The organism is Kitasatospora sp. NPDC005856 (assembly GCF_040629945.1).
In the GTDB taxonomy this organism is placed as follows: domain Bacteria; phylum Actinomycetota; class Actinomycetes; order Streptomycetales; family Streptomycetaceae; genus Kitasatospora.
Window position 1 is genome coordinate 514,464 of sequence record NZ_JBEXWT010000001.1, and the last position, 56,710, is coordinate 571,173.

The 56,710-nt window shown below is 72.5% G+C and carries 51 protein-coding genes and 1 riboswitch (2 of these 52 only partly in view); of the genes, 29 read left to right on the forward strand and 22 right to left on the reverse strand.

Annotated features, from left to right (window positions below; genetic code table 11):
* The 4 genes from ABZ449_RS02190 to ABZ449_RS02205 all read left to right on the forward strand — a co-directional run.
* Positions 1 to 74, forward strand: partial view of a 1-hydroxy-2-methyl-2-butenyl 4-diphosphate reductase gene (locus ABZ449_RS02190; RefSeq protein WP_360338581.1) — the final stretch only. Its footprint begins 607 nt before the window's first position; 74 of the gene's 681 nt are visible here — the last part of the coding sequence; the start codon falls outside the window, past its left edge; its stop codon occupies positions 72 to 74.
* Positions 75 to 76: 2 nt separating this feature from the next.
* Positions 77 to 1,105: an adenosyl-hopene transferase HpnH gene (gene hpnH, locus ABZ449_RS02195; RefSeq protein ID WP_360338584.1), complete on the forward strand. Its 1,029-nt coding sequence runs from the start codon at positions 77 to 79 to the stop codon at positions 1,103 to 1,105.
* A 158-nt stretch (positions 1,106 to 1,263) separates the two neighbouring features.
* Positions 1,264 to 3,174 (forward strand): 1-deoxy-D-xylulose-5-phosphate synthase, encoded by a 1,911-nt coding sequence (dxs, locus tag ABZ449_RS02200; RefSeq protein ID WP_360338587.1) that lies wholly within the window; start codon positions 1,264 to 1,266, stop codon positions 3,172 to 3,174.
* Positions 3,164 to 4,567, forward strand: coding sequence for an aspartate aminotransferase family protein (locus tag ABZ449_RS02205; protein ID WP_360338590.1), 1,404 nt, complete (start codon positions 3,164 to 3,166; stop codon positions 4,565 to 4,567). Before dxs ends, ABZ449_RS02205 begins: the two co-directional genes overlap by 11 nt.
* 71 nt (positions 4,568 to 4,638) lie before the next feature.
* Here the strand turns inward: ABZ449_RS02205 and ABZ449_RS02210 are convergent, their stop codons facing one another.
* A complete protein-coding gene (locus ABZ449_RS02210) occupies positions 4,639 to 4,911 on the reverse strand; it encodes a DUF6343 family protein (RefSeq protein ID WP_360338593.1) in 273 nt (90 codons plus the stop codon).
* Positions 4,912 to 4,986: 75 nt separating this feature from the next.
* On the opposite strand from ABZ449_RS02210, the gene ABZ449_RS02215 reads away from it, so the two are divergent.
* The gene (locus tag ABZ449_RS02215; protein WP_360338596.1) at positions 4,987 to 5,322 is read left to right on the forward strand and encodes an I78 family peptidase inhibitor; all 336 of its coding nucleotides are present in this window, start codon (positions 4,987 to 4,989) and stop codon (positions 5,320 to 5,322) included.
* A 34-nt stretch (positions 5,323 to 5,356) separates the two neighbouring features.
* Here the strand turns inward: ABZ449_RS02215 and ABZ449_RS02220 are convergent, their stop codons facing one another.
* A complete protein-coding gene (locus tag ABZ449_RS02220; protein WP_360338599.1) occupies positions 5,357 to 6,166 on the reverse strand; it encodes a phosphatase PAP2 family protein in 810 nt (269 codons plus the stop codon).
* A gap of 230 nt (positions 6,167 to 6,396) precedes the next feature.
* Positions 6,397 to 7,164 carry a 3-oxoacyl-ACP reductase FabG gene (gene fabG, locus ABZ449_RS02225; protein WP_360338602.1) on the reverse strand — a complete coding sequence of 256 codons (768 nt, stop codon included), beginning with the start codon at positions 7,162 to 7,164 and terminating at the stop codon, positions 6,397 to 6,399.
* Positions 7,165 to 7,609: 445 nt separating this feature from the next.
* Between fabG and ABZ449_RS02230 the strand changes: the two genes are divergently transcribed.
* Complete coding sequence (locus tag ABZ449_RS02230; protein ID WP_360338605.1) at positions 7,610 to 8,434, forward strand: MarR family transcriptional regulator; 825 nt, start codon at positions 7,610 to 7,612, stop codon at positions 8,432 to 8,434.
* Positions 8,435 to 8,615: 181 nt separating this feature from the next.
* On the opposite strand, the gene ABZ449_RS02235 is transcribed toward ABZ449_RS02230, so the two are convergent.
* Positions 8,616 to 9,482, reverse strand: a complete 867-nt coding sequence (locus ABZ449_RS02235; RefSeq protein WP_360338608.1) for an aldo/keto reductase — start codon at positions 9,480 to 9,482, stop codon at positions 8,616 to 8,618.
* Between the two features lie 608 nt (positions 9,483 to 10,090).
* Here ABZ449_RS02235 and ABZ449_RS02240 point away from each other — a divergent pair.
* The 12 genes from ABZ449_RS02240 to ABZ449_RS02295 all read left to right on the forward strand — a co-directional run bounded on the left by ABZ449_RS02240 (position 10,091) and on the right by ABZ449_RS02295 (position 22,323).
* Entirely contained in the window at positions 10,091 to 11,869 is a 1,779-nt protein-coding gene (locus tag ABZ449_RS02240) for an ABC transporter ATP-binding protein (protein ID WP_360338611.1), read from the forward strand.
* A gap of 43 nt (positions 11,870 to 11,912) precedes the next feature.
* On the forward strand, positions 11,913 to 13,685 hold the full coding sequence (locus ABZ449_RS02245) for an ABC transporter ATP-binding protein (RefSeq protein WP_360338614.1): 1,773 nt from the start codon (positions 11,913 to 11,915) through the stop codon (positions 13,683 to 13,685).
* 146 nt (positions 13,686 to 13,831) lie between these two features.
* Positions 13,832 to 14,077, forward strand: a complete 246-nt coding sequence (locus tag ABZ449_RS02250; RefSeq protein WP_360338617.1) for a LapA family protein — start codon at positions 13,832 to 13,834, stop codon at positions 14,075 to 14,077.
* A gap of 47 nt (positions 14,078 to 14,124) precedes the next feature.
* Entirely contained in the window at positions 14,125 to 14,853 is a 729-nt protein-coding gene (locus ABZ449_RS02255; protein ID WP_360338828.1) for an amino acid ABC transporter ATP-binding protein, read from the forward strand.
* 141 nt (positions 14,854 to 14,994) lie between these two features.
* Positions 14,995 to 15,876, forward strand: a complete 882-nt coding sequence (locus tag ABZ449_RS02260; protein ID WP_360338831.1) for a glutamate ABC transporter substrate-binding protein — start codon at positions 14,995 to 14,997, stop codon at positions 15,874 to 15,876.
* A 12-nt stretch (positions 15,877 to 15,888) separates the two neighbouring features.
* Entirely contained in the window at positions 15,889 to 16,533 is a 645-nt protein-coding gene (locus tag ABZ449_RS02265; RefSeq protein ID WP_360338620.1) for an amino acid ABC transporter permease, read from the forward strand.
* Positions 16,530 to 17,399, forward strand: a complete 870-nt coding sequence (locus tag ABZ449_RS02270; protein ID WP_360338623.1) for an amino acid ABC transporter permease — start codon at positions 16,530 to 16,532, stop codon at positions 17,397 to 17,399. The genes ABZ449_RS02265 and ABZ449_RS02270 overlap by 4 nt, the downstream gene beginning before the upstream one ends.
* Positions 17,400 to 17,561: 162 nt before the next feature.
* Positions 17,562 to 18,467 carry a LysR family transcriptional regulator gene (locus ABZ449_RS02275; RefSeq protein WP_360338626.1) on the forward strand — a complete coding sequence of 302 codons (906 nt, stop codon included), beginning with the start codon at positions 17,562 to 17,564 and terminating at the stop codon, positions 18,465 to 18,467.
* Positions 18,468 to 18,550: 83 nt separating this feature from the next.
* Positions 18,551 to 19,132, forward strand: coding sequence for a cysteine dioxygenase family protein (locus tag ABZ449_RS02280; RefSeq protein ID WP_360338629.1), 582 nt, complete (start codon positions 18,551 to 18,553; stop codon positions 19,130 to 19,132).
* A gap of 58 nt (positions 19,133 to 19,190) precedes the next feature.
* Positions 19,191 to 20,306, forward strand: coding sequence for a putative sulfate exporter family transporter (locus ABZ449_RS02285; protein ID WP_360338834.1), 1,116 nt, complete (start codon positions 19,191 to 19,193; stop codon positions 20,304 to 20,306).
* 142 nt (positions 20,307 to 20,448) lie between these two features.
* Positions 20,449 to 21,159, forward strand: a complete 711-nt coding sequence (locus ABZ449_RS02290; RefSeq protein WP_360338632.1) for a spermidine synthase — start codon at positions 20,449 to 20,451, stop codon at positions 21,157 to 21,159.
* A gap of 153 nt (positions 21,160 to 21,312) precedes the next feature.
* On the forward strand, positions 21,313 to 22,323 hold the full coding sequence (locus ABZ449_RS02295; protein ID WP_360338635.1) for a TetR/AcrR family transcriptional regulator C-terminal domain-containing protein: 1,011 nt from the start codon (positions 21,313 to 21,315) through the stop codon (positions 22,321 to 22,323).
* Between the two features lie 138 nt (positions 22,324 to 22,461).
* Here ABZ449_RS02295 and ABZ449_RS02300 read toward each other — a convergent pair whose 3' ends face one another.
* The 3 genes from ABZ449_RS02300 to ABZ449_RS02310 all read right to left on the reverse strand — a co-directional run bounded on the left by ABZ449_RS02300 (position 22,462) and on the right by ABZ449_RS02310 (position 25,967).
* Positions 22,462 to 24,378: a hypothetical protein gene (locus ABZ449_RS02300; protein ID WP_360338638.1), complete on the reverse strand. Its 1,917-nt coding sequence runs from the start codon at positions 24,376 to 24,378 to the stop codon at positions 22,462 to 22,464.
* Between the two features lie 139 nt (positions 24,379 to 24,517).
* Complete coding sequence (locus ABZ449_RS02305) at positions 24,518 to 25,360, reverse strand: TetR/AcrR family transcriptional regulator (RefSeq protein WP_360338641.1); 843 nt, start codon at positions 25,358 to 25,360, stop codon at positions 24,518 to 24,520.
* Between the two features lie 97 nt (positions 25,361 to 25,457).
* Complete coding sequence (locus tag ABZ449_RS02310; RefSeq protein WP_360338644.1) at positions 25,458 to 25,967, reverse strand: NUDIX domain-containing protein; 510 nt, start codon at positions 25,965 to 25,967, stop codon at positions 25,458 to 25,460.
* A 111-nt stretch (positions 25,968 to 26,078) separates the two neighbouring features.
* Here ABZ449_RS02310 and ABZ449_RS02315 point away from each other — a divergent pair, with 111 nt between their 5' ends.
* Positions 26,079 to 27,302, forward strand: coding sequence for a serine hydrolase domain-containing protein (locus tag ABZ449_RS02315; protein WP_360338647.1), 1,224 nt, complete (start codon positions 26,079 to 26,081; stop codon positions 27,300 to 27,302).
* A gap of 45 nt (positions 27,303 to 27,347) precedes the next feature.
* Here ABZ449_RS02315 and ABZ449_RS02320 read toward each other — a convergent pair whose 3' ends face one another.
* The 3 genes from ABZ449_RS02320 to ABZ449_RS02330 all read right to left on the reverse strand — a co-directional run bounded on the left by ABZ449_RS02320 (position 27,348) and on the right by ABZ449_RS02330 (position 30,979).
* Positions 27,348 to 27,671: a nuclear transport factor 2 family protein gene (locus tag ABZ449_RS02320; protein WP_360338650.1), complete on the reverse strand. Its 324-nt coding sequence runs from the start codon at positions 27,669 to 27,671 to the stop codon at positions 27,348 to 27,350.
* A gap of 323 nt (positions 27,672 to 27,994) precedes the next feature.
* Positions 27,995 to 29,518 (reverse strand): aldehyde dehydrogenase family protein, encoded by a 1,524-nt coding sequence (locus tag ABZ449_RS02325; RefSeq protein WP_360338653.1) that lies wholly within the window; start codon positions 29,516 to 29,518, stop codon positions 27,995 to 27,997.
* A 513-nt stretch (positions 29,519 to 30,031) separates the two neighbouring features.
* Positions 30,032 to 30,979 (reverse strand): terpene cyclase, encoded by a 948-nt coding sequence (locus ABZ449_RS02330; RefSeq protein WP_360338656.1) that lies wholly within the window; start codon positions 30,977 to 30,979, stop codon positions 30,032 to 30,034.
* A 310-nt stretch (positions 30,980 to 31,289) separates the two neighbouring features.
* Between ABZ449_RS02330 and ABZ449_RS02335 the strand changes: the two genes are divergently transcribed.
* Entirely contained in the window at positions 31,290 to 34,307 is a 3,018-nt protein-coding gene (locus tag ABZ449_RS02335) for an AAA family ATPase (protein ID WP_360338659.1), read from the forward strand.
* Positions 34,308 to 34,579: 272 nt separating this feature from the next.
* Entirely contained in the window at positions 34,580 to 35,644 is a 1,065-nt protein-coding gene (locus ABZ449_RS02340) for an aldose epimerase family protein (protein ID WP_360338663.1), read from the forward strand.
* A 32-nt stretch (positions 35,645 to 35,676) separates the two neighbouring features.
* Here the strand turns inward: ABZ449_RS02340 and ABZ449_RS02345 are convergent, their stop codons facing one another.
* Positions 35,677 to 36,183, reverse strand: coding sequence for a GNAT family N-acetyltransferase (locus ABZ449_RS02345; RefSeq protein WP_360338666.1), 507 nt, complete (start codon positions 36,181 to 36,183; stop codon positions 35,677 to 35,679).
* A gap of 310 nt (positions 36,184 to 36,493) precedes the next feature.
* Between ABZ449_RS02345 and ABZ449_RS02350 the strand changes: the two genes are divergently transcribed.
* The 5 genes from ABZ449_RS02350 to ABZ449_RS02370 all read left to right on the forward strand — a co-directional run bounded on the left by ABZ449_RS02350 (position 36,494) and on the right by ABZ449_RS02370 (position 42,744).
* Entirely contained in the window at positions 36,494 to 37,771 is a 1,278-nt protein-coding gene (locus ABZ449_RS02350) for an extracellular solute-binding protein (RefSeq protein ID WP_360338669.1), read from the forward strand.
* Between the two features lie 156 nt (positions 37,772 to 37,927).
* Positions 37,928 to 38,929 (forward strand): sugar ABC transporter permease, encoded by a 1,002-nt coding sequence (locus ABZ449_RS02355; protein ID WP_360338672.1) that lies wholly within the window; start codon positions 37,928 to 37,930, stop codon positions 38,927 to 38,929.
* Positions 38,930 to 38,969: 40 nt separating this feature from the next.
* On the forward strand, positions 38,970 to 39,875 hold the full coding sequence (locus tag ABZ449_RS02360; RefSeq protein WP_360338675.1) for a carbohydrate ABC transporter permease: 906 nt from the start codon (positions 38,970 to 38,972) through the stop codon (positions 39,873 to 39,875).
* Between the two features lie 126 nt (positions 39,876 to 40,001).
* Positions 40,002 to 41,699 (forward strand): alpha-amylase family glycosyl hydrolase, encoded by a 1,698-nt coding sequence (locus ABZ449_RS02365; RefSeq protein WP_360338678.1) that lies wholly within the window; start codon positions 40,002 to 40,004, stop codon positions 41,697 to 41,699.
* Positions 41,700 to 41,724: 25 nt separating this feature from the next.
* Positions 41,725 to 42,744, forward strand: a complete 1,020-nt coding sequence (locus ABZ449_RS02370) for a LacI family DNA-binding transcriptional regulator (protein ID WP_360338681.1) — start codon at positions 41,725 to 41,727, stop codon at positions 42,742 to 42,744.
* A 107-nt stretch (positions 42,745 to 42,851) separates the two neighbouring features.
* Here ABZ449_RS02370 and ABZ449_RS02375 read toward each other — a convergent pair whose 3' ends face one another.
* From ABZ449_RS02375 to ABZ449_RS02385, 3 genes are all read right to left on the reverse strand, one after another.
* Positions 42,852 to 43,052, reverse strand: coding sequence for a hypothetical protein (locus ABZ449_RS02375; RefSeq protein ID WP_360338684.1), 201 nt, complete (start codon positions 43,050 to 43,052; stop codon positions 42,852 to 42,854).
* A gap of 243 nt (positions 43,053 to 43,295) precedes the next feature.
* The gene (locus ABZ449_RS02380) at positions 43,296 to 44,663 is read right to left on the reverse strand and encodes a transglycosylase family protein (protein ID WP_360338687.1); all 1,368 of its coding nucleotides are present in this window, start codon (positions 44,661 to 44,663) and stop codon (positions 43,296 to 43,298) included.
* A riboswitch (cyclic di-AMP (ydaO/yuaA leader) is annotated at positions 44,650 to 44,820 on the reverse strand. Its footprint overlaps the gene before it by 14 nt.
* A 452-nt stretch (positions 44,821 to 45,272) precedes the next feature.
* Positions 45,273 to 46,226, reverse strand: a complete 954-nt coding sequence (locus tag ABZ449_RS02385; protein WP_360338690.1) for a hypothetical protein — start codon at positions 46,224 to 46,226, stop codon at positions 45,273 to 45,275.
* 592 nt (positions 46,227 to 46,818) lie between these two features.
* Between ABZ449_RS02385 and ABZ449_RS02390 the strand changes: the two genes are divergently transcribed.
* Positions 46,819 to 47,082 (forward strand): DUF397 domain-containing protein, encoded by a 264-nt coding sequence (locus ABZ449_RS02390; RefSeq protein WP_097235176.1) that lies wholly within the window; start codon positions 46,819 to 46,821, stop codon positions 47,080 to 47,082.
* A 378-nt stretch (positions 47,083 to 47,460) separates the two neighbouring features.
* Here the strand turns inward: ABZ449_RS02390 and ABZ449_RS02395 are convergent, their stop codons facing one another.
* Positions 47,461 to 48,036: an ATP-binding protein gene (locus ABZ449_RS02395; RefSeq protein ID WP_360338693.1), complete on the reverse strand. Its 576-nt coding sequence runs from the start codon at positions 48,034 to 48,036 to the stop codon at positions 47,461 to 47,463.
* A gap of 418 nt (positions 48,037 to 48,454) precedes the next feature.
* Between ABZ449_RS02395 and ABZ449_RS02400 the strand changes: the two genes are divergently transcribed.
* A complete protein-coding gene (locus ABZ449_RS02400) occupies positions 48,455 to 49,321 on the forward strand; it encodes a helix-turn-helix transcriptional regulator (protein ID WP_188297256.1) in 867 nt (288 codons plus the stop codon).
* A 79-nt stretch (positions 49,322 to 49,400) separates the two neighbouring features.
* On the opposite strand, the gene ABZ449_RS02405 is transcribed toward ABZ449_RS02400, so the two are convergent.
* Both ABZ449_RS02405 and ABZ449_RS02410 read right to left on the reverse strand, forming a co-directional pair.
* Positions 49,401 to 50,006, reverse strand: a complete 606-nt coding sequence (locus tag ABZ449_RS02405) for a TetR family transcriptional regulator (protein ID WP_360338696.1) — start codon at positions 50,004 to 50,006, stop codon at positions 49,401 to 49,403.
* Positions 50,007 to 50,234: 228 nt separating this feature from the next.
* Positions 50,235 to 51,749: an MFS transporter gene (locus ABZ449_RS02410; protein WP_360338699.1), complete on the reverse strand. Its 1,515-nt coding sequence runs from the start codon at positions 51,747 to 51,749 to the stop codon at positions 50,235 to 50,237.
* An 87-nt stretch (positions 51,750 to 51,836) separates the two neighbouring features.
* Here ABZ449_RS02410 and ABZ449_RS02415 point away from each other — a divergent pair, with 87 nt between their 5' ends.
* Positions 51,837 to 52,271, forward strand: coding sequence for a MarR family transcriptional regulator (locus tag ABZ449_RS02415; protein WP_360338702.1), 435 nt, complete (start codon positions 51,837 to 51,839; stop codon positions 52,269 to 52,271).
* 75 nt (positions 52,272 to 52,346) lie between these two features.
* Here ABZ449_RS02415 and ABZ449_RS02420 read toward each other — a convergent pair whose 3' ends face one another.
* The 5 genes from ABZ449_RS02420 to ABZ449_RS02440 all read right to left on the reverse strand — a co-directional run.
* Positions 52,347 to 53,294, reverse strand: coding sequence for a M56 family metallopeptidase (locus ABZ449_RS02420; RefSeq protein WP_360338705.1), 948 nt, complete (start codon positions 53,292 to 53,294; stop codon positions 52,347 to 52,349).
* Between the two features lie 152 nt (positions 53,295 to 53,446).
* Complete coding sequence (locus ABZ449_RS02425; RefSeq protein WP_360338708.1) at positions 53,447 to 54,007, reverse strand: DUF5134 domain-containing protein; 561 nt, start codon at positions 54,005 to 54,007, stop codon at positions 53,447 to 53,449.
* Positions 54,008 to 54,354: 347 nt separating this feature from the next.
* Positions 54,355 to 55,113, reverse strand: a complete 759-nt coding sequence (locus tag ABZ449_RS02430; protein WP_360338711.1) for an amino acid ABC transporter ATP-binding protein — start codon at positions 55,111 to 55,113, stop codon at positions 54,355 to 54,357.
* On the reverse strand, positions 55,110 to 55,988 hold the full coding sequence (locus ABZ449_RS02435) for an amino acid ABC transporter permease (protein WP_360338714.1): 879 nt from the start codon (positions 55,986 to 55,988) through the stop codon (positions 55,110 to 55,112). The genes ABZ449_RS02430 and ABZ449_RS02435 overlap by 4 nt, the downstream gene beginning before the upstream one ends.
* A 194-nt stretch (positions 55,989 to 56,182) precedes the next feature.
* Positions 56,183 to 56,710 carry the 3' portion of an ABC transporter substrate-binding protein gene (locus ABZ449_RS02440; protein WP_360338717.1) on the reverse strand. The gene runs 351 nt beyond the window's last position, so 528 of the gene's 879 nt are visible here — the last part of the coding sequence; its start codon lies off the right edge, out of view — the gene reads right to left on this strand; the stop codon is at positions 56,183 to 56,185.

A 56,710-nucleotide genomic window follows, 5' to 3' on the forward strand; every position in this document is an offset into this window, starting at 1 on the left:
GGCAGGAGCGCGCGCCCGGCTCCGCAGACCTGAACCACCCCACATCCTCGACGCTCCCCCAGGAGGCGAGCTAGCCATGGCCATGCCGTTGCGCCAGACCGTGCGGGTCGGCACCTACCTCATGCAACAGAAGCTGCTCAAGCGCCGCGACAAGTTCCCGCTGATCGTGGAGCTGGAGCCGCTCTTCGCCTGCAACCTGGCCTGCGAGGGCTGCGGCAAGATCCAGCACCCGGCGGGCGTCCTGAAGCAGCGGATGCCGGTGGCCCAGGCGGTCGGCGCGGTCCTGGAGTCGGGTGCCCCGATGGTCTCGATCGCCGGCGGCGAGCCGCTGATGCACCCGCAGATCGACGAGATCGTCCGGCAGCTGGTCGAGCGCCGCAAGTACGTGTTCCTCTGCACCAACGCGCTGCTCCTGCGCAAGAAGATGGACAAGTTCAGGCCCTCGCCGTACTTCACCTTCGCGGTGCACATCGACGGCATGCGCGAGCGGCACGACGAGTCGGTGGCCAAGGAGGGCACCTTCGACGAGGCGGTGGCCGCGATCAAGGAGGCCAAGCGGCGCGGCTTCCGGGTCACCACCAACAGCACCTTCTTCAACACCGACACCCCGCAGACCGTCATCGAGGTGCTGGACTACCTCAACGACGAGCTCAAGGTGGACGAGATGATGATCTCGCCCGCCTACGCCTACGAGAAGGCCCCCGACCAGGAGCACTTCCTCGGCGTCGAGCAGACCAGGGAGCTCTTCCGCAAGGCCTTCGCCGGCGGCAACCGCAGGCGCTGGCGGCTCAACCACAGCCCGCTCTTCCTGGACTTCCTGGAGGGCAAGGCCGACTTCGAGTGCACCCCCTGGGGCATCCCCAACTACTCGCTGTTCGGCTGGCAGCGGCCCTGCTACCTGATGGCCGACGGCTACGTGCCGACCTACCGCGAACTGGTCGAGAAGACGGACTGGAGCAAGTACGGCCGCGGCAGGGACCCACGCTGCGAGAACTGCATGGCCCACTGCGGCTACGAGCCGACCGCCGTCCTCGCGACGATGGGCTCGCTCCAGCAGTCGCTGCGCGCCATCACCGAGACCGTCAGCGGCAACAAGGGCCGCTGAGACGGGAGTCGTACTCCAGGTCGGCACCCCGGCCCGGGCCCCGCGCCCGGGCCGGCTCCGCCCCCAACCAGGCCGGGCCCCGTGCCCGACCGGCGCGGGCCCCGGGCCCGGGCCGGGCCGAGGCGCCACCGCACCGCCCCGAGTCGTGAGGTGTACCCATGTCACTGCTCTCCCGCGTCACGTCCCCGGCCGAGCTGCGCAAGCTCCCGGCGGCCGAACTCCCGTTGCTCGCCGACGAGATCCGCGACTTCCTGATCGACGCCGTCACCCGCACCGGCGGCCACCTCGGGCCCAACCTCGGCGTGGTGGAGCTGACCATCGCGCTGCACCGGGTCTTCGACTCGCCCTACGACCGGATCGTCTTCGACACCGGGCACCAGAGCTACGTCCACAAACTGCTCACCGGCCGCCAGGACTTCAGCCGGCTGCGGATGCGCGGTGGGCTCTCCGGGTACCCCTCGCGCGGCGAGTCCGAGCACGACCTGGTCGAGAACTCGCACGCCTCCACCGCGCTCTCCTACGCCGACGGCCTGGCCAAGGCCGCCCGACTGCTCGGCCAGCACGACCGGCACACCGTCGCGGTGATCGGCGACGGCGCGCTCACCGGCGGGCTCGCCTGGGAGGCGCTCAACAACATCGCCGAGGCGCGCGACCGGCCGCTGGTCATCGTCGTCAACGACAACGAGCGCTCCTACGCCAGGACCATCGGCGGGCTCGCCAACCACCTGGCCACCCTGCGCACCACCCAGGGCTACGAGCGCTTCCTCGCCCTCGGCAAGGAGGCCCTGCAGCGCACCCCGCTGGTCGGCCAGCCGATCTTCGACGCGCTGCACGGCGCCAAGAAGGGGTTCAAGGACGCCTTCGCCCCGCAGGGCATGTTCGAGGACCTCGGCCTCAAGTACCTCGGGCCGATCGACGGCCACGACCTGGGCGCGGTCGAACAGGCGCTGCGCCAGGCCCGCAACTTCGGCGGGCCGGTCATCGTGCACTGCCTGACCGTCAAGGGGCGCGGCTACCGGCCGGCCGAGCAGGACGAGGCCGACCGCTTCCACGCCGTCAACCCGATCGACCCGTACACCTGCCTGCCGATCTCGCCGAGCGGCGGGGTCTCCTGGACCTCGGTGTTCGGGGACGAGCTGGTCGCCCTCGGCGCCGAGCGGCCGGACCTGGTGGCGATCACCGCCGCCATGCTCCAGCCGGTGGGCCTGGCCCCGTTCGCCAAGGCCCACCCGGAGCGGACCTTCGACGTCGGGATCGCCGAGCAGCACGCCGTCACCAGCGCGGCGGGGCTGGCCACCGGCGGACTGCACCCGGTGGTCGCGGTGTACGCGACCTTCCTCAACCGGGCCTTCGACCAGGTCCTGATGGACGTCGCCCTGCACCGGCTGGGCGTCACCTTCGTGCTCGACCGCTCCGGGGTGACCGGGCCGGACGGCGCCTCGCACAACGGCATGTGGGACATGTCGATCCTCCAGGTCGTCCCCGGCCTGCGGCTCGCCGCGCCCCGCGACGCCGAACAGCTGCGCGCCCAGCTGCGCGAGGCCGTCGAGGTCGGGGACGCCCCGACCGTCGTGCGCTTCCCCAAGGGGAACGTCGGGCCCGCGGTGCCGGCCGTCGAGCGGATCGGCGGGGTGGACGTGCTGCTGCGCACCGGGCGGGCACCGGAGATCCTGCTCGTCGCGGTCGGCACCACCGCCTCCGCCTGCCTGGACGCGGCCCGGCTGCTGCTCGCCGAGGGCTTCACCGCGACCGTGGTCGACCCGCGCTGGGTCAAGCCGGTCGACCCGGCACTGCCCGAACTGGCCGCCGCCCACCGGCTGGTGGTCACCGTCGAGGACAACGGCCGTACCGGAGGCGTCGGTTCGGCCGTCGCCCAGGCGCTGCGGGACGCCGACGTGGACGTCCCGGTGCGGGTGCTCGGGCTGCCCCAGGAGTTCCTCGGCCACGCCTCGCGCGGGGAGATCCTGGAGGAGGCCGGGCTGACCGGGACCGGCGTCGCCGCCCAGACCGCCGTCTTCGCCAAGAACCTGCTACCGACCCGAGGAGCGAACCCGCGCCATGCCGGCTGACCCTGACCCAGACCGCCGCTTTGACATCGCCGCCCTGATCGCCGAACGCGGCGGCGAGCGCTACGAGTTGCAGAGTCGCTACCTCAATCCGCAGCTGTCGCGGATGCTGCACACCATCGGCTTCGACAAGTACTACGAGCGCGCCGAGGGCCAGTACTTCTACGACGCCGAGGGCAACGAGTACCTCGACATGCTGGCCGGCTTCGGCATCTTCGCACTCGGCCGCCACCACCCGGTGGTGCGCTCGGCGATCCAGCAGGTGATGGACCTCGACCTGCCGGACCTGGTCCGCTTCGACTGCTCGCCGCTGCCCGGGCTGCTGGCCGAGCGGCTGCTGTCGTACGCGCCCGGGCTGGACCGGGTCTTCTTCGGCAACAGCGGCACCGAGGCGGTGGAGACCGCGCTCAAGTTCGCCCGGTACGCCACCGGCCGCCGGCGGATCCTCTACGCCGACCACGCCTTCCACGGGCTGACCATCGGCTCGCTCTCGGTCAACGGGGAGAGCGGGTTCCGCAAGGGCTTCGACCCGCTGCTTCCGGACACCGCCATCCCGCTCGGCGATCTCGGCGCGCTCGCCAAGGAGTTGAAGCGCGGCGACGTCGCGGCACTGATCGTCGAGCCGATCCAGGGCAAGGGCGTCCAGGCTCCGCCGCCCGGCTGGCTGCGGGCCGCCCAGGCCCTGTTGCACGAGCACAAGGCGCTGCTGATCTGCGACGAGGTGCAGACCGGCATCGGCCGCACCGGCGAGTTCTTCGCCTACCAGCACGAGGACGGCGTGCTGCCCGACCTCGTCTGCGCGGCCAAGGCGCTGTCCGGCGGGTACGTGCCGGTCGGGGCGACGCTCGGCAAGAGCTGGATCTTCGAGAAGGTGTACTCCTCGATGGACCGGGTGCTGGTGCACTCGGCCAGCTTCGGGTCCAACGCCCAGGCCATGGCGGCCGGGCTGGCGACCCTGGAGGTGATGCGCGACGAACAGGTGGTGGAGAACGCCCGCAAGGTGGGCGACCACTTCCGCGAACGGCTGGCCGCACTGGTCGACACGTACGAGCTGCTCGCCGAGGTGCGCGGGCGCGGCCTGATGATCGGGATCGAGTTCGGCCGGCCCAAGTCGCTCAAGCTGCGCACCGGTTGGACCGCGCTCCAGGCGGCACGCAAGGGGCTGTTCGCGCAGATGGTGGTGGTGCCGCTGCTGCAGCGGCACCACATCCTGACCCAGGTGTCCGGGGACCACCTGGAAGTGATCAAGCTGATCCCGCCGCTGATCATCACCGAGCGCGATGTGGACCGGTTCGTGGACGCCTTCACCGACATCATGGACGAGGCCCACCGGGGGAGCGGACTGATGTGGGACTTCGGGCGGACGCTGGTCAAGCAGGCGGTCGGCGGCCGCTGAGGCCGGGGCCGGGGGTCGCGCGGAGTGGGAAGTCGGCCCGGCCGACTTCCCACTCCGTGGGAGACACCGCATCAGAGCTCGGTCCGGCGACGCCGGATGACCACCACGAGATCGACGGCGGCGAACAGGGTGAGCAGGCCGCAGGCCACGGCGAAGCCGGTGAGAGTGCCCTGGCTGGGCGCACCGTCGGCGGGGGATGCGGCCGCCCAGATGGCGAAGCCCACCGTCGCCAGCGCGAACAGCGGGGTGAAGGTGAGCGACAGCAGGTAGCGGAGCTTGAGGTCGCTGCGGGCGGTGGCCGGCTCGGTGCCGCTGCGCCACCGTCGCGGGGTGGTGGTGCGCATGCCGTTCACCTCCGGACCGCGTGGGTCGGGCTACGATTCCAGCGTACGTCCGAGGAGGCGAGCGGGGGAGGCGTGATGTCGGGTTCGGGCGCGGTGGGGGCGGGGTCCGGTAGGGCGGGTGCGGGTGCGGGTGCGGGTGCGGGTGCGGGTGCGGGTGCGGGCTCCGGCTCGGGCGCCGGTTCCGGTTCGGACGAGGGTGCCGGCTCCGGTGCGGGCGCGGGTGCGGCGGGCCAGGACGGCGAGGGGTACGCGGGGCTGCGGATCGAGCGGGCCCGGGAGCTGGCCCGGCGGCACGGCTGGGCGTCGGTCCGGGTGCTGGAACCGGGGGACCTGATGACCATGGAGTACCGGCAGGGGCGGCTCAACCTCGCGGTGCGGGGCGGTGTGGTCGAGCGCAGCTGGGAGGGCTAGCTCCGGTGCTGGTCGGGCTCGGTGCGGCTCGGGCTCAGCAGGGCAGGTGCCGACGGGCGAAGCGCCGGTGGAGCCGCTGTTCGGCGGCGGCGACCAGGGGTTCCAGCAGCGGCAGCGAGAGCAGGACGAGCAGTCCGGCGGCCCAGCCGGCCAGGACGTCGGTGACCCAGTGGGTGCCCAGGTAGACCGTGGTCAGGCCGATCGAGCAGGCGGTGGCGGCGGCGATCAGCGCGCCGGTGCGCCGCCAGCGGACGGCGAGGTAGGCGAGCACCCCCCAGGTGACCACCGCGTTGGCGGTGTGGCCGGAGGGGAAGATGGTGCCGCCGGAGAAGAGCTCGGGCGAGCCGACGTACTGGGCGTAGTGCGGGCCGAGCCGACCGGTGACGATCTTGACCGCGCCCACGGTGACGTTGAGCAACAGCAGCGCGATGCCCATGACCAGCAGCGGGCGCAGTCGGCCGAGGCGGCGGGCCCGCCAGCCGAGCCAGACGAAGGCGGCGATCGCCGAGGGTCCGCGCTGCCCGGCGACCACCCAGGTGTCCAGCAGCGGCTCCAGCCGGGGCCACCGCTCGTAGGGGCGCAGCAGCCGGACCGACCAGTCGAGGTCGACCAACACGGTGTTGAGCAGGACCCCGGCCAGCACCAGCAGGTAGCCGGCGAGGGTGACGGCGAGCAGGGCGGCCTGCCGTCGGCTCATCGGGGGCCAGCCGGGTTCGCGGGGATCGGGGCCGACCGGGGCGAGGGGGAGCCCGGGGGTGGTGGGGCGTTCCCGGCGGCCGGTTTCGGCGGTGCGACGCTCCGGCCCCTGGCGCGGAATGGGAGCGGGGGTACTTCTGGATTGCACGGGGTGACCTTACCCAGCCGGACAGGGCTATTCCGGTGGTAATTGTCATTTTCCCGGGAAATCGACAATCGGGTCGACCGGGGGTGGCTCGAGGGGTGATTTCGACTTTCCGGGATCGAAAGTCAGTGTGGTCATCGAATGATTCTGCAAAAGCCCCGGTAAAGAAGGCGGAGCGGGAGGCCGGTGCGGCCGGCTTCCCACTCCGTGGTAACCCTGTGTAGGTTCCGTGCTCAGTCGAGGGGGCCGCCCGCGACGTAGATCACCTGGCCGGAGACGAAGCCGGCGCCCTCGCTCGCGAGGAAGGAGATGGTGTGGGCGACGTCCTCAGGCAGGCCGACCCGCTGGACCGGGATCTGAGAGGCTGCGGCCCGCTTGAAGTCTTCGAAGTCCATGCCGACCCGGGCGGCGGTGGCGGCTGTCATGTCCGTGGCGATGAAGCCGGGGGCGACCGCGTTGGCCGTGATGCCGAACTTGCCGAGCTCGATGGCCAAAGTCTTGGTGAAGCCCTGGAGGCCGGCCTTGGCGGCCGAGTAGTTGGCCTGGCCGCGGTTGCCCTGGGCCGAGGAGGAGGACAGGTTGACGATGCGGCCGAAACCGGCGTCGACCATGTGCTTCTGCACGGCGCGGGTCATCAGGAAGGCGCCGCGAAGGTGAACGTTCATGACCGTGTCCCAGTCGGACTCGGACATCTTGAAGAGCAGGTTGTCGCGGAGTACGCCCGCGTTGTTCACCAGGACGACCGGGGCGCCGAGCTCGGCGGTCACCCGGTCGACGGCGGCCTGGACCTGCTCGGCGTCCGAGACGTCGGCGCCGACGGCCAGCGCCCTGCCGCCGGCGGCGGTGATCCGGTCGACGGTCTCCTTGCCGGCCGCCTCGTCCAGGTCCAGGACGGCGACCGCGTAGCCGTCGGCGGCCAGCCGGACGGCGGTGGCGGCGCCCAGGCCGCGGGCGGCGCCGGTGACGACCGCGACCCGGGGGGCGGTGCTCTGCTCGGTCATGCTCGCTCTCGTCTCTCTCGGGGTTGCCTCCCGGGGAGAGCCCCCGGCGAGGGTGGCCACACCCTACCGGCGGGTAGGGAGGGCGACCAGGGTGGAGAGACGCAGGTGACGGTCGGTAAGGACCGACCGGTCGGCTTTCTGCTGAGAACGGGTTACTGCAAGGCCTTCGCAGTCCGTAAATATGCCAATGTTGCCGAACCTGCGTCTACTATCCGCCCCTGCCTGCCAGCAAGGGCCCGCCGTTTGTATAGTGTCCGCCAGCAGCCACCGGCTGCACGGCTGGAGCGCCCTCCCTCATAGCTGGACGCCCACTCGCCGTTACTGCCCCACCCGGGTGTCCCACACACACCGGGTGTGACATCGGGACGGATACATGGTGCTGGGGGAGATCCCGACAACCCGCGTGTCTGCGCGACTTCAGCAGTCGCCCGGACACCTCATTCGCGTGGCACAGCAGGTCCACACCCGCTTGTGGTCCGAACACGTCGGAGCCGATCTCACGGCTCCGCAGTTCGCCGTGCTGCTGGTCCTGGCCCTGGAGCCGGGTGCGGACCAGCGGACGGTCGGCGAGCGGGCCTCGCTGGACAAGGCCACGATGGCGGAAATGGTCGCGCGGCTCGTCCGCCGCGGCCTGGTGCTGCGCAGGCGCGACCCGGCCGACGGCCGGCGCAAGCTGCTGGCGCTCTCGCAGAGCGGTGCCCAGGCGGTGCGCGAGGCCACCGGTGGTGTGGTCCGCGTGCAGCGCGTCCTGTTCGAGCCGCTCACGGCGGAGGAACAGGTCGAGATCGTCCGGGTGATGGCCAAGATAGCCAGGCTGGAGCCCGCGGCGGTCGCCGTCATCGCCGACGCGCGGCCGATACTGGACGCCCAGCGGGCGATCGGCTACCTGATCAGGGTGAGCCAGCAGGTGCACACCAAGCTCTGGTCGGAGCACGTGGGCGCCGAGCTGACGGCTCCGCAGTACGCGGTGCTGGACGCCCTGGAGCTGGAACCGGGCGCCGACCAGCGCACGGTCGGCGAGCTGGCCTCGCTGGACAAGGCCACGATGGCCGAGATGGTCAGCAGGCTGGTGCGCCGCGGTCTGGTGCAGCGCCGGCGCGACCCCTCGGACGGACGGCGCAACCTGCTCTCGCTCTCACCGGCGGGACAGGACCTGCTGCACCGCTCGGCCGCCGGGGTGGCCGAGGTCCAGCGGCTGCTGCTCGCTCCGCTGGAGGAGGGCGAGCACGAGACCGGGCTCGCGCTCATCGCGAAGGCGGCCAGGCTCTAGGTCAAATCTTCGCCGCAGTAGCCAAAACGATTCGCCAAATTGCTGAGGGTCCATGGCCATGGACTTCGGCGGATCGGGGCATCCCGAAGGCCGCCCGCTCCCTTAGGGGTGCGGGCGGTCTTCGGCATGACGGGCCGTCAGGCGCCTCGGGGGCCTGGAATGCGGGCCCCCGGGCCGGACGTCAGTTCCAGTCGAACTCCTGCGGGTCCGGGCCGATCCGCTTGCCGGTGGCCACGGCGGCGATCGCCGCGAGGTCCTCGGCGTCCAGCTCGAAGCCGGCGACGTCCAGGTTCTCGCGGATGCGGGACGGCGTGACCGACTTCGGGATGGCGATCACACCGCTCTGGAGGTGCCAGCGCAGCACCACCTGGGCGACCGTGCGGCCGTGCTTCTCGGCGATCTTCACCAGCGCGGGCTCGGCGAGCAGGTCCTTGCCCTGGCCCAGCGGGCTCCAGGCCTCGGTGGCGATGCCGTGCTCGGCGTGGAACGCGCGCAGCTCCGCCTGGGGGAAGTACGGGTGCAGCTCGACCTGGTTCAGGACCGGGGCGACCGAGGACTCGCTCAGCAGGCGGCTCAGCTGCTCGGTGCCGAAGTTGGAGACGCCGATCGACTTGACCCGGCCGTCCGCCTTCAGCTGCTCGAAGGCCTTCCAGATGTTCAGGTAGCTGTCGCCGTGCATCGGGCGCGGCCAGTGGATCAGGTACAGGTCGAGGTAGTCGAGGCCGAGCTTGGCCAGCGAGGCGTCGAACTCGCGCAGCACCGCGTCGCGGCCCTGCTCGCCGGACCAGTCACGGGTGCCCGAGTTCCACAGCTTGGTGGTGACGTAGAGGTCCTCGCGGGCCACGCCGCCGGCCAGTGCCTCGGCGATCGCCGCACCGGTGCCGGCCTCGTTCTCGTAGATCGCCGCGGTGTCGATGGAGTGGTAGCCCGCCTCGATCGCGGTGCGGACGGCCGGGGTGGCCTCGGCGTCCGGGACCTGCCACACGCCGAAGCCGAGCTGCGGGATCTGCGCGCCGTCGTTGAGGGTGACGGTGGGGATGGTGCTCACGGGAAGGGGTGCCCTCCTGATTGTCCTGTGGTTCCAGTACGGGCAACTGGCGCCCCGGTGTGATTGTTCCCGCCGAACGGGCGAATCTCCGGTGAAGCTTCGCGGGGTTCGGCCGGGGCGGCGGCCGGGCGGTGACGGGCGGGGAGCGCCGGTGCGGGGCGTCCGCCGGGCACCTGCCGGGCGCCGACGGGGGCGTGCGGGGGGCGTGCGGCTCCGGTGCGTGGTGGCCCGGGGAGCGGGGCACGCGGGCCGCTGTGAAAAACCTGTTGCGCGGATCACGCGGAGGTTGGCAGTCTCGCGACCATGACCTCCTGACTTCCGGGCCCTTCGTGCCCATCCCACTCCGTCCGGCTCTCCTCCGGACGCATCGTCGACGTCGCGCCGCAGCCGGGCTGCCGTGCCGCGCGTCCTCCGCCCGTCGGCTCGGGCCGCTCCTCGTCGGGCCGCCAGCCGGTCGGCTGCCGTCCGTGCTGCGCGCACGTCACCGCGGTGTTCCGTGCGCCCTGTTCCACGCGCTCCCGTAGCTCCTCCGTACCCCGTATCCCCGCACCCCCGCACCCCCGTGCGCCCGTGCCCCCGCGCCCGCGCACCGCTCGTATCGGAGTGTCATGTTGCTCATCCCCCTGCCGCTGGCCGATCCCGGCGGCCCGGACCTCTCCTCGCCCCGGGCCTTCCTGCGCTGGCTGCGCCGCAGCCAGCGTCGCGGGCAGCTGCTCGCCACCGTCTGGACGCTGATCGAGATGGGGTGCCAGGCCGCCCTGCCGGTACCGCTCGGGTTCGGCGTGCAGGCCGTCGTGGACGGTGACGCCGGCGGGATCCGGCGCTCCGGCGGACTCCTCCTGCTGCTGGGAGCGGGCGCCGCGCTCGGAACCGTACTGGCGCACCGTCAGGTCGTCTGGAACTGGATCCACACGGCAACCCACGTACGGCAGTTGGTGGCACGGCAGGCCTCGCACCTCGGGGCCGGGCTGTCCCGCCGGATCGCCACCGGCGAGGTCGTCGCGGTCGGCAGCGGGGACGTCGAGCGGATCGGCTGGTACGTCGAACTGGTCGCCCGGGTCCGGTCCGCGGTGATCGTCTGGCTGGCCGTCGGCACGGCGGTGCTGCTGCTGGTCGATCCGGTGCTCGGGATCGGGGTGCTGCTCGGCGTGCCGGTGCTCGCGGCCTCGGTCTGGCCGCTGATCGGGCCCTTCGAGCGGCGCTACGAGCAGCAGCGGGCCCTCGGCGGCAAGGCCACCGAGCTGGCGGCCGACACCGTCGCGGGGCTGCGGGTGCTGCGCGGCATCGGAGGCGAGGAGCTGTTCCTGGAGCGGTACCGGGCCGCCTCCCAGAAGGTCCGGGCGGCGGCCGTCCGCTCGGCCCGGATCCAGTCGCTGATGCAGGCGCAACAGGTGCTGCTGCCCGGCCTGTTCGTGGTCGGCGTCACCTGGTACGGCGCCCGACAGGTGGCCTCCGGCGAGCTCGCCGTCGGCACCCTGATCGCCGTGTACGGCGCCACGGCCTTCCTGGCCGCTCCGCTGCGCATCCTGGGCGAGGCGGCGCACGCGTGGAGCGTGGCCCGGGTCTCCGCCGGGCGGGCCGTTCGGGTGCTCTCGCTCGGTCGGACGGCCGGCCCGGCGACGGCGTCGCTGGTCAGGCCGGACAAGGCCGACCTGCACGATCCGGCGAGCGGGCTGACGGCGCGGGCCGGCGAGCTGACCGCGGTGGTCTGCGGGGACCCGGACTTCGCCGGGGCCCTGGCCGAGCGGCTCGGCGGCCACGTCCCGCGGGCCGAGGACGAGCGGGCGCAGGTCGCGGTGCGACTCGGCGGCACGGAGCTGGACACGGTGCCCCTGGCCGAGGCCAGGGCGGCGGTGCTGGTCCACGACAAGGAGCCGGTGCTGCTCTCCGGCACGCTGGCCGAGTTGTTCGACATCCCGTCCACGGGCCGGGTCACGGCCGCCGCGGCCCTGGCGGCGGCCCGGTCGGACGACGTGCTGGAGGCCCTGGTGGAGGGCTCGCCGGAGTGCGGGGGAGACCCGATGCGCGCCCGGATCACCGAGCGCGGACGCTCGCTCTCCGGCGGGCAGCGCCAGCGGCTCGCCCTGGCCCGCGCCCTGCTGGCGGACCCGCCGGTGCTGGTCCTGGACGAGCCCACCAGCGCGGTGGACGCGCACACCGAATCGAGGATCGCCTCCGGGCTGCGGGACACCCGGGCTGGCCGCACCACCGTGGTGTTCGCGACCAGCCCGCTGCTGCTCGACCAGGCGGACCGGGTGGTGCTGCTGCGGGAGGGCCGGGTCGCCGCGGCCGGGCGCCACCGCGAGCTGATGCGCACCGAGCCGGCCTACCGGGACGTGGTCACCCGCGGCGAGGAGGCGGCCCGTCCGGTGGGTGAGGCCGTATGAGCAACATCGTCAACTTCCCTGCCACGCACGCGAGGAGTACGTCATGAAGCCTCCGGTCCAGGAGGAACAGGGGCCGGCCGCCACCCTGCCGGTCGGCTCCCCGGCCGCCGTGCGCGGGTACCTGTTGCTGCTCGCGCGGCGGCACCGCGCCGGGTTCTCCGCGGTGGTGGCGCTGCACTCCACGGCCACCGTGGCCGGGCTGGTCGGGCCCTGGGTGCTCGGGAGCCTGGTCGAATCGCTGGCCACCGGGACCGCCGGGTCCACCATCGCGGTGGCCGTCGCCTGGTACCTGCTGGCGCTGGTGGCGCAGGCCGCGTTCACCGGCTGGTCGCGGATGCGCGGAGCGGTGCTCGGCGAGCGAGTGCTGGCCGACCTGCGCGAGGACTTCCTGGTCCGCTCGGTGGCCCTGCCGACCGGCGTGCTGGAACGGGCCGGCACCGGGGACCTGGTCTCCCGGGGCACCACCGACGTCGACCGGCTGGACAAGTCGGTGCGTGAGGCGGTGCCCGAACTCGCCGTCGCCGTGGTGTCGTTGCTGCTGGTGATCGGCGCGCTGCTGGTCACCTCACCGCTGCTCGCGCTGACCTCGCTGATCGGGCTGCCGCTGCTGCTGGTCAGCTCGCGCTGGTACTTCCGGCGCGCGCCGCAGTCCTACCGCAGCGAGTCGGCCGGGTACGCGGCGGTCAGCAACGTGCTGGCCGAGACGGTGGACGCCGGCCGGACGGTCGAGGCGCTGCGGCTGGGGGACCAGCGGGTCCGGCTGACCGACCGCAAGCTACGCGAGTGGCTGGCCTGGGAGCGGTACACCCTGTGGCTGCGCTCGGTCTGGTTCCCGACCATCGACGCGGTCTACACCGTGGCGGTGCTCGCCACCCTGGTGCTCGGCGGGCTGTTCACCCTCCGGGGCTGGATCACCGTGGGCCAGCTGACCACCGGCGTGCTCTACGCGCAGATGCTGACCGGCCCGGTGGACCTGATCCTGCGCTGGTACGACGAGCTCCAGATCGGTCAGGCCTCGCTGGCCCGGCTGGTCGGCGTGCGCGAGGTGGCCGAGCACGAGGGGGACGAGTCCGCCCGGCCGGAGGGCCGTCGGGTCGAGGCCAAGGACGTCCGGTTCGGGTACCGCGAGGGCGCCGACGTCCTGCACGGGATCAGCCTGGACGTCGCCCCGGGCAGCCGGGTCGCGCTGGTCGGGCCGTCCGGTGCGGGCAAGTCCACCCTCGGCCGGCTGCTGGCCGGGATCTACGCCCCCGGCCACGGCAGCGTCACCCTCGGCGGGGCGGCGCTGGCCCGGATGCCGGCCGAGCGGGTGCGCGCGGAGGTCGCCCTGGTGAACCAGGAGCACCACGTCTTCGTCGGCACCCTGCGGGACAACCTGCGGCTGGCCGCGCCCGAGGCGGACGACACCGAACTGCGGGCCGCGCTGGACGCCGTGGACGCCGGGGCCTGGGTCGACGCACTGCCGGAAGGCCTGGACACCGAGGTGGGCTCCGGCGGCACCTCGCTGACCCCGCCGCAGGCCCAGCAGCTGGCGCTGGCCCGGCTGGTGCTGGCCGATCCGCACACCCTGGTGCTGGACGAGGCCACCTCCCTGCTGGACCCGCGGGCCGCCCGCCATCTGGAGCGCTCGCTCTCCCGGGTGCTGGAGGGCCGGACGGTCATCGCCATCGCCCACCGGCTGCACACCGCGCACGACGCGGACGTGATCGCGGTGGTCGAGGGCGGCCGGATCAGCGAGTACGGCAGCCACCCGGAGCTGGTCGCGGCCGGCGGTCCGTACGCGGCGCTCTGGCGGTCCTGGCGGGACGAGCGGTAGCGGGCCCCACCGCAGCCGTCCGGCTGGTATCGGTCCGAAGCGGTTTCAAACCCGTACGGGGCGGGATTGCCCCGTACGGGTTACTCCCTCGCCCGGAAGGGGCGCGTAACCGGGCAAATCGGCCCCCCGGCCCGCAGACTGCTCCGGTGACCAAGATTTCAGACGGCTCGTCCCGTTCCCCGCGCGGTGAGATCGGTGGGATTCCCACGCGCTACATCGGGATCGGCGTCATCGTCGTCCTCGCCGTGTGGTTCCTGTTCGCCAACCTCGACAGGGTCCAGATCCAGTTCTGGGTCTTCACCGTCACCGCGCCCCTCTGGATCGCGCTGCTGGCCACGCTGATCGCCGGCGTCGCGCTGGGCTGGCTGCTGAAGGGACGGCGCAACAGGTGACCGAGGCCCCCGGGCCGGCGCCGACCGGCGTCTCGGCCTTCACCCCGCTGATCGAGATGCGCGGGGTCAACAAGCACTTCGGTGACCTGCACGTCCTGCAGGACATCGAGCTCACGGTGGGACGCGGCGAGGTCGTCGTGGTCATCGGCCCGTCCGGCTCCGGCAAGTCCACCCTCTGCCGGGCGATCAACCGGCTGGAGCCGATCGAGGACGGCACCATCCTGATCGACGGCCGACCGCTGCCCGAGGAGGGCAAGGGCCTGGCCGGGCTGCGCGCCGAGGTCGGCATGGTGTTCCAGTCCTTCAACCTGTTCGCGCACAAGACCGTGCTGCAGAACGTCTCGCTCGCGCAGATCAAGGTCCGTGGCCGGCCCAAGGCGGAGGCGGACGCCAAGTCCCGCGCGCTGCTGGAGCGGGTGGGCCTCGCCGAGCAGGCCGCCAAGTACCCGGCGCAGCTCTCCGGAGGGCAGCAGCAGCGGGTCGCGATCGCCCGCGCGCTGGCCATGGACCCCAAGGCGCTGCTGTTCGACGAGCCCACCTCGGCGCTCGACCCCGAGATGATCAACGAGGTGCTGGACGTCATGCGCCAGCTCGCGAGCGAGGGCATGACGATGGTCGTGGTCACCCACGAGATGGGCTTCGCCAGGGCTTCCGCGAACCGGGTGGTGTTCATGGCCGACGGCCGGATCGTCGAGGACCGCGCTCCGGAGGACTTCTTCAGCGCTCCGGAGAGCGATCGCGCCCGGGACTTCCTGTCCAAGATCCTGAAGCACTGAGGCGGCGCCGTGAACCGTGAGACGACGCCCGTGGCGCGGCCCGCGGGGACGCCTGTCGGGCGGCCCGCGGCGCGGGTGGGCAGGCGCGTACCCACCGCGCGACTCGGCGAGCGGGTGCCCGCCGCGCGGGCGGGCAAGCGCTTGCTCGCCGTCGCCCTGCTGCTCGCCGCGCTGGCGGTCGGCTGCGGCAAGCCGGGGACCCCGCCGCCCAAGGGCCCGCAGCCCAGCGCCCTGCCCACCTATCAGGTGCAGGACGCCTCCGCGATCACCGGCTCGCCGACCCTGGACGCCGCCCGCAGCCGGGGCCACCTGGTGGTCGGCGCCAAGGAGGACCAGCCGTACCTGGGCCAGAAGAACCCGGCCACCGGCGAGTACTCCGGCTTCGACATCGAGATCGCCAAGATGGTCGGCGCCTCGCTGGGCTTCCCGCCGGACCGGATCCAGTTCAAGACCATCGCCTCGGCCAACCGCGAGACAGCCCTGCAGAACGGCCAGGTGGACTACTACGTCGGCACCTACACCATCAACGACAACCGGAAGAAGCTGGTCGGCTTCGCCGGCCCGTACTTCGTCGCCGGGCAGTCGCTGCTGGTGCGCAAGAACAACGACACCATCCACGGCCCGGAGGACCTGGACGGCAAGAAGGTCTGCTCGGCGGCCGGCTCGACGCCGTACCAGCGCATCCAGTCGCAGTACCCGAAGGCCAAGCTGATCGGCTACGACACCTACTCGGCCTGCGTGGACAACCTGATCACCAACCAGGTCGACGCGGTGACCACGGACAACGCGATCCTGCTCGGCTACGCGGCCAAGGTGCCGGACGAGCTCAAGGTGGTCGGCCCGCTCTTCTCGACCGAGCCCTACGGGGTCGGGGTGCCGAAGAACGACACCGTGCTGCGCGGCGCGATCAACGACGCGTTGGAGCACCACATGCAGAACGGCGACTGGCAGAGGGCCTTCGAGGCGACCCTCGGCCTCTCCGGGGAGCCCGCGCCGACCCCGCCGCAGATCGACCGGTACTGAGAGGGCCGCGCCGTGAAAACGCTGATCGACAACTGGTCGACCTACTGGGAGGGGTTCCTCGGCACGCTCTCGCTGTTCGCGGTGAGCGCCGTGCTGTCGCTGGTGCTGGGCGTGTTGATCGCGGGCTTCCGGGTCTCGCCGGTCAAGCCGCTGCGGGTGTTCGGGGTGGTGTGGGTGACGCTGCTGCGCAACACGCCGCTGACCCTGCTGTTCTTCATCGTGGTGCTGGGCCTGCCCCGGTTCGACATCACCCTGCCCTTCTACACCTTCGCGGTGCTCGCCCTGGGCTGCTACACCTCGGCCTTCGTCTGCGAGTCGATGCGCGCGGGCATCAACACGGTGCCGACCGGGCAGGGCGAAGCGGCCCGCAGCCTCGGCATGAGCTTCGGGCAGACGATGGGCCTGGTGGTGCTGCCGCAGGCCTACCGCTCGGTGGTGGCGCCGCTCGGCAGCGTGATGATCGCACTGGCGAAGAACACGGCCATCGCCGGCTCGTTCAGCGTCACCGAACTGCTGGGCACCTACCGGACCATCAACGAGCTGGGCTACAGCATCATCTGGACCTTCGTCTGGATCGCCGTCGGGTACCTGATCATCACCCTGGCCATCAGCGCCGTCTTCAACCTGCTGGAACGACGAGTGGCGGTGTCCCGATGACCGTTGAATCCTCGGCGCTGTACGACATCCCCGGCCCGAAGGCGCTCGCCCGGCACCGGCTGTACGGCGGGATCGCGCTGCTGCTGATCGCGGCGCTGATCGGCTGGGTGATCTACATGCTGTTCCACACCGACCAGTTCACGTACGAGAAGTGGATGGCCTTCGAGTACCGGGGCGTGCAGGAGCTGCTGCTGCGCGGGCTCGGCAACACCCTCAAGGCCTTCGGCTGGACGGTGCTGTTCGCGCTGCCCTTCGGCGCGCTGTTCGCGGCCGGGCGGCTCTCCGACCACCGGGTGGTGCGCTGGTTCTCGACGTTGGTGGTGGAGTTCTTCCGGGCCATGCCGGTGCTGGTGATGATCTTCTTCGTCTTCGTCGCGCTCAAGGTGCAGCCGCTCTGGGCGCTGGTCACCGGCCTGGTGCTCTACAACGGCTCGGTGCTGGCCGAGGTGTTCCGGGCCGGCGTGCTCGCGGTGCCCAAGGGGCAGCGGGAGGCGGCGTACGCGCTGGGCATGCGCAAGACCCAGGTGATGTCGTACGTACTGGTGCCGCAGGCCAACCGGGCGATGCTGCCGGCCATCATCAGCCAGCTGGTGGTCGCGCTCAAGGACACCTCGCTGGGCTTCCTGATCACCTACGAGGAGTTCCTGCACGCGGGCAAGCTGATCGCCACCAACCTGGACTACGACCTGCCGTTCATCCCGGTGGTGATGGTGATCGCACCGATCTACATCGGCATGTGTCTGCTGCTCTCCTGGCTCGCCCGCTTCGTGGAGCGGCGCAGCCGGCGCAGCCCGAGCGTGCGCGGCGGGGCCCCGGTGGTCAAGGCCGGGGTGGCGATGGGGCTGCCGCCGTCGGCGCAGCAGTGAGCAGGCCGGTTCGCGGCTGACTCAAAGGTACGGGTGGGGTTGGGGTCTGTACCTCCAAATTCCTCTTATGATTCTCGGGTGCCCGGGGCACGGCTGACCAGGCTGGAGCGCGGCCGGAGCGGGGCTGTCGAGAATGGATGGGCGGGAGGGACCATGGAGCCGGTGTTCGATTCGCGGCACATCAGGACGTTCCACGAGGTCGTCCGGGCCGGTTCCTACTCGGCCGCCGCCCGCGAGCTCGGCTACACCCAGCCCGCCATCACCCAGCAGATGAAGGCACTGGAACGCACCGTCGGGGTTCCGCTCTTCACCCGGGCCGGGCGCGGACTGCGGCTCACCGAGGCCGGCGAGGCGCTCTCCCGGCACGCCGAGCTGATCCTCGGCAGCATGTCCGCCGCCCAGCAGCAGCTCGCCGCGCTCGCCCGGCTGCGCGCCGGGCGGGTCCGGGTCTGCGCCTTCCCCAGCGCCAACGCCACCCTGATACCGCAGGCGATGGCGCGCCTGCTGGCCGAGCACCCCGGTGTGCGGGTCGAGCTGCTGGAGGCCGAGCCGCCGGATTCCGTCCAGCGGCTGCTGCGCGGGGAGTGCGACATCGCGCTGGCCTTCCGGTACCCCGGTGGGGCCGCCGAGGTGCCGGAGGGCCTGGACGAGATCCCGCTGATGGAGGACCTGCTCACGGTGCTGCTGCCGGTCGGGCACCCGCTCGGCCGTCGGCACGCGGTACGGCTGGCCGACCTCGGCGGCGAACGCTGGATCGCCGGCTGTCCGCGCTGCCGGGCCAACCTGCTGCACGTCTGCGCGGAGGAGGGCTTCGCGCCGGACATCGTCTTCTCCACCGACGACAACCTCGCGGTGCAGTCGCTCGTCGCCGCCGGCGTCGGGATCGCGCTGATGCCGGCGCTGGTGCTCTCCTTCATGTGCCACCGCAAGGTCACCGGGCGGGCCGCCGAACCGCACCTGCGGCGGCAGGTGAGCGCGTACGTGCTGCGCGAGCACCGCCGGATCCCGGCCACCGGGCTGGTGCTGGACCACCTGCGGCAGGCGGCGGCGAGCCGGGTCGGGTGCTGAGCGCCGACCCATAAGCGTCGATGGGGAGGTTGCTTACGAATCCTCCTTGGACATGATAGGTCGCTCGGGGCGAACCTGCTGGGATGACACCCTCAGCCACGGTCGGCAGCGACCGACTCACCGAGCGGATGACCGCGCTGATCAGTGAGATCCGCGCCGTCGTGGACCGCGGGCTCCCGCCGGAGCTCACCGCCTACCTGGTCGGCGAACGCCTCGCCCCGCACCTGCACGCCGACGTGGACGGTCCCGACGCGCTGCTCGCCCCCGTCCACCGCGAGGGCGACCCGCAGCGCTACCGCCAGCACGTCCTGCACGCCGAGGAGGACGGCAGCTTCTCCGTCGTCGCCCTGGTCTGGCTGCCCGGGCAGCAGACCCCGATCCACGACCACGTCTCCTGGTGCGTGGCCGGCGTCCACCAGGGGCAGGAGAGCGAGACCCGCTACCGGCTGGTCTCCGACGGCGCCACCGCCCGGCTGGTCGAGACCGAGAACGTGGCCGGCCCGGCCGGCACCGTGGCCGCCTTCGCCCCGCCCGGCGACATCCACCTGGTGCGCAACTCCTGTAGCAGCACGGCGATCTCCATCCACGTCTACGGCGCGGACGTCTCGCGGCTCGGCACCAGCATCCGGCGGGTCTACCGGCTGCCCGCCGACGGGCAGCAGTGAGCGCGGCGTGGCACTGACCCTCCGGCACCGCACCGCCCGTACCCGCTCCTTGCCCCCCATGCGCGGGGACGCCCCCGGACTGCTGCTCGCCGCCCTCGGGGTGGCCGCCGCGCTGGGCGTCCACGCGCTGGTGCCGGCCGTGCCCAGACTCACCGCCGCCGTCGTCCTCGGCATGGCGGCGGCCCACCTGCCCGGACTGCGCCCGGTGGTCCGCGGGATCGCCCGGCCGGGGCTGTCCACGGCCGGGAAGCGGCTGATGCGGCTCGGGATCGTGCTGCTCGGGCTCAAGCTCAGCCTGGACGACGTGCTCGGCCTCGGCTGGGCCACCGTCGCCATGGTGCTCGCCGTGGTCGCGGCCACCTTCGCGGGCACGCTCTGGCTGGGCCGGCGGCTCGGCCTGCCCGGCGACCAGCCGCTGCTGGTCGCCACCGGGTACTCGATCTGCGGGGCCTCGGCGATCGGCGCGGTCAGCCAGGCGGCGGGCAGCGAGGAGGAGGACGTCGCGGCCTCGGTGGCGCTGGTCACCGTGTGCGGGACGCTGGCGATCGCTGTGCTGCCGTTGCTCCAGCAGCCGCTCGGGCTCGGCGAGCTGGAGTTCGGGCGCTGGGTCGGGGCGAGCGTGCACGACGTCGGACAGGTGGTCGCCACCGCGCAGACCGGCGGGGCCGGGGCGCTGCGGGAGGCGGTGCTGGTCAAGCTGATGCGCGTGGTGCTGCTGGCGCCGCTGGTCGCGGGGGTGGCCGTGATGGTGCGGCGGAACCTGCGGGCGGCGCGGGCGGCGGCTCCGGTGAAGGTTCCGGCGGCGGCTTCGGTGGGGAGTTCGACGGCTGGGTCGGTGGGGGAGCCGTCGGAGGCTTCGGCGGCGGGCGAGGTGGCGCAGGAGTCGGGTGAGAAGTCGGTGAAGACCGGCAGCCGTCCGCCGATCGTGCCGCTGTTCGTGGCGGGCTTCCTCGCCATGATCGTCCTGCGGACCACCGGGGTGCTGCCCGAGCGGGCGCTCGGCCTGGCCTCGGACGCCCAGGAACTGCTGCTGGCCGCCGCGTTGTTCGGTCTCGGCAGTGCGGTGCACCTGCCGACCATGGCCCGCACCGGCGGGCGGATCGCCCTGCTCGGGCTCGGATCCTGGGTGGTCGTCGCGGGTGTCTCGTACGCGGGCGTGCTGGTCACGACCTGACGGACCCGGGTGCGGACTCGGCTATTGTCGGGCGGGAGCCCGCTCCGCCCGTACCAGGGCGGCCACGCAGCCGAGTACACCCGAGTACGCCCGGGTTCGCCCGGGTTTGCCGGAGTCCGCCGGAGTCCGCCAAGGAGGATGGATGACCACCGCACTGCCCGAACGCGACGGCTTCGAGGCCGTCGTCACGCTCGACCGGCGGGAGGGACCGTACGGCGAGGTGGTGCTCCGGCAACGCGGTGGGGACTTCGAGATCATCGCCAACGGCTGCTTCCTGATGGACACCGCCGACGGGCGCTCGGAGCGGCTGCTGATCCAGGCGGCGCTGGACGAGCTGGACCGCACCGGAGGCCCGGTCGAGCGCCCGTCGGTGCTGATCGGGGGCCTCGGGGTCGGCTTCTCGCTGGCGTACGCGGCGGCCGAACCGCGCTGGGGGCGGATCGCCGTCGTCGAGCGGGAGTCCGCGATCATCGACTGGCACCGGACCGGTCCGCTCGGCGCCTTCTCGGGCGGTGCGCTGGACGACGAGCGGGTCGAAGTGCTCCACACCGACCTGCTGGAGTACCTCGCGGCGGCGGACGGCGAACGCTACGACGCGCTGTGCCTCGACATCGACAACGGGCCGGACTGGACGGTCACCGAGTCCAACGACGGGCTGTACGGCGCGGACGGGCTCGCGGTGCTGTGGCACCGGTTGCGGCCGGCCGGGGTACTGGCGGTGTGGAGCGCGCAGCCCTCGTCGGCCTTCGAGGACGCGCTGCGGGCGGTGGGGTTCTCGGACGTGGTGACGCACGAGGTCCCGGTGGCCCGGGGGGTGCCGGACGTGGTGCACCTGGCCCGGCGGGTGGACTGAGGGCCGAAGTCGGTCGAACGGGTCGGAGCGGGTGTGCCCGGATCGCGGGCGAACCCGTGGGCGGATTCCGGTGGTTGATGCCGTGGTCTTCAACTTCGTTCGGTGCTGCGGTGGTTGAACGGCGGGTTGGCGGTGGGGTTGGGTGAGGTTGGGGTGACCGAGAGCGGGAGTCCCTCGGAGCGGATCGCAGCCGAACTCCGACGGCGCATCGCGGCAGGGGAGTTGGCGCCGGGCGCGCGGGTGCCGTCCACCCGGCGGATCACCCAGGAGTGGGGCGTCGCGATGGCCACGGCGACCAAGGTGCTGAACCGCCTGCGGGAGGAAGGGCTCGTGCGAGCCGTCCCGGGGGTGGGCACGGTGGTGGCCGGGAAGCCGGCTCCGGCGGGGGACCGGTCCCGGCCGGCGTCGCCGCGGGAAGCGCGGTCGGGGGCGGAGCCGTCCGGGGCGCGGCGGGCGCGGGCGGGCGGCGAGCACGAGCTCACCCGGGAGCGGATCGTGGCGACGGCCGTCCGGGTGGCCGACGAGGAGGGGTTGGCGGCGCTGTCGATGCGCCGGGTCGCGACTGATCTCGGGGTCGCGACGATGTCGCTCTACCGTCATGTGTCCGGCAAGGACGAGCTGTTGCGGCTCATGACGGACGTGGCGTTCGGCGAGGAGCCGCTGCCCGAGTCGCCGGCGCCGGACTGGCGCGAGGGGCTGGAGACGGTCGCGCGGCTGCAGTGGCGGATCTACCGGCGGCATCCGTGGCTGGCCTCCACGATGTCCTTCACCCGGCCCGTGATGGCGCCGGACGCCGCAGCGCACACCGAGCGGTCGATAGCCGTCCTGGCGGGACGGGGGCTGAGCTGGGAGGAGATGGCCCAGGCCTCCGTGGCCCTGGCGGCGTTCGTGTGCGGGCTGGCCGTCCACTTCGAGCGGGAGGCGCAGGCCGAGCAGGACAGCGGGCTGTCCGCCGAGGAGTGGATGGACCGGACGAACGGCGAGGACCACGAGCGGCTGATGGCGGATCCGGAGCGGTTCCCGATGTTCGACGCGCTGAGCCGTGGGCCGGAGATCGACCTGAGCCTGGAGGGGCTGTTCGCCTTCGGGATGGCGCGGATGCTGGACGGGGTCGGGCAGTTGATCGAGCGGCGGGGCGCCGGGGCGGGGGACGAGAACGGGTGACGGGTAACAGTGGACAGCTGACAGATTTCAGATTTCGTTCGCTGAAATCTGAAATCTGTCAGCTGTTACCTGAAATCCGTCGGCCGTCGGCCGTCCTCTGTTCGTCCGCGTCGGCGTGCAGGGCTCCCTATCGCCCGCTCAGCCGAACGGTCGGCTCCCGGGCTCCGGCTCGGCCTCGGCTGCCGGCTCCGGGTCGTCCGTCGGCAGGGCCGGGATGCCCTCCATGGAGAACGGGTTGAAGTCCGGCGGCGGGACCATCACCGGCGTGCCCTTGCCCGGAGCAGGCTCCTCCGCGTCCCCGCGCTCCTGCGAATCCTGCGCCGCCGCTTCCACTGCGACGGGCGGCGCCTGGGCCGGGATGACGGGTGGGGTCGAGGGCGGCGGCGGGACGGCAGGGCCCTGCGTGGGAAGGGTGGTGCCGAACGGGTCGGCCTTCTGCTCGGCCGCGACCGTGGTGCCGAACGGGTCGGCGACCGGAGCGGCCCCGGCGGGCTGCGCCGAGGGCGCGTCGCCCGGAGCGTCCGGGATGCCCTCCATGGAGAAGGGGTTGAAGTCCGGTGGCGGGACCATCACCGGGGTGCCCTTCGGGCCGTCCCCGGCATCCGGCGCCGCGTCGCCCCCACCGGCGGCGGGGGCCTCCGCGACCGGCGCGAAGGGGTTGAAGTCCGCCGGCGGTACCCGTACCGGTGTGCCGCGCAGGTGCACCGGCTTCTCCTCCGCGTCCTGCTCGGCGGCGGGAGCGGCGGGAGCGGCGGGAGCAGCGGGAGCCGGAGCAGGCGCCTGGACCGGAGCGGGCGCCTGGACCGGAACGCCGCCCACCACGGCCGGCCCGCCGTCCCAGCCGAACTGGACGCTCTTCAGCAGTTCCGCGAACGCCTCCGTGTACAGCTCCCAGTCCTCCGGCCGCGCCGTGGACAGCTGGACGCACAGCACGGTCCCGCCGTCGGGCAGCGGTACGAAGGCCTGGACGGCCGAGGTGACCACCCAGCGCCGCTGTCCGTCGGCGGCCAGCGGTCCGGGCACGGGGACGGTCCGGCCCTCGACCAGGACGGCGGCCGGACCGGCCGGCAGCAGGACGGTCCACACCTCGGCGTGCCGCCGGACGGTGGCCAGTTCGGTGGCGAGCGCGGTGATCGGCAGCGGGTGCCGGGCGAGCGAGACGACGAGGGCCGCGTCCGAGGTGTGGTCGTCCAGTTCCAGGGCGCAGACGCCGGCGTACACGACGCCCGCGTCGCGGATCGGGTCGGCCAGGGTGGCGGAGATCACCGCGAAGTCGCGCCGCGGCTCCGGGCCGGTGGCGCTGAACAGTTCCTCGGAGACCTCCGCCAGGTGCCGGGCCAGCTCGTCGGCGGCCGCCACGGTGGCCGGGTCCGCGCCGTCGGTCCGGTGCGTGCCGTCGGTCCGGTGCGTGCCGTCGGTCCGGTGCGTGCCGCCGGTTCGGTGCGTGCCGCCGGGCAGCGCCGGCAGCGGGGGCACCGCACGGGCGGAGACGCCGGGCGGACCGCCGGGGGACGTCAGCGCGTGGAAGCCGGGCGGCACGACCAGCCGGACCTCGGCGCCCGCGCCGGTGGGCAGTTCGACCGGCTGCCGGGTCTGCTGCCCGGAGGCCAGTGCGGCCAGCGCAGGGGCGAACGGCGGACGCAGCTTGGCGTCGGCGAACTCGCCGGTGACCGGGAGCTGGAACAGCGCGGCCGAGGTGGTGCCCCGGTCGGCGATGGCGCCGCGCACCGCACCGCCGCCGTACCGGGCCTGGAGCGCGGCGACCACCCGCTCGGTGAGCCGGGCGCCGGTGCCAGGACGGGCGGTGCCGGCGGTGACCACCGTGCCGAGCCGGTCGAGGGCGGTGTGCACCGGTCCGTTGGGGGCCAGTGGCAGGCCGAACAGCGTTTCGGCGGCGGGGTGTTCGGCCGTCCGCAGGGCGCTCAGCGAGGCCGCCGGGTGGCGCGAGGTGTGCTCGTCGAAGAGGGCGTCGGTGAGGGTGCCGAGGGTCGCGCAGACCTGCTCCGCCGCCGCGAAGGGATTGGCCTCCACGCTGAACTGGACGTCCTGGGTCACCTGGTGAGCCCCCCGCTCTGCTCCGTCTGCCGTCGGTGGTTCCGGTGGGACCGGGCCCGCCGCGGCGGCGTACCGTCAGATCCCTGCTCATTCCTATCAGAGCCCACCGTCCTGACCGAACCGCAGGATGACCCGATGATCACTCGGAGGCGGCCCCGGTGGCCTGCGCGGACCCGTCCTCAGGGGTGCCGGCGGCGAGCGCGGTGACCGCCTCGACGATTCCCGGCACGGCGAACAGCCCCGCGAGGTCCCGCACCAGGCGCCCGGTCGGGCCGTCCGGACGCTCGTCGGCGAAGAAGGTGGCCAGTTCGGCGCTGAGGGCAGGCTCGCGGGCGGCGGTGAGGGTCAGCGAGGCGACGAACTCCTGCACCAGGTGCAGTTGGAGCTCCTCCAGCGGCACCGAGCGCTCGGTCAGCCACTCCAGCGAGGTGATCTCGGCGTTGGCGATCCAGGCCCGGACGGCCAGCCGCAGTCCGGCACTCGGCTCGGGCAGCGCAAGATGGGCCAGGATCTGCTCCTGCGCGGCCCGGCGCACCTCGTCGATCACCGCCGAGGTGCCCGCGCTGGCCGCCACCGAGCCACCGCGCAGCAGTGCGGCGAAGCCGGGGCCGTGGCTCTGCACGAAGTCCAGGTAGCGGCCCATCACCCGGTACAGCCGCTCCGACAGCGGCCCGTCCATGGGCTCCTCGAACCGGGCCGACAGCTCCTGCCCGGCCCGCCGCAGCGACTCCTCGTACAGCGCCTGCTTGCCGGGGAAGTAGTGGTACACCAGTGGCCGGGAGGCGCCCGCGGCGGCGGCGATGTCGTCGATCGACACCTCCTCCGGCGGCCGCCGGCTGAACAGCTCCAGCGCCACGGCGATCAGCTGCTCCCGCCGCTCGTCCACGCTCAGCCGCCGGCGCGGCCGCTCGCCCGCCGCCCGGGTGGATGCGGGGGTCCGTGCTGTGCGGTCGGCCGTCGGCGACGGCGTACGGGAGGCCATGCGCGCCACCCTAGTTCGTCGATGGCCCTCCGGTGGATACGGGGGCTTGCTGCGCCGCCGCCCGCGGAACGGCCCCGGACCCGAGGTCGCGGCGGCGCTACGCGGACCGGAAGTCCAGGTAGCGGCGGTAGGCCTCGAGGCCGTCGGGGACGAAGGAGTCGTGGGCGAGTCGGTCGGCGAGTTCGGCGGGGGTGAGCCAGTCGTGCCAGGCGACCTCGGACTCCTGGGGGGAGACCGGGCCGTCCCATTCGGCCTCGTACATGTCGCACCACCAGGAGAGCCGGTCCTGCTCGAAGAGGAACTTGAACAGGGGGCGCGGGGCGATGCCGTGAACGCCGAGTTCCTCCTCGGCCTCGCGGACGGCGGCCTCGGCGTAGGTCTCGCCGGAGCCGACCACGCCGCCGACGAACATGTCGTACGCGCCGGGCGCGAACAGCTTGGTGTCCGTGCGGCGGTGGACGAAGATCCGCCCGGCCGGGTCGCGGACCAGGATGAAGACGCAGCGGTGGGTGAGCCCGCGCCGGTACACCTCGCCGCGCAGGGCGGTCCCGATCACGCGGTCGTGCTCGTCGACGACGTCCAGCAGTTCCTCGGCAGGGTTGGTCATGGAGGACAGGTTAGGGTTTCGGGGCTCGGTTCGAACGGATTCGATCGAAGGAGATCGAGAACGAACGCGAGTGGCACGAGAAGCAGCGGAACTGGTCGAGGACGGCGCGCAGTGGTGGAGATCTGGGGCGAGACGGCCGAGGGGTTCGAGCCCGTACGGGCGGCCTTCGCGCGGAACTTCGCCGACTACGGCGAGCTCGGCGCGGCCTTCGCGCTGTACGTGCGCGGCCGCAAGGTGGTCGACCTGTGGGGCGGCGACGCCCGGCCCGAGGTCGGCGGCCGCCCGGCGCCCGCGGTGCCGTGGACGGCGGGCACCGCGCAGGTGCTGCGCTCGGTCACCAAGGGCCTGACCGCGACCACCGCGCTGCTCCTGGCCGAACGCGGCCTGCTCGACCTGGACGCCCCGGCCGCCTCGTACTGGCCCGAGTTCGCGGCGGCCGGCAAGGGCCGGACACCGGTGAGCTGGCTGCTCTCGCACCGGGCCGGAGTGCCCGCGCTGGACGTGCCGCTGCGGCTGGAGGACGTGCTCACCTGGGAGCGCGCGGCCGCCGCCGTGGCCGCGCAGGCGCCCGCCTGGGAGCCCGGCACCGCGCACGGCTACCACCCGTACACCTTCGGCTGGCTGGTCGGCGAGGTGGTGCGCCGGGTCAGCGGTCGGACGATAGGCCAGTACTTCGCCGAGGAGGTCGCCCGGCCGCTCGGGCTGGACCTGTGGATCGGGCTGCCGGCCGGCGCCGCGCCCAGGGTCGGCAGACTGGTCGACCTCCCGGCCCCGGAGGCGGCCCGGAGCGGTCCGAACGGGCTGCGGGTGCGGCCCAAGCAGTCCGTCCGGGACGCCTACCAGGACCCGGCCTCGCTGACCGCCCGCTCCTTCGCCTCGGTGCGCCCCGGCGTGGACCTCAACGACCCGGCGGTGCAGGCCGCCGAGATCCCCGGGGCCGGCGGCATCGGCACCGCCCGGTCACTGGCCCGGTTCTACGCGGCGCTGATCGGTGCGGCCGACCGCACGGACGGCTCCGGATCGCTGCTGCCGCCGCTGCTCGGCCCCGAGGTGCTGGCGCGCGCGGTCGCGCCGGTGGCGAGCGGGCCGGACCGGGTGCTGATCGTCAACTCCACCTTCGGTCTGGGCTTCTGGCGGCACGGCCCGACCGCGCCGATGGCCTCCCCGGCGAGCTTCGGTCATCCGGGTCGGGGCGGTTCGCTCGGCTTCGCCGACCCCGACCTGGGGCTGGGCTTCGGCTACGTCACCAACGGCATGCAGCCGGGCGTCACCGGGGACATCCGCTCGCGGAACCTGATCCGCGCGGTACGGGGGTGCCTGGGGCTGGACCGGTAGCCTCGGGGCCGGCCGGCCCTGGCCCACGTCCGGCCGGCGGTGATCTCAGGCCTGGCCGGTCTCGAAGCGGTGGATCTTCCCGCCGTCGACGGTGAAGCGCCAGGCGGTGCGCATGGTGCCCCAGGTCTCGTTGGTGAACTCGGCGACCAGCGCGTGGCCTCCGTGCGACTCGGTCTGGACGGCCATCCGACCGTTCGGGCCGAAGATCTCCCGGTCGACCCAGTCCGCGAGGTCGCGTTCCGAGCCGTCGTCGGACATGGTCGCGTCCGGGGTCAGCAGGGCGAAGAAGGCCTCGCGGTCGCCCGCGTTGACCGCGGTGACGAAGGCGCGGACGGCGGGGTCGCTGAGTTTGGTGGGGGCGATGGTCACGCGGGACTCCCGGATGAGGGTGAGGGTCGGGGAGTCCTGTCTACGGCTTTCGCGCGGGCCGTCCGGGCATGTCGGCGGCGCGTCGGTGAATTGGCCGCATTCGTGTGCTTTGATCCCCGGAACAGGCGATTCGCCCCTGAGCCCGCCACGGGGAGTGGCGAGGGAGCGGGAGGCCCGGGTGGGCCTCCCGCTCCGCTTTCCCGCCCGAGCGACCCTTCCCGGGCCTGCCGGAGTCACAGGACCTCCCGGACCTCCCGGACCTCCCGGATCTCCCGGATCTCCCGGATCTCCCGGACTCGCCGGACCTGTCGGGCCTGCCGGGCCTAGAAGAAGCCGACCGCGTCGGGGGAGTAGCTGACCAGCAGGTTCTTGGTCTGCTGGTAGTGCTCGAGCAGCCCCTTGTGGGTCTCCCGCCCGATGCCGGAGTTCTTGTAGCCGCCGAAGGCCGCGTGGGCCGGGTAGGCGTGGTAGCAGTTCGTCCAGACCCGGCCCGCCTGGATCGCGCGTCCGGCCCGGTGGGCGGTGTTGAGGTTGCGGGTCCAGACGCCCGCGCCGAGCCCGTACTGGGTGTCGTTGGCGAGGGCGACGGCCTGGTCGAAGCCGTCGAAGCGGGTCACGGAGACGACCGGGCCGAAGATCTCCTCCTGGAAGACCCGCATCGAGTTCTCGCCCTCGAAGACCGTCGGCGTCACGTAGTACCCGCCGGCCAGCGCGCCGTCGAGCTCGGCCCGCTCGCCGCCCACCAGGACCCTGGCGCCCTCGTCCCGGCCGATCTCGAAGTAGGAGAGGATCTTCTTCAGCTGCTCGACGCTGGCTTGGGCGCCGACCTGGGTCTCGGTGTCCAGCGGGTTGCCCTGGCGCATCGCGCGCACCCGGTCCAGGCCGTCGGCGAGCAACTGCTCGTAGATCGCGGAGTCGATCAGTGCGCGGCTGGGGCAGGTGCAGACCTCGCCCTGGTTGAGGGCGAACATCGCGAAGCCCTCGACGGCCTTGTCGTAGAAGGCGTCCGAGGCGGCGGCGACGTCGGCGAAGAACAGGTTGGGGCTCTTGCCGCCGAGCTCCAGCGTGGCCGGGATCAGGTTGTCGGCCGCCGAGCGGGCGATCAGCCGGCCGGTGGTGGTCTCGCCGGTGAAGGAGACCTTGCGGATCCGGGGGCTGGCGGCGAGCGGGGCTCCGGCCTCCTCGCCGAAGCCGGTGACGATGTTGACCACACCGGGCGGCAGCAGGTCGGCGGTCAGCTCGGCGAGCAGCAGCACCGAGGCGGGGGTCTGCTCGGCGGGCTTGAGCACCACCGCGTTGCCGGCCGCGAGTGCCGGGGCGATCTTCCAGATCGCCATCAGGATCGGGAAGTTCCACGGGATGATCTGGCCGACCACGCCCAGCGGCTCGTGGAAGTGGTACGCCACGGTGTCCTCGTCCAGCTGGGAGAGGCTGCCCTCCTGGGCGCGCAGCGCACCGGCGAAGTAGCGCAGGTGGTCGACGGCGAGCGGGAGGTCGGCGGCCAGCGTCTCGCGCACCGGCTTGCCGTTCTCCCAGCTCTCCGCGACGGCCAGCTGCTCCAGGTTCGCCTCCATCCGGTCGGCGATCCGCAGCAGGACCTGCGCGCGTTCGGCGGCGGGGGTGCGGCCCCAGGCGGGAGCGGCGGCGTGGGCCGCGTCCAGGGCGGCCTCGATGTCCTCGGCGGTGCCGCGGGCGACCTCGGTGAACACCTCGCCGGTGACCGGGGTCGGGTTGTCGAAGTACTCGCCGCGTGCCGGGGGCGTCCATGTGCCGCCGATCCAGTGCTCGTACCGGGGGCGGTAGGCGACGATGCTGCCGGGGGTGCCGGGGGGCTGGTAGACCGTCATGCTCGGTGTCTCCTTGCTGCGTCGGGCCCCGCCCCGGTCCGGTTCGGGCCGCGGGCGGGTGCGCCGGACCGCCCGGTCATGGGACGGCCCGGCGGGAGGGGTCGGACACGCAATCGAGCGGCGCCCCGCCGGGGCGCCCGCCGCCGAGCACGATAGCCGCCGGACGGCGGGCGCGGCTACGGTCCGTACGCCGAGTCCGTACGGAGGGTGTGCCTTCCGGCGCTGCCGGGGGTGCGCCGGGGGCCCGTTCCCGATCACCGCGGGTGTCCCGGCCGGATCACCGCGGGTGTTCCGAACCGGATCACTGCGGGTGTTCCGAACCGGATCACTGCGGAGCGCGCGTTCCGGCAGTGCTCCCGCACGGCGCGCCGCGCGCCGCCGCGCGTCGGTCGGACCGCCTCCTCGACGTGCCGCCGCACGCCGCCGCGTGGCCGGGCCGGCACTCTCGGGCGCACCGCCGCGCACCGCCGCGCACCGCCGCGCGCCTGCCGGGCGGCTCCGGGCGCGCGCCGTTCAGACCGTGTGGTACCGGCCGGTGCGGGCCTCCCAGCTGAGGTAGCCGGCCAGCCAGGTGAGCAGCCCGTCCGCGTACCGCTGGGCGATCGTGCGCTCGATCCGGGAGAGTCCCAACTCGCGGTGGACGTCCGGCAGCCGGGCGTGCAGCTCGGCGCAGCGGTCGACCATCAGCTGGGCCTCGGCGATGACCACGGCGCAGGCCTCCTCGGCCGAGCACCGCCGCTCCCGCTGGACGATCATGACCAGGTTGTTCACGTCCCCGCGCGGCGCCTCCAGCGGGTAGGAGCGCACGTCGTTGCTGAGGGAGGGTATGTCGGCGGCCAGCTGGCGGAGTTGGCGCAGCACCGGGTGGTGCAGTACGGCGGCCGGGACCTCGAACTGGCCCAGGCGTTCGACCATGTCGAAGATCGTCTCCATCGCCGCGGTGCCCCGTCGGAGCTCCAGGTAGCCGGCGCGGTCCGGTGGCCGGGTGGAGATCCGGCCGGCCGCCTCGGCGGGGTGACTGGCCAGGTAGTACTCCCAGTTGTAGGCGGCGCGGGCCTGCCAGCGGGCCGGCATGCCCCGCACGCTGCGGTCCCACAGGTCGGCGAAGGCGGTCTCGACCGCGGAACCCTGGTCGGGGCGGGCGCCGTGCAGCACGGCGATCAGCCGTTCGCAGATCGGGGCCACCTCGGCGGGGCGGCGGCCGAGCGGGCCGTCGAACTGGTCGTCGAAGAGGAAGTAGAAGCCCATCAGGTCGGCGGCCAGGGCGAGTTCGTCCGGGCCGGCGTCCGGATAGCCGAGTGCGGCGAGGTCCACCACCTCCCAGTGGGCGTAGCCGGGGTGGTCGGCGTCGGGCAGCAGCGGGTGGCGGCTCAGCCAGTCCCTGTGCAGTGCGGTGGCGTGGACGCCGTGCGGACTGCGGCGGTGCGGGAACGGAATCTGAAGTGAGGTGTCGTCAGACATCGGACTCCCGGTGCAGCGGAGGGTGGGGGCGCTTCGTGTTCGAGCACTGATGGTGGGGGGAGTTGGCGCGGCGGGCCGCGGACGGTGGGGGTGGGCTTCGCAAGATCATCCGCTGCCTCGAAGGCCGTAGGGTATCTGATGCAATGATCGGACGTTAGGGATATAGGGCAAGTGCCCTTGATGGTTCCCGCAAACCTCCGCCGTCCGCCCCAGCCTGCACGAATGTCCCACGGGGAGGTCCGCGCGGCGCTAACCTCGGCTCCACGCAGTGATGGAGCTGTGACGCAGCGGGCGAGGCGGAGGCACGACGGTGACCGAGCAGGAGAACGCACTTAGGGCGGGTGCTGGTTCCGCCCACGACGTCGACGGCATCGCGCCCAGGGTCCGGCTGCGCGACCGGGACGCCGAACTCCGCTCGGTGGATGCCGCCATCGAGCGGCTCTGCCGCGGCTTCGCCGCCGGCGGCACCGAGATCGGTGACCTGCTCACCTTCTCCGGCCGCCCCGGCATCGGCAAGACCAGTCTGCTGCACGAGGTCCGGCGGCTCGCCAAGCTCCGCGACGGCACCACCGTGCTGTTCGCCCGAGGCGGCGAGCGGCAGTTCAAGGACCCGTACCACGTGCTGCGCCAACTGCTCCAGCCGGTGCTCAGCAACCTGCAGCCCGAGGCGTACAGCCAGGTCATGGGCACCTGGGAGGAGGTCGTCGGTCCGGCCATGGGCCTCAAGCAGCCCAAGGCCGGCGCCCGCCGCCTCGACCCGCAGGGCGTGCGCGACGGCCTCGACTACGTCCTCACCCAGCTCGCACCGCGCCGCGCGCCGATGGTGATGATCGTCGACGACCTGCACTGGGCGGACGGGGAGTCACTCTCCTGGCTGACCAAGTTCGCCATCCGATCGAGTGAACTTCCCGTCCTGCTCGTCTTCGCCTTCCGCGAGGACGAGAACGACTGGCCCGTCGAGACCCAGGACTTCCTCAAGGACGTCCTCGCGCTCAAGGCCCGCAAGCACGAGCTCAACCGGCTCACCCTCAGCTCCGTCACCGACATGATCCGCGCCGAGCTCGGCGACAAGGCCGAGGACGCCTTCTGCTACGAGTTCTGGAACGTCGTCAACGGCAACCCGTTCGAGGCCAACGCCCTGCTCGACCAGGTCCGCGAACAGGAACTCGAACCGGTCGAGGAGAACTCCCGGCAGCTGCGCGAACTCGCCGTCGACGCCGCCGGGATGACCCTCAAGAGCTGGCTGGACCGGCTCGGTGCCAGCACCCTGCGCTTCGCCTGGGCCTGCGCGATGCTGGGCACCGACATCCGGGTCGACCTCGCCACCCGGATCTCCACCCAGAGCACCGAGGGCGCCCGCGACTCCATCAAGCAGCTGCGCAAGCAGCGCGTGCTGACCCAGACCCCCAACGGGAACCTGGAGTTCGTCCACCCGCTGATCGCCAGCTCCATCTACAACACCATGCCGGACGCCACCCGCCTCGGCATGCACGGCATCGCCGCCGCCGAGATCGAGAACGCCGGACTCGGCCTGCTCGCCGCCTCCCGCCACCTGGTCGAGACCCACTCCGGCGAGGGCGACGACCGGATCGTCAAGAAACTGCGCCGCGCCGCCGTCGAACACCAGCTGATCGGCGCCCCCGAGGCGGCCCAGCGCTGTCTGCACCGCGCGCTCAACGAGCCGCCCGCCGACGAGATCAAGGCCGAGGTGCTCTACGAACTCGGGTGCTCCGCGCTGCTGACCGACCCCGTCGCCACCGTCAACCAGCTCAGGCTCGCCCTCGACCCCGACGAGGTGCCGCTGCGCCCCGCACTGCGGGTGGACGCCACCTTCCGGCTCTCCGAGGTGCTCGCCCACGCCGGTGAGCTGGGCCAGGCGGCCCTGGTCTGCCAGGGAGAGGCCGAGAAGACCGCCGATCCGGCCGGGCGCCAGCGGCTCCAGGCCGCCGCGTTCATGTGGCACGCCTTCCGCAAGTCCGAGGAGGACGGCCAGGGCCGCTCCGCCCGGCTCGGCGAGATGTGCCGGAGCCTGAGCGGGCGGGAGGCGGCCGACCGGGCCGTGCTCGCGATGCGCGCCTGGGACCTCACCCTGCGCGGCGCCCCCTCCTCCGACGCGCTCGCGCTCGCCGACGAGGTCCTCGACGGCGGCCGACTGCCCAAGGGCCTCGGCTGGACCGACACCACCTGGGGCTTCGAACTGCCCGCGATGCTCAGCCTGACGTACATCTACAACGACCGCATCGCCCAGGCCGAGCGGCTGGCCGCGGACGCCATCATCCAGTTCGAGATCGCCGGTTGGAGCGGCGCCCACCGGGGCTTCGCCTACTTCCTGATGGGCCTGGCCCGGTTCCGCCGCGGCCTGCTCGCCGAGGCCGAGGACTTCCTGCGCCGGGCGCACCGCATCTCCGAGCGGATCGGGGAGAAGCTGCCGCTGGCGTGGGACGCGGTCGGCGTGCTCGTCGACACCCTGATCGCCCGCGGCCGGCTCGACGAGGCCTGGAGGATGGCCAACGACTTCGGGTTCCACCCGCCCTACCACGCGACGGCGATGGTGCTGCCGGACGCGGCCTCGCTGTACGGCAAGCTGCTGGTCGCCAAGGACAAGCACGCGGGCGCGGCCGCCGCGCTCACCGAGGCGGGTGCCCAGCTGGAGGTCCGCGGCTGGCGCAACACCGTCTGGGCGCCCTGGGCCGGACACCTCGCCATCGCGATCGCGGACGACGAGCCCGAGCGTGCCCGCGAGTACGCCCAGAGGGCCGTCCGGGACGCGCGCGCCTTCGGCACCGCCTCGGCGATCGGCAGCGCGCTGCGCCTGCACGCCCGGATCGAGGACGGCCAGGCGGCGGTCGAGCTGCTGGAGGACGCCGTGGCGTACCTCGGGCAGTCCCCGGCCGGTTACGAGCACGCCGTCGCGCTGGTCGACCTCGGTGCCGCGCTGCGCCGGGTCGGGCGGCTGGAGGACGCCCAGGAGTACCTGTACCAGGGCATCGAGCTGGCCCAGCACTGCTCCGCGGAGGGGCTGGTCGACCGGGCCCGGCGGGAACTGGCCAACTACGGCCTGCGGCCCAACCGGCTGGGGCTGCGCGACTTCCGGGACACCATCGAGACGCTCAGCAACGCGGAGTGGGAGGTCGCCAAGCGGGCCGTGCAGGGCGTGCCGCCGCAGCGGATCGCCGACGAGCTCGGGGTGCCGATCGGGCTGGTCAACCGTCGGCTGGCAGCGGTCTACCGCAAGGCGGGCAGCGGGCCGGACGGCCTGGCCTCGGCGCTCGGGCTGCCGCAGCAGCAGGGGCGGGACGCGGGGCGGCCGGAGGACCTGGACGACTAGGAACGGGCCACGGGGCCGGGCGTGGCGCCCGGCAGTCGTGACCGGTTCGCTGTGCGGGTGCGGGTGCGGGTGCGGGTGCGGGTGCGGCTTCCGGCGGTCGGAGGGGGCGCCAGATGGTGGACGGCGGCGCGTGAGACGGCGCGTGGGTTCGCGGAAGCGCCCCGCGGCCGCCGCCGTCGTTAGGCTGACGGACACGGGGCCGCCGCGGCCCCTCGACAGACCCGGAACGGGGCAGCCGCGGTGCGACGTGGCCGCCAGTGAGGAGCAGGCCAATGGCGAGCGAGGCCACCAGCGTGCGGCAGGAACCCCTGGAGCCCTCGGGTGCGGGCGCCGCGATCGAGCGCTGGACGCTCACGGCCGGCCCGTACGAGGCGAGCGTGCTCAGCCTCGGTGCGACCCTGCACACCCTGAGCGCGCCGGACCGCTCCGGCCGTTCCGCCCAGGTGCTGCTGGCCACCGACCGGCTGTCCGAGATCCTCGGCGCGGCCCGGCACCACGGCACGGTGGTGGGCCGGTACGCCAACCGGATCGACCGCTCGTCGGTCACCATCGACGGCGAGGAGCACCAGCTCGCCCCCACCGGCGGCGGCATGACCCTCCACGGCGGTCCGGACGGCTTCGCGCACCGGATGTGGGCGGCCGAGCCGGTCGAGGGCGGGGTACGGCTGTCGCTGCACAGCCCGGACGGGGACCAGGGCTTCCCGGGCGCGCTGGACGTCACCGTCACCTACACCCTGGACGCCTCCGGCGAGCTGGTGATCGCCTACCGCGCCGTCACCAACAAGCCGACCGTCGTCAACCTCACCAACCACGCGTACTTCAACCTCGCGGGTGAAGGCAACGGCGACATCCTCGGCCACCTGCTCACCCTGGACGCCGACGCGTACACCCCGGCCGACGAGCGGCAGATCCCGTACGGCCGGACGGAGCCGGTGGCCGGCACGCCGTTCGACTTCACGGTGGCCACGCCGATCGGCAAGTCGGTGCACGACGAGCACCCCCAGCTGACCGGGCCCGGCGGCTACGACCACAACTGGGTGCTGCGCGCCCGGCCGGGGGACGGCCGCCCGGCGCGGGCCGCGCTGCTGGAGGACCCGGTCAGCGGCCGCACCCTGGAGGTGCTGACCACCGAGCCGGGCATCCAGGTCTACACGGCGAACAAGTTCCAGGGCGCGGTCACCGGCGCGCGCGGCGTCCCGTACGGGCCGTTCGCCGGGATCGCGCTGGAGACCCAGCACTTCCCGGACTCCCCGCACCACCCGGCGTTCCCCAGCACGGAGCTTCGGCCGGGGGAGGAGTTCCGCTCGACGACCGTGCTCCGGCTGGGGACCGACTAGCGAGGTCCGGACCGGGGGAGTGGCTCCGAGCCCTACGGCTTGGCCAGGTCCCGGCGCATGCAGAGCCGGGGCCAGCGGTCCAGGCCGTGCTCGGCCTCCTTGCGGCGGATCTCGCGCAGACCGGGGGTGAGTTCGTCCCCGGCCAGCGGGCGGAAGCCGCAGCGGGCGTAGTAGGGGGCGTTCCAGGGGACCTCGGCGAAGGTGGTGAGGGTGAGCGCGGGGGCATCGGTGGTGCCGGCGAGGTGATCGATCAGCGCCCGGCCGATGCCGCGGCGGGCGTGGTCGGGGTGCACGGAGACCTGTTCGATGTGGAGCGCGCCGTCCACCGGCTCGGCCAGCAGGTAGGCGGCGACGGTTCCGTCGGAGGCCTCGGCGACCAGGGCGACGCCCTGCTCCAGGTAGTGCGCCAGCTCCTCCGGTGCCGGGGGTTCGTCCTCGGCGATCTCCGGCATGCCGATCGCGGCGAAGGGTGCGCCGGCGGCCCGCTCCAGCTCGGCGAGCAGCGGAAGTTCGTCCCTGGTGACGGCTCTGATTCGCATGCGTCCAGTCTGCTGCAGACCGCTTTCGGCCACGCACGGTGGTTCCGCCGGCCAGTCCATGGAGGGAGGAATCGGGCGAACTCGGGCAATCGGTGCGGCTGTCGACTACCGAGCGGCAACGTCCAGGACACGCGGGCGTAACGATCGCGGTTTCTTGCAGAAACTTGCTGCAAGGACTTTCCGTCGATCTTGCGCCGCTGTTAACTTCCTTCCCGAGCCCGACGGCAGCAACGGTGCGGTCGGCACGAGGCAGCCATTATGCGCCTGTCTCCGAACATCTCGGGCACCCCCACCCTCCCAAGGAGTTCTCATGCGGCGTGGCATCGCGGCCTCTGCCCTCGTTGTGGCCCTCGCGGTCTCGATGGCTGCCTGTAGCAGCAGCGGCTCCAGCTCCGACGGCAAGGCCGACGGGCCGGTCACCCTCACGTACTGGGACACGTCGAACGCCACCAACGAGGCGCCGAACTACCAGGAGCTCGTCAAGAAGTTCGAGGCCGCCAACTCGAACATCAAGGTCGACTTCGTCAACGTGCCGTTCGACCAGGCGCAGAACAAGCTCCAGACCGCGATGGGGGCCAAGGGCGCTCCGGACGTGTTCCGCTCCGAGGTCGGCTGGACCGCCGCCTTCGCCAAGGCCGGCTACCTGGAGCCGCTGGACGGCACCCCGGCCGCCGCCGACACCTCCGCCTTCCAGCCGAGCCTGATCCAGCAGGCCAAGTACGAGGGCAAGCTGTACGGCGTGCCGCTGGTGACCGACACCCTCGGCCTGCTCTACAACAAGGAGCTGTTCACCAAGGCCGGCATCACCGAGGCGCCGAAGACCTGGGACGAGCTGAAGGCCGACGCCGCCGCCGTCAAGGAGAAGGCCGGCGTGGACGGCTTCTGGCTGAAGGCCGCCGACGGCTACTACGCGATGCCGTTCCTGTTCGGCGAGGGCACCGACACCGTCGACGCCGCCGGCAAGAAGATCACCGTCGCCTCGCCGGAGGCCGTCAAGGCCGTCGAGACCTACAAGTCGATGTTCACCGCGCCGGGCACCGCCAAGGCCGATGTCACCACCGACGCCTACGCGCACATGATGGACGCCTTCAACAGCGGCAAGGTCGCGGCGATCATCCAGGGTCCCTGGGAGATCACCAACATCTACAAGGGCTCGGCCTTCGCCGACAAGAACAACCTGGGCATCGCCGCCGTCCCGGGCGGCTCCGGCGGCAAGGGTGGCGCCCCGACCGGCGGCCACAACATCTCCGTCTACGCCGGCGCCGACAAGGCCCACAAGGCCGCCGCGGAGAAGTTCGCCGCCTTCATGACCTCGGCCGAGAGCCAGGCGTTCATCGCGCAGAAGAACTCCACCCTGCCCACCCGCTCCGACGCCTTCACCGCCGACGTCAAGGCCGACCCGGGCATCGCCGGTTTCCAGGCCGTGCTGAGCAGCGCCAAGCCGCGCCCCGAACTGCCGGAGTACAGCTCGCTGTTCGCCTCGCTGGGCACCAACCTGGGCAAGGCCGTCCAGGGCACGAGCACCCAGGACGCGCTGAACACCGTCTCCACCGACTACGCCAAGCTCCTGCCGAGCTTCGCCAAGTAGTCCCTGCGCCCGGCCCGCCGGCGGACGGCTGACGGATGACGGCGAACGGATAACAGAGAACAGATTTCATCATCTGTCAGTTGTCCGCCGTCATCCGTCGCCCCGGCAGGCCGGGCCGTCGGCCTCCCCCGAGAACCCCCCGAGAAGGTGCAAACGATGTCAGTCGCCGTGCAGGGCGCCACCGGCAAGGGCAGCCGGGAGCGCGAGCAGCGTCCGGGCCTGCTGGAACGCGTCAAGCGCTCCTACGCCAAGCACTGGTACGCCTACGCGATGATCGCCCCGGTCGTGCTGGTGCTCGGCGTGCTGGTGATCTACCCGCTCGTCGAGGGCATCTGGCTCACCCTCACGGACGCCAACAGCCTCAACGTCGCCCGCAAGATCGGCGTCAACGAGATCCCGGCGAGCTACGAGTTCGTCGGCTTCCACAACTACGCCGACATCCTGTGGGGCCCCGGCTCGTACGACCGCTTCTGGTCGCACTTCGTCTGGACCATCGCCTGGACGGCCATCTGCGTCTTCCTGCACTACACCCTCGGCCTGGGCCTCGCCCTGCTGCTCAACCAGAAGCTGCGCGGCCGCGCCGCCTACCGGATGCTGCTCATCCTGCCCTGGGCCGTACCGACCTTCGTCACCGTCTTCTCCTGGCGCCTGATGCTCGCCGACGGCGGCGTCGTCAACAGCGCCCTCTCCTTCCTGCACCTGCCCGAGCCGGGCTGGCTCACCGACCCGTGGGCGCAGAAGGTGGCCGCGATCCTGGTGAACACCTGGGCCGGTGTGCCGTTCATGATGATCTCGCTGCTCGGCGGCCTCCAGTCGATCCCGGCCGAGCTGTACGAGGCCGCGGAGATGGACGGCGCCACCGCCTGGCAGCGCTTCCGCTACGTCACCCTGCCCGGGCTGCGCTCCGTCTCCTCCACGGTCGTGCTGCTCGGCGTGATCTGGACGTTCAACCAGTTCAACGTGATCTTCCTGCTGTTCGGCACCGGCGCCCCCGACGCCCAGCTGCTGGTCACCTGGGCGTACCGGCTCGGCTTCGGCCAGATCCCCCGGGACTACGCGCAGTCCGCCGCCTACGGCGTGATCCTGCTGTCCATCCTGATCGTCTTCACCGCCTTCTACCGGCGCTGGCTCGCCCGCAACGAGCAGGCCAACGGCTGAGGCCCCGGACCCAGTTGACCCACGAAGGCAGGTAACCCCGATGAGCACCACCACCGAAGTCCCGGCCCGCGCGGCGGCGCCGGCCCCGGCCGCCCGGCCCGCCAAGGTCCGCCGCCGCGGCGAGCGCAGCCCGCTGGCCCGGGCGCTGTCCCACGGCACCCTGATCCTGGCCGGCCTGATCGCGCTGTTCCCGGTCGCGTGGATCCTGTTCGTCTCGCTCGGCCCGGACAAGACCGACTACCTCCACCCCGGCCAGATCTTCGACAAGCTGACGCTGTCGAACTACCAGCACGTGCTGTCCGACACCGACTTCTTCACCTGGTTCGGCAACGCCCTGCTGGTCTCCGGCATCACCACCGTGTTCGGCGTGATGGTCGCCGCCACCACCGGCTACGCCGTCTCCCGGATGAAGTTCCCCGGGCACAAGCCGCTGATGTGGTCGCTGCTGGTCACCCAGATGTTCCCGATCGCGGTGCTGATCGTGCCGATGTACACGATGCTCTCCGAACTCGGCCTGCTGGACAGCTACACCGGCCTGATCCTGGTCTACTCGACCACCACCGTGCCGTACTGCGCATGGCTGCTGAAGGGCTACTTCGACACCATCCCGGTGGAGATCGACGAGGCCGGCCGGGTCGACGGGCTCAGCCCGTTCGGCACCTTCTGGCGGCTGGTGCTGCCGCTCGCCCGCCCGGGCCTGGCGGTGGCGGCCTTCTACTCCTTCCTCACCTACTGGGCCGAGGTGCCGTTCGCCTCCACGTTCATGCTCAGCTCCGACAAGTACACGCTGGCCGTCGGCCTCCAGACCTTCGTCAGCGAGCACGACGCCCAGTGGAACCTGATGGCCGCGACCGCCGTGCTGATCGCGATCCCGTCCGCGGCCTTCTTCTACCTGGTGCAGCGCCACCTGGTCACCGGCCTGACCGCCGGTGCCTCCAAGTCGTAGCGCACCGCCACGTCGTCACGCGCCGCCAAGCCGTCCAGCGCCTCCGCGTCGTCACCCACCCGCACGTCGTCGCGCGCTCCACGTCCCAGCGCCTTCCGCTCCTCTAGTCCCCAAGGGATACCGTCCATGACCCAGAACCTGGCCGACACCTCCCGGCCTGCCGCAGACACCGCTCACGAGGCGAACGTCAGCGCGTCCAGAGGCTGGTGGCGGGACGCGGTCATCTACCAGGTGTACCCGCGCAGCTTCGCCGACTCCAACGGCGACGGCATGGGTGACCTGCCCGGCATCCGCAGCCGCCTGCCCTACCTGCGCGACCTCGGCGTGGACGCGGTCTGGCTCTCGCCCTTCTACGCCTCGCCGCAGGCGGACGCCGGCTACGACGTGGCCGACTACCGCGCGGTGGACCCGATGTTCGGCACCCTGCTGGACGCCGACGCCCTGATCCGGGACGCCCACGACCTGGGTCTGCGGATCATCGTCGACCTCGTCCCCAACCACTCCTCGGACCAGCACGAGTGGTTCCAGCGCGCCCTGCGCGAGGGCCCCGGCTCCCCGCTGCGCGAGCGCTACCACTTCCGCCCCGGCAAGGGCGAGCAGGGCGAACTGCCGCCCAACGACTGGGAGTCCATCTTCGGCGGCCCGGCCTGGACCCGCAGCGAGAACCCGGACGGCACCCCCGGCGACTGGTACCTGCACCTGTTCGCCCCGGAGCAGCCGGACTTCAACTGGGAGAACCCGGCCGTCGCCGACGAGTTCCGCTCGATCCTGCGGTTCTGGCTCGACATGGGCGTGGACGGCTTCCGCATCGACGTCGCCCACGGCCTGGTCAAGGCCCCCGGCCTGCCCGACCTCGGCGGCGCCGACCAGCTCAAGCTGCTCGGCAACGACGTCATGCCGTTCTTCGACCAGGACGGCGTGCACGAGATCTACCGCAGCTGGCGCAAGATCCTCGACGAGTACCCGGGGCAGCGGATCGGCGTCGCCGAGGCGTGGACCCCGACCGTCCAGCGCACCGCCAACTACGTCCGCCCCGACGAGCTGCACCAGGCGTTCAACTTCCAGTACCTGGGCACCGATTGGGACGCCGCCGCGCTGCGCGAGGTGATCGACCTCTCGCTGGACTCGATGCGCCCGGTCGACGCCCCCACCACCTGGGTGCTCTCCAACCACGACGTCACCCGGCACGCCACCCGGTTCGCCAACGAGCCCGGCCTCGGCACCCAGATCCGCACCCCCGGCGACCGCGAACTCGGCCTGCGCCGCGCCCGCGCCGCCACCCTGCTGATGCTCGCGCTGCCCGGCTCGGCCTACGTCTACCAGGGCGAGGAGCTCGGCCTGCCGGACGTCACCGACCTGCCCGACGAGGTCCGCCAGGACCCGTCCTTCTTCCGCCAGGCCGGACAGGACGGCTACCGCGACGGCTGCCGCGTCCCGATCCCGTGGTCCGGCACCGAGGCCCCGTACGGCTTCGGACCGGTGGCCGGCGGGCCGTCCTGGCTGCCGCAGCCGGCCGAGTGGGCCGGGCTGAGCGTCGAGGCGCAGACCGGCGACCCGACCTCCACCCTGGAGCTCTACCGCAGCGCGCTGGCCGTCCGCCGGGCGCAGCCCGACCTCGGCGCCGGCACCGGCGTCGAGTGGCTGGAGAGCCCCGAGGGCACCCTGATGTTCCGTCGCGGCACCTTCGTGTGCACCGTGAACGCCACCGGCCGGCCGGTGCGGATCGCGGCCCCGGGCACGCTGCTGCTGGGCTCGGCCGACCTCGTGGTGGACGGCGGCGAGACGGTGCTCGCTCCGGACAGCACCGGCTGGTGGGCGGTCTGACGTGGTTGGCATAGGCTCTGGGACCGTGACTACGGCGCGACTCTCAGACATCGCGGCGCAGGCGGGGGTCAGCGAAGCCACCGTCTCCCGCGTGCTCAACGGCAAGGCGAACGTCTCCGCCGCCACCCGGCAGACCGTCCTGGCGGCGCTCGACGTGCTCGGGTACGAGCGGCCGACCCGTCTTCGCCAGCGCAGCGCCGGGCTGATCGGCCTGATCACGCCGGAGCTGAGCAACCCGATCTTCCCCGCGCTGGCGCAGGTCATCGAGCAGGTGCTCAGCCGGCACGGCTACACGCCGGTGCTGTGCACCCAGACTCCGGGCGGGTCCACCGAGGACGAACTGGTGGAGATGCTGGTGGACCGGGGCGTGGCGGGCATCGTCTTCGTCTCCGGGCTGCACGCCGACACCACCGCCGACCACGACCGCTACGCCCGGCTGGCCGGGCGCGGGGTGCCGTTCGTGCTGATCAACGGCTACAGCGAGAAGATCGACGCGCCGTTCATCTCGCCGGATGACCGGGCCGCGATGTGGATGGCCGTCCAACACCTGGCCGAACTCGGCCACGAGCGGATCGGGCTGGCCGTCGGTCAGCGCCGGTACGTGCCGGTCCTGCGCAAGATCGAGGGCTTCACGGCCGCGATGCGCGCGGTGCTGGGACTCACCGAGGCGGAGGCCGGGAACCTCGTCCACCACACGCTGTTCAGCGTGGAGGGCGGGCACGCGGCGGCCGGCGCGCTGCTCGACAAGGGCTGCACGGCGATCGTCTGCGGGAGCGACATGATGGCGCTCGGGGCGATCCGGGCGGTGCGGCAGCGCGGGCTGTCGGTGCCGCAGGACGTGTCGGTGGTCGGTTTCGACGACTCGCCGCTGATCGCCTTCACCGAGCCGCCGTTGACCACGATCCGCCAGCCGGTCGAGGCGATGGCCACGGCGGCGGTGGACGCGCTGCTGGAGGAGGTCGGCGGGAACGCGGCCCAGCGGGGCGAGTTCATGTTCCAGCCGGAGTTGGTGATGCGCGGGTCCACCGGGGCCTGCGCGCGCTGAGCCCCGGTCGGCACGGCCGATGGACGGGCCCCGGAGGGCGGTTGCTCTCCGGGGCCCTTCGGCGTGCGTGCGGCCGGCCGTCGCGGGCCGTTGGCGGCCGTCGGGGATCAGCCCTCCTGGGTGGTCGGGCGGTCGACGGTCAGCCGGTGCCCGTCGGCCGCCTCACCGGTGCGGGTCTCGGTACGGCGGCCGCGGGCCAGGTAGTCGCGCAGGACCAGTTCGACGGCGTCCTGCGGGTTCTTGGTGCCGGAGAGCATCATCGCGTCGATCGCGAGGTTCGCGTCGAGGGTGACGGTGACCTGGGCCATGTGGCTCCTCCTCGGGTGCAGAGCAGCAGCATGCCCGTTGGGGCGGGGATTCACCACGGGGATTCGCCGCGTAGGTAGGGCCGGAGGTAGGGCCGGAGGCATGCCGGAACCCCCGGGGAGGAGCGACCAGACTCTCCCCGGGGGTCGTGGGTGGCAGCGTTCGAGCGACAGCTGACAGATGATGAAATCTGTTATCTGTCAGCTGTTATCTGTCGTCCGTCGGCTGTCGGCCGTTCGCCGTCCTCAGACCCGGCCGGCGAAGTCCGGGGCCCAGTTGGCGATGCTCTGCTCGCGGACGCCCGAGCTCGGGTTGGCGGCCTCGACGTACTTGCCGTTGCCGACGTAGATCGCGACGTGGTACACGCCGGAGTCCTTGCCGTTGTTGGACCAGAACAGCAGGTCGCCCGGCTGGAGGCTGTCCAGCGAGACGTGGGTGCTGGCGGCGGCCTGGTCGGCGGCGACGCGCGGGATGGAGATGCCCGCGGCGCGCAGGGCGGCCTGGGTCAGGCCGGAGCAGTCCCAGCCGCCGTTGCCGGTGCCGCCGTAGACGTACGCCTGACCGACCTTCGACTCGGCGAAGGAGACCGCGGCGGCCATGCTGCCGGTGGCGGCCGGAGCCTGGGTCTGGGTCTGGGTCTGCGGAGCGGGCTTGGCGGCCGGCTTGGTGGCCGGGGCCTGGGCCTGCGCGGTCGGCTGGGCGTTCACGGCACCGCCGTTCGCGGACTGGCCGGACTGCTGCGAGCGGTCGAACCAGGTGAAGTCCGAGCCGGACTTGCCGGTGGCGGACTGACCGGCCTGGGCCTGGCCGTTGCCGCCGAGGGACAGGTGCTGGCCCGGGTAGATGGTGTCCGGGCCCTCGGACAGGGTGCCGCGGTTGAGCTCGTACAGCCGCTGCCAGCCGCCCTGCACCTGGTGCTGGTCGGCGATCGCGGACAGCCAGTCGCCCGCGACGACCGTGTAGTCGCTGCCCTGGGCCTGCTGCTGGCGCTTCTGGACCCAGTCGCCGCGGTTGCCGGAGGCGGCGGAGTCGGTGGTGGCCTGAGCGCCGTCCTGGGCGGGCGCCGCGGGCTTGGCGGCCGGGGCCTGGGGCTGTGCGGGCTGTGCGGCCGGAGCGGCCGGCTTGGCGCTCTGGGCGGGCGCGGCGGGCTTGGCGGCGGTGGAGCCCGTGGTGGACCCGGAGGTGGAGCCCGCCGAGGTGTTGACGGTGGGCGCGGGGCCGCCCTTGGTGAGGCCGGCCTGGACCGAGCAGACCGGCCAGGCGCCGGGGCCCTGCGAGGCGAGGACCTTCTCGGCGATGGCGATCTGCTGGTCCTTGGTGGCCAGGTCGGCGCGCGCCGCGTAGGCGGTGCCGCCGAAGGCGGACCAGGTGCTGGAGGTGAACTGGAGGCCGCCGTAGAAGCCGTTGCCGGTGTTGATGCTCCAGTTGCCGCCGCTCTCGCACTGGGCGACCTTGTCCCAGGTGGCGACGGAGGCGGCGGAGGCGGTGCCGGAGGCGATGCAGGGGACGGTGAGGCCGACGCCGGCGACGCCGAGGGCGGCGATCACACGACGGGTGCGGCTGGACAGGCGAGTGCCGTTGGTGGGCAGCATGAAGACGCGGTCCTCTCCCACGCCTGCGAGGTGAGCTGTCGGATTCGGGCTGGAGTTGCCCGGCCGCGCTGTGGGCGCGGCTTCACCCCTAGCCCTGGACCGTTCCGAAGACCGGTCCGGGGCGACTTACCTGTGGGTCCCCCGCTCCTGCCGTGGTGCGATTTCGCGTTTCCAGGACATCCGACGGCAGGACTCGGCGTTGCGGATGAACCGGGTTCGTGTGGTCACGAACGGGGAGCACGTTAATCAGGCTAAAGTTCAAACTGCAAATCACTGTGATGCGCATCACGGTTTAGAGGAAGCTGCCAAAATTGCCGTTCTTCATGATCGCAAATGATCATTTTCGGGTAACGCTGTTGCGGAAGTCCACAACTGGCATCGCTTCAGAAGTGGCGTGACGGCGCGTCGAATCGCGGAGCGGGGCGCCCCGTCGGGCGTGGCGGAGGCCGTGATTCGAGCACCCGCGGCCGCGTTTCCTATTTCCTTCCAAAGGGGCCAGAACGGACATTCCGCTTCATTGGCATCCGACTCCCGAACGGGCCGGCCCCGGGTGGGCGAAGCACGACGGAAGGGCCCGGAACGCCAACCGTTCCGGGCCCTTCCGTGCGCGCGAGCGGCGCGCGGTGTCGACTATCGCCCCGCGGGCCCCTCGGAGGCCGCGTGGGCACCGCGAACGCCCTCCATGACGCCCTCGGCCTCGGCGGCGGCCGCCGCCTCCGCCTCGGCCCGTGCCAGGTCCTCCGCGGAGGGTGCGGGGAGCGCCGCCAGGTAGGTGGAGGCGATCAGCTGGCCGACCGACGGGTACGAGCCCAGCGGCGCGGCCGACGGACAGCCGGTCTCCTCGGCGGCGGTGGCGAGCAGCTCGGAGTCCGCCTCCGGGCCGATCACCAGCGGGGCCAGCGCCGGACGCTGCGAGCCGGTCTCCCTGAGGTGGTTGACGGCCGCGGCCACCGAGCCGGGCACGTCCAGCGCGGCGGCGACGACCGGCACGGCCAGTCGGGCGGCCAGCAGCACGCCGGTGATGCCGGCCGCGGCGGCCGCGTCCTCGCCGCCGACGGTGGTCAGCACCACGCCGTCCGCGGCGGTCGCGATGGCGAACAGCCGGGCGCGGTCGGCCCGGGCCAGCCCGGCCTCGGAGAGCCGGACGTGCACGCCCTCGGCCAGCAGCGGGTGCGGGCCCAGCGGGTCCGTGACGGGCGCGCCGTACTCGGCGGCGAGCGCGTGAAGCCCGGTCAGGAAGGTGTGCGGGCCGGGTACCAGCGGCACCAGGACGGGCATCGGCAGCCCGGCCTCGGCGGCCGCGGCCAGCAGCTCGGCCACGGTGCGGTCCTCGTCGCCCGTACTCTCGCCGCCGGGCAGGTAGCCGACCGCGGTCTGGACGCCGTTCTGTTCGGTGCGGACGATCGAGAGCAGTTCCTCGACGACCGAGCGGGACTCGGGCCCGGCGGTCGCGGGCACGGCGAGCACCAGGGCCGGGGCGCCGGCCGGGATCTCGGGGCGCTCGGGACGACGATGGCGCCCCCGCGCACGGGAGCCTGGAGTGCGGACGGGCAGTGGCGCGCCCGGGATGGCTGCGGTGCTCATGCCGGAGATCGTAGGACATCCGCCCGTCCGGCTTGCAGTCGGCTGCCGTACGGGTTCGGCGCGGTCGCGGCGTGGAGCCGGTGCGGAGACCGTGCGGACTCGGCGTGGAGCGGGTGCGTCTCCGGCGCCGGTCCGGGCGCTTTGCCTACAATCCGGACATTCCGCGCCCAACCCCCGCGGGACCGCCGGCGATTGTCACGACGTGAACCGAGGGGGCCGGCGTTGCACCTGGGGCGCGTGAGATGTCTCACAGCATGAAGGTGGTTTGACGGAGGGTCACGGGGGTGCGACTCCCGGCATTCGAAGATCAACATTCAGCGGGGAGATGCTCACGGCCGGTTATCGCGAGTCCGACGATTCATCGGCTATGTCCGTTTACGTACCGTCAGGAGAAGGGTCCGTGAAGAGTTCGCGACTGCGCGCAAAAGGCGCCCTGCACCTGCAACGTCCCGTGCTGATGCACGTGCACTGCGGCTATCATCGCGTCAAGTGAGGCGTTGTGCCGGACCGGTACGGGGCCGGTCCGTTCGTTTGGGCGGTGCCGGGGGCGCCGCGCCGGACGACAACTCCGGAAGCTCTTCGGGAGATTTCTATGCACGACTCGCAGGACACGCACGGCTCGTACGACACCTACAACGGGATGGCCGCCGCCGATCTCCAGGGGGTGGTCTGGCAGAAGAGCCGGCACAGCAACTCCCAGGGCAACTGCGTCGAGTTCGCGGCCCTGCCGGGCGGCGATGTGGCGATGCGCAACTCGCGCTTCCCGGACGGTCCGGCCCTCATCTACACCCGGGCCGAGATCGCCGCCCTGCTGCTGGGGGCCAAGGACGGGGAGTTCGACCACCTGGCGGTCTGACCGATCGCCGTGCTCCATCATCGGGGGGCCGTCGTGGGTGCCGACACCACGACGGCCTTTGTCTTTCCCTCTTCCGGGGATCTCCTCGCCGGAGGCCCTCCGCCGGAGCCGTCCGTTCCGGAGGTCGCCTCCCCGGAGGTGTCCGCTCCGCGGGCGTGCTCTCCGGACGTCCGGTCCTGATCCGTCCGGCCGCCGGGCCGCCGTGGGCCGGACGCGGTTCCGCGGCGCCGGGAGTCCTCGGCGGGGCCGGGTGGAAGGGCCCGGGGTGTGCTCGTCCCGGGGCTTCCGTCGACCGGCCGCGCACCGCCCGGCGCGGGTTCCGTCCCGGGTGCCGGTGCCGTCCTGAGCGCGGGGCTCCTCCCGGGCGCGGGGCCCGTCCTAGGCCGAGCGCCGATGCCGTCCGCCGATGTCGACGGGGCCGTCGAGCGGTGAGCGGCCGCCGAGTCCGGGGCGGCCGTCCAGCGGGGAGCCGCCGACCGTCTCCGACTCGAACATCGCCCAGACCACCTTGCCGCTGCCCAGCGGGTGCCAGCCCCAGGAGCGGCTGAACGACTCCACCAGGTGCAGCCCGCGGCCCGATTCGGCGACGAAGTCGGCCTCCCGGGCGACCGGGCCGATGCTGCTCGGATCGCTCACCGCGCAGACCACCTGGGGCGCGCGGTGCACCAGGCTTATTCGGATCGGAAGCCGGCCCTCCGGGGTCGGCTGCACGGGAAAGTCGTACTCGCCCAGGGCGCCGCCCGACGGGTCGGGCCGTGCGCCGATCGCATGCCGGAGCGCGTTGGTCACGAGTTCCGAGGCCACCAGCGCGACGTCGTCGAACAGCTCCGTCAGGCCCCAGCGCTGGAGCGTCGTCCGAGCGAAGTCGCGCGCGGTTCTGACGGCTTCGAAGCGAGGAGCGAGCGTACAGGTGACCACAAGGGGGTCAACCGCCAAAGCCGTACCGGTGCTCATGAAGAGCTCCTCCCATAAGGGGGCGGACACGGCTGGACCCGCCGGGGTCATGCCGGTCACCTCCGACTCGCTCGGCCGCTCGGCCGCCCCCTCGACCAGGCGCGCGCGCACTCGAACGCCCGATGACGCGGGGGACGTCGTCGGGTCGGTGCACGGAGTCGCGCGTGGGGTCGACGCGGAGCCCGCGGGATTGCCAGGGATGTGCAGGTGCACGTGCACCATGGTGGTGTGCGCTCACTGCAGATGCAAGAGTCGATTCACGTGCAGTCGCACTATTGGCATATGCAAGCGCCGAATGCACGTGCATCCTGGTGCGTAGAGTGCGGAACTGATAGGAACATCCGTCAGTATCGGCACCGTGAGCGCTCAACTGATGGCAGACTGTGCGCTGTTTGCCCTAGGTGGAGGTTTCGACCGCATGACCACAGTTCAGCCGGGCGGCGGCTCGATGGTCCGCCGGATCCTCCTCGGCTCGCAGTTGCGCCGTCTGCGCGAGGCGCGCGGCATCACCCGCGAGGACGCGGGCTACGCGATCCGGGCCTCCGAGTCCAAGATCAGCCGCATGGAACTCGGCCGCGTCAGCTTCAAGGAGCGCGACGTGGCCGACCTGCTCAGTCTGTACGGCGTGGACGACGGCATCGAGCGGGAAGCCCTGCTCGGCCTGGTCCGCGAGGCCAACAAGTCCGGCTGGTGGCACAGCTTCAACGACGTGCTGCCGGGCTGGTTCCAGACCTACGTCGGCCTGGAGGAGGCCGCCCAGCTGATCCGCACCTACGAGGTGCAGTTCATCCCCGGGCTGCTCCAGTCCGAGGAGTACGCACGGGCGGTTTTCGGCCAGAGTCGGCCGGTCATCAGCGAGGAGGAGGTCGAGCGGCGGGTCAGCCTCCGGCTGCGCCGCCAGAAGCTGCTGGCCGAGGGCGCCAGCCCGCGCCTGTGGGCGGTCATCGACGAGGCGGCGCTGCGCCGGCCGGTCGGCGGGCCCAAGGTGATGCGCGGTCAGGTGCAGTACCTGATCGACGTCGCCGAGCAGGCCAACGTGGTGATCCAGGTCATGCCGTTCCGGTTCGGCGCGCACGCGGGCGAGTCCGGGGCGTTCACGATCCTGCGCTTCCCGGAGCAGGACCTCGCGGACGTGGTCTACCTGGAGCAGCTCACCAGCGCGCTCTACCTGGACAAGCGCGACGACGTCGACGCCTACATCCAGGTCATGGAGCGGCTCTGCGTGGACAGCCTCACGCCGGAACGCACGATCGACCTGCTCGCCTCGATCCTGAAGGAACGCTGAGCCGCTGCCGTCCGGGGCCTGTGAGCTCCCTCCCTCGCGAGGCCCCCGTCCAGCCGGTCGCCAGGCCGCCCACCCGCCGTCAGTCGCGGGCCGGCGGCCGTTCGCGTTCCGGCGGGAAGGGCTGCGGCGGGCGGCCGAGTTCCCAGGCGAGGTCGTAGCGGCGGAAGAGGTCGGCCCGGATCGGGGCCAGCGGGCTCTCGGCGCCCGGCAGCAGCACCCCGATGCAGCCGCCCATCAGCGCACTGCGCAGCACCGCGTGCTCGGCGACCGGGTCGGGCGCGCCCCAGTCCCGCAGCAGTCCCTGGAGGAGGGCGCCGAGCTGTTGCTGCTCGGGGTCCTGGACGAAGGCGCCGGTGTCGGGGTCGAGGATCAGCGCCAGGTGCGAGCGCATCACCCGGGGGTGGTCCATCGCCAGGCCGAGCACCGTGTCGATCGCCCCGGCCAGTCGGGCTTCGGGGGAGGCGCCGGGTGCCAGTTCCGCCAGCGCGTCGGCGAGCGACTGGTGCATCATCCGGTGCGTCGCGGACTGCATCAGCAGCCGTTTGCCGTCGAAGTAGTAGGAGAGCAGCCCGCGGGCGAGGCCGGCCCGCTCGGCGATGTCCGTCAGCGTGGTGCCCGCGTAACCGTGCTGGTCAACGAGCTCGACGGTGGCCCGCATGATCCGCCGGCGGGAGCGCTGCCGCATCTCCTCATTGACCGAATCCCCGCGAGGTGTCATCGTGTCTGCTCCGAACGTTCGTTGGCTGCGGGCCAATATACTTGTGGAGCCGACAGCCGCACCGGGGTACCGTGCCCCGACGGGCGCTGCCCGGGCGGCTGCCACGAAGACGGCCGGCTCCACCGACACGGGGGTTTGGTGGAGCCGGCGCCATGGCCCGACGGCCCGGAGGCCGGTCGCGGGCGGGGCCCGGGGTCAGTGCTCGGTCAGGACTTCGGTCCGGGCTGCGGCCGACCCGACTGACGGATCATCATAATCCGGCACGGGCGCGGGAGCCGCCTTGCGGCGCCGGTCCACCAGGGCGCCCACCGCCGCGACCACCAGGCCGGCCACCGCGACCACCGTGACGAACACCAGCGCCGGCCGGTAGCCGTCCAGCTGGGCCTGCGGGCTGTCGCCGCCCGCGCTGCCGGCCGTGATCATCGCGGTCGCTCCGGCGAGGACCACCGCGGTGCCGACCTGGATGGCGGTGTTCACCAGGCCCGAGGCCAGACCCTGCTCCTCGTCGGCCACGCCGTCGGTGGCGGCGATGTTCACCGAGGGGAAGGCGAACGCGAAGCCCACGCCGAGCAGCAGCATCGAGGGCAGCACCAGGCCCGGGTACGAGCTGTGCTCGTCCAGCCGCAGGAACAGCGCGAAGGCGGCGACCAGCGACACCAGGCCGATCGGCAGCAGCCGCCCGGTGCCGAAGCGGTCCACGATCGGGCCCATGAACGGTGCCGAGAGCGCGATGAGGGCCGCGGCGGGGAGCAGCCCGAGGGCCATCTCCAGGGCCGACCAGCCGAGCAGGTGCTGGAGGTAGAGGGTGACCACGAACTGGAATCCGCCGTACGCGCCGGTCATCGCGAAGGCGACCAGGTTGGCCCGGGCGACGGAGCCGTTGCGGAAGATGCCGAGCCGGACCAGCGGGTGCGCGGTGCGGCTCTCCACCCGTACGAAGGCGGCGGCCAGCGCCGCGACGACCAGCAGCGAGCCGAGGGTGCGCGGGCTCAGCCAGCCGGCGCCCTGGGCCTCGGTGACGGTGAAGACCAGCAGCAGGACGGTCGCCGTGCCGGTGATCGCACCCAGGACGTCGTAGCCGCCCTGGGCGCGCTCCTCGACGGGGCGGGGGAGCAGGCGGACGGCGAAGACCAGGGCGAGCAGCGCGACCGGGACGGGCATCAGGAAGGTCCAGCGCCAGCCGACCGAGGTGAGCAGACCACTGAGCACCAGGCCGAGCGAGAAGCCGCTGGCGGCGCAGGTGGTGTAGATCGACAGCGCGCGGTTGCGGGCGGGGCCCTCCGCGAAGGTCGTGGTGATGATCGACAGGCCGGCCGGGGCGGTGAAGGCGGCGCTGACGCCCTTGAGGAAGCGGGCCGCGATGAGCAGGCCGCCGTCGTCGACCAGGCCGCCGACCAGCGAGGCGGCGGCGAAGGCGCCCAGGGCCACCAGGAACACCCGGCGGCGGCCGAGCAGGTCGGCGGCGCGTCCGCCGAGCAGCAGCAGGCCGCCGTAGCCGAGCACGTAGCCGGAGACCACCCACTGCAGGGTGGAGGTGGACAGATGCAGCTCGGAGCCGATGGACGGAAGGGCGACGCCCACCATGGAGACGTCCAGGGCGTCCAGGAACATGGCGGCGCAGAGCACGATCAGGGTGCCCCAGAGGCGGGGGGTCCAGTGCGGCCCGCTGGTTGACGGGGCGTCGGGTGACATGACGGTCGCGGTGGTCATGGGGAGGACAGTACATGCACATGCATTCAATGCAAGAGAATTAAATGTGAACGCAATAATTGCTGATGCATGTGCTAGGGTGGCGGCGTGGCTGAACTCGACTCCCCGGCGGAGGCCGGTCTCGTCGCGCAGTGGCGCGAGCTGTTGGCCCGGCATGCCGCCGCGGCCTGCATGCTCGACCGCGAGCTGGGCGAGCGCTTCGGGCTGGGCATGAGCGAGTTCGAGGTGCTGGAGCGTCTCGTCGAGGACTGTGGGGGTGGCGGGGGCCAGGCGGTGCGGGTGAGCGGGCTGGCCCACACCGTCCATCTGAGCCAGAGCGCGCTCTCCCGGCTGATCGCCCGCCTGGAGAAGGCCGGGCTGGTCACCCGGGCGATGTGCGAGAGCGACCGTCGGGGCGTCCTGCTCACCCTCACGGAGGCCGGCCGGGAGCGCTACGAGCAGGCCAGGCCGCTGCACCGCCAGGTGCTGGAGCTGACCCTCGGGGAGGGGCTCGGCCCGGCCTGTGGATCAACCTCCGGCTGACGTGCCGTCAGAAGTGCTGCACCGGTGCGGGGTCGGCCTCGCGGCAGCGAGTGCGGCCCTGGCATGAGGTTGACCTCACAGCAGTGAGTGCAGCCCCGGCGCGGCGGCCAGCAGGACGACCACGGCGGGCGCGGCGAGCGCCGCGACGGTGAGCCGCAGCCGGTGCGGGACGGAGAGTCGCGGGCGGCCCGCGAGCAGTCGGTCCACTCGCTTCGGGGACTGCGCCAGGCCGGGCGGGCAGGAGCCGAACACCCCGCGGTCCAGGTTCAGTTCGGCCAGCGCGAGGGCGGTGGTGTGCCGGCCGTGCCGACGGGCGGCCCGGTCGTCGGCGGCCAGTTCGACGAGCTCTGCCACCTGGTCCCGGAAGGCGCTGAACACGCCGACCCCGGGGAAGCCCGAGGCGAGCGCCTGGGCGAACTGCTGGAGCCAGTGGTGCCGGGCCCGGACGTGACCGCGCTCGTGGCTCAGCACGGCCGCCAGCTCCCGGTCGGTCAGCTGCTGGAGGGCGCCGGTGGTGACCACCAGCCGGGAGTCCGGGCCGGGCAGCGACCACGCCTCCGGGCGGACGTTCTCCAGCACCACCAGTCGCTCCCGGCGGCTCCGGGCGGTCTCGATGCTGTCCGGCAACTCAGGGGCGCGGTCGGCCAGTTGGGCGTGCCGGCGATTGCGCACCGCCTTCGCCGTGCGGACCTCGCGGGTCAGCGCCAGCACCGTCTGCAGCCCGCCCGCTGCGAGCACCCCGGCGCACAGTCGGCCCCAGCCCTCGGCGCCCTGGAGGCCGTACGCCGCTTCCACGCCGTGCGGCGCGCCCGAGAACACCAGCGAGCGCAGCTCCGGCAGGGCAGCGGAGGCGGCGAGGAGGAGGGCCAGCGCGCAGCAGAGCAGAACGGCCACCACCAGGCACTGCCACACCAGCAGTGCCAGCACGGGTTCGCGCTCCGCCCAGCGGGCCCGGGCCAGCAGCCGGGGCGCGACGGTCGAGAGCAGCAGTCCGAGCAGCAGCAGGCCGATCAGGGCAGGCATCGATGGGCTCCCCGAGTACGCACGGAACGCGACAACGCGCTCCCTGCCAACCTATGCGCTGGCGACGCCCGGTGGAACGGCTTCGACCGGCCAGTGACCAACGCCACGCTCGGACGGGGGCTTTGGGGTGACGGGCGGGTGCCCCGCGGTCGTCACATGGTCAGGAGCATGGCGAACATGCCGATGCCCATGGTCAGTCGGCAGGCCTGCGGCAGTCCGGCGGTGCCGAGCGCGAGGGTGCCCGCCGGAGTGCGCAGCAGCCGGCTGCCGGTCCAGACGGTGTACGCGGCGAAGTAGAGGAGGAGCGCCCCGGTCAGCAGCGGAAGGCCCAGCGCGGCGGCTCGGTGGTGCGCGTGGCCGGAGGCGGCCGTCATCGCGAGGGCCATGTACGTCATGGCGAGCGCGCCGACCGCGTGGTGCAGCCGGTGTGCCCGGCCGTTCGGGGCGTGGGCGGCGGCGAGCAGGAAGGCGGCGGCGGGGAGGCCGAAGAGTCCGGCCCAGACGGCGGGCGGGACGGTGGCGCCGGTGACGGCCATCACGGCCATGCCCAGCCCCATCAGGGCCTCGGCGGCGTCGGACTCGCGACTGAGCACCCGGTGCGCGCCACCCGGCGTGCCGGCGCAGGGGGAGCGGCGCAGCCGGACCAGGCAGGAGGTGCCGGCGCCGGCGGCGAGGAGGGCGAGGAGCCAGTTGACCAGGGCGGGTCCGTGCAACGGCGGCCTCCCGGGGGCGGTGGGCGCCGGGGCGGCTAACAGGTGACAGCGAACAGCGGTCGGCGAACGGATGACGGCGAACAGATGATGAAATCTGTCGGCTGTCATCCGTTGTCCGTCAGCTGTCCTCTGTTCGCCTGCTCGCCGACCCCCGTGCGCGGCGACGGACGTCCGGTCCACGATCACCGCACCCGCTCGGCCGAGGCCAGGGCGCGTACGGGGGCGCACGGTTGTGTCCGTCGTTGCGAAAGCCCTGGCCGCACACCCGTCGCGTACCCGTCGCACGCCCGGTTGCACCCCCGGCCCGGGGCGGCCGCTCGCCCGCTCCTTCGCCGACGAGGGGGCGCTCAGCCCTGGAGCCGCCCCGAGGCGACCACCCGGCTGAGGAACTGCCGCGTCCGCTCCTCCTGTGGATCGCCGAACACCTGCTCCGGCGGCCCCTGTTCGAGCACCACCCCGCCGTCCAGGAAACAGACCTGGTCGGCGACCTCCCGGGCGAAGCCCATCTCGTGGGTGGAGAGGACCATCGTCATCCCCTGCTCCTTGAGGTCCCGCACCACCGACAGCACCTCGCCGACCAGCACCGGGTCGAGCGCCGCGGTGATCTCGTCCAGGAGCAGCAGCCGCGGTCCGGTGGCCAGCGCTCGCACGATGGCGACCCGCTGCTGCTGCCCGCCGGAGAGCCGGTCCGGGTACTCCTTCGCCTTGGAAGCCAGCCCGAGCCGGTCGAGCAGCTCCAGGGCCCGGGCCTGGGCCTCGGCCCGGGCGACCCGGTGCACCCGGCGGGGGGCCAGCGTGATGTTCTCCAGCACCGTCAGATGCGGGAACAGGTTGTACGACTGGAACACCACGCCGATCCGGCGCCGCACGGCGTCCTCGTCCGCGCGCGGATCGGTGATCTCCTCGCCGTCCAGGAAGATCGCCCCGTCGTCGATTCCCTCCAGCAGGTTGACGCAGCGCATCAGCGTGGACTTGCCGGAGCCGGACGCCCCGATCAGCGCCGTCACCGAGTGCTCGGCCACCGCGAGGTCCACGTCGCGCAGCACCGCCTGGCCGCCGAAGGTCTTGCGCACCGATTCCAGCCTGAGCACGTCGCTCGACGTCACACCGCACCTCCCTGGAGCCGGCGACGGTTCGTCCGGGTGGTCAGCCAGTCGGCGAACCTGGTCAGCGGAATGGTCAGCACGATGAACACCAGCCCCGCCACGAGGTACGGCGTGAAGTTGAAGGATCGGGCCGCGATGATCTTCGCCGCGTACACCGCGTCGATCGCGCCGCCGATCGAGACCAGCCCGGTGTCCTTCTGGAGGCTCACCAGGTTGTTGAGCAGCGGCGGCACCACCCGGCGGACGGCCTGCGGCAGCACCACGTACCGCATCGCCTGCGCGTTGCTCAGCCCCAGCGACCGCGCCGCGGCCCGCTGGCTCGGGTGCACCGACTCGATGCCGGAGCGGAACACCTCCGACACGTACGCCGAGTACGTCAGCACCAGCGCGGCCCCGCCCAGCAGCAGCGGATCGGTGGTGACCCCGGTCAGCCGCAGCGCCGGCACTCCGGTGATCATCACCAGCAGGCAGATGATCATCGGCAGCCCGAGGAAGAAGTCCACGTACGCGGTGGCCAACAGCCGTACCGGCAGGAAGACCGGCCCGCGCAGCGTCCGCAGCACCGCCAGCAGCAACCCGAACAGCAGGATCAGCGCGCCGCAGCCGAGCATCAGCTCCAGGTTCAGCCGCAGTCCCCTCAGTACCTCGGGCAGCGCCTGACGGGCGTAGTCGAGGTTGAAGAAGGTCCGCCGAGTCACCTCCCACCCGGGGGAGTTGACGACCAGGAGGTAGAGCGCGACGGCCGTGGCCAGGGTCGACGCGGTGGCGATCAGCGCCGAGCGGCGGGCCCGGGAACGCCGGTACGCCTCGTGTGCCAGCCGCCGCTCGGACGGGCGGTAGTCGTCCTCCGCCGTCGGCTTCACCGCGGACCTCACCACCGGGTCCGTGGCCGACCCGGCCCCCGGCTCCCCGGCCGGCGATCCGGTGCGCGCAGCCGGCGCCTTGGTGAGCTCCGCCGAACCGGTAGCCGAGCCCGCGGCCGGACCCGTAGCCGGACCCGTAGCCGGACCCGCGGCCGACCCGGCCGCGCCCGAGGCCTCCGCGCCCGCTCCGGGGCTCAGATCAGCGCTCACTTCAGCACCGGTGCCGAGACGGCGTCGGACAGCCACTGCTTCTCCAGCTTCGCCAGCGTGCCGTCGGCGCGCAGCGCGTCCACGGCCTGGGAGACGCAGCCGGTCAGCTTGGAGCCCTTGTCCAGCACCAGGCCGAACTGCTCGGCCTGCGCGGCCGCCTCGAACTGGCCGACCACCTGGGCCTCCGGCACCTCGGCGCCGGTGATGTAGAAGGCGGTCGGCAGGTCCACCACCAGGGCCTCGATCTGTCCGTTCTTCAACGCGGCCTTGGCCAGGTCGTTGGAGTCGAAGACGGCCGGCTGGGTGCTCGGCTTGATGGTGTTGGTGATGGTGTCCAGGCTCGTGGTGCCGACCTGTGCGCCGAGCTTGGTGCCCTTGAGGTCGGCGATGCTCCTGGCGCCCGCCGCCTTGGAGTTCTTCAGTGCGATGACGGTCTGGCGCACGTCGTAGTAGCCGGAGGAGAAGTCCACCGCCTGCTTGCGCTCGTCGCTGATGGACACCTGGTTGATGTCGAAGTCGAAGTC

Coding starts and splice junctions, on each gene's coding strand:
- ABZ449_RS02350 (WP_360338669.1), top strand. CDS start 36,494: ATGCGGCGTGGCATCGCGGCCTCTGCCCTCGTTGTGGCCCTCGCGGTC.
- ABZ449_RS02310 (WP_360338644.1), bottom strand. CDS start 25,967: ATGACCAACCCTGCCGAGGAACTGCTGGACGTCGTCGACGAGCACGAC.
- ABZ449_RS02270 (WP_360338623.1), top strand. CDS start 16,530: ATGACCGTTGAATCCTCGGCGCTGTACGACATCCCCGGCCCGAAGGCG.
- ABZ449_RS02390 (WP_097235176.1), top strand. CDS start 46,819: ATGCACGACTCGCAGGACACGCACGGCTCGTACGACACCTACAACGGG.
- ABZ449_RS02285 (WP_360338834.1), top strand. CDS start 19,191: ATGCGCGGGGACGCCCCCGGACTGCTGCTCGCCGCCCTCGGGGTGGCC.
- ABZ449_RS02280 (WP_360338629.1), top strand. CDS start 18,551: ATGACACCCTCAGCCACGGTCGGCAGCGACCGACTCACCGAGCGGATG.
- dxs (WP_360338587.1), top strand. CDS start 1,264: ATGTCACTGCTCTCCCGCGTCACGTCCCCGGCCGAGCTGCGCAAGCTC.
- ABZ449_RS02345 (WP_360338666.1), bottom strand. CDS start 36,183: ATGCGAATCAGAGCCGTCACCAGGGACGAACTTCCGCTGCTCGCCGAG.
- ABZ449_RS02385 (WP_360338690.1), bottom strand. CDS start 46,226: ATGAGCACCGCAGCCATCCCGGGCGCGCCACTGCCCGTCCGCACTCCA.
- ABZ449_RS02290 (WP_360338632.1), top strand. CDS start 20,449: ATGACCACCGCACTGCCCGAACGCGACGGCTTCGAGGCCGTCGTCACG.
- ABZ449_RS02245 (WP_360338614.1), top strand. CDS start 11,913: ATGAAGCCTCCGGTCCAGGAGGAACAGGGGCCGGCCGCCACCCTGCCG.
- ABZ449_RS02405 (WP_360338696.1), bottom strand. CDS start 50,006: ATGCGGCAGCGCTCCCGCCGGCGGATCATGCGGGCCACCGTCGAGCTC.
- ABZ449_RS02420 (WP_360338705.1), bottom strand. CDS start 53,294: ATGCCTGCCCTGATCGGCCTGCTGCTGCTCGGACTGCTGCTCTCGACC.
- ABZ449_RS02365 (WP_360338678.1), top strand. CDS start 40,002: ATGACCCAGAACCTGGCCGACACCTCCCGGCCTGCCGCAGACACCGCT.
- ABZ449_RS02210 (WP_360338593.1), bottom strand. CDS start 4,911: ATGCGCACCACCACCCCGCGACGGTGGCGCAGCGGCACCGAGCCGGCC.
- ABZ449_RS02240 (WP_360338611.1), top strand. CDS start 10,091: ATGTTGCTCATCCCCCTGCCGCTGGCCGATCCCGGCGGCCCGGACCTC.
- ABZ449_RS02375 (WP_360338684.1), bottom strand. CDS start 43,052: ATGGCCCAGGTCACCGTCACCCTCGACGCGAACCTCGCGATCGACGCG.
- ABZ449_RS02340 (WP_360338663.1), top strand. CDS start 34,580: ATGGCGAGCGAGGCCACCAGCGTGCGGCAGGAACCCCTGGAGCCCTCG.
- ABZ449_RS02215 (WP_360338596.1), top strand. CDS start 4,987: ATGTCGGGTTCGGGCGCGGTGGGGGCGGGGTCCGGTAGGGCGGGTGCG.
- ABZ449_RS02325 (WP_360338653.1), bottom strand. CDS start 29,518: ATGACGGTCTACCAGCCCCCCGGCACCCCCGGCAGCATCGTCGCCTAC.
- ABZ449_RS02330 (WP_360338656.1), bottom strand. CDS start 30,979: ATGTCTGACGACACCTCACTTCAGATTCCGTTCCCGCACCGCCGCAGT.
- ABZ449_RS02400 (WP_188297256.1), top strand. CDS start 48,455: ATGACCACAGTTCAGCCGGGCGGCGGCTCGATGGTCCGCCGGATCCTC.
- ABZ449_RS02410 (WP_360338699.1), bottom strand. CDS start 51,749: ATGACCACCGCGACCGTCATGTCACCCGACGCCCCGTCAACCAGCGGG.
- fabG (WP_360338602.1), bottom strand. CDS start 7,164: ATGACCGAGCAGAGCACCGCCCCCCGGGTCGCGGTCGTCACCGGCGCC.
- hpnH (WP_360338584.1), top strand. CDS start 77: ATGGCCATGCCGTTGCGCCAGACCGTGCGGGTCGGCACCTACCTCATG.
- ABZ449_RS02305 (WP_360338641.1), bottom strand. CDS start 25,360: ATGGCCTCCCGTACGCCGTCGCCGACGGCCGACCGCACAGCACGGACC.
- ABZ449_RS02355 (WP_360338672.1), top strand. CDS start 37,928: ATGTCAGTCGCCGTGCAGGGCGCCACCGGCAAGGGCAGCCGGGAGCGC.
- ABZ449_RS02205 (WP_360338590.1), top strand. CDS start 3,164: ATGCCGGCTGACCCTGACCCAGACCGCCGCTTTGACATCGCCGCCCTG.
- ABZ449_RS02395 (WP_360338693.1), bottom strand. CDS start 48,036: ATGAGCACCGGTACGGCTTTGGCGGTTGACCCCCTTGTGGTCACCTGT.
- ABZ449_RS02360 (WP_360338675.1), top strand. CDS start 38,970: ATGAGCACCACCACCGAAGTCCCGGCCCGCGCGGCGGCGCCGGCCCCG.